Origin of the sequence: Amycolatopsis sp. NPDC051071, from assembly GCF_040682875.1 — a bacterium.
In the GTDB taxonomy this organism is placed as follows: Bacteria; Actinomycetota; Actinomycetes; order Mycobacteriales; family Pseudonocardiaceae; genus Amycolatopsis.
The window spans coordinates 1-44,692 of the sequence record NZ_JBFBBY010000058.1 but is presented as its reverse complement, the minus strand read 5'-3'; the positions used below and the strand labels follow the sequence as shown (position 1 = coordinate 44,692).

The window sequence follows — 44,692 nt, the reverse complement described above, 5'->3', positions numbered from 1 at the left end:
CTGTGGTGTGCTATACCCATCGCGGTGGGGGTCGGGTCTCGTGTGTGTTTTGGGTCGTTAGAACGACCCAAAACACTCACGAGTCGATAGTGTCCTTTGTGGACGAAAGCCTCCCCGCTTACGTCGCCGAGTACCGCATAAAGGTGACCGGGCCGACGCGGATCGCGCCGGGGAGCAGGAGACGGCCGTGTTCGTCGGACGCGACGGCGACCACGTCCGAGACCTCGGCCGAACGGGCGCCAGCCGGGATCTCGTGCCGCGCCACGGGGATGGCGAAAGGTCCCTTTCCCGCGACCTGCCACGCCCGGGACCGTCCGGGTTGCGTGATCGGCACGGTACGGGGGATCGGCGGGTCGGCCTGGACCGTGACCTTTTCCTTGATGTTGACCGTCAAGCCGTCGTGGTCGGACAGCGGCTGCAGATGCGGGGCGTCGACCAAGGTGTTCGCCTGGAGTTTGAACCGCGTCCAGTCCACCACGAGTGAGCCGAACCGCACGGGGCCCGGCACGGTGGGTTCGACGAGCCAGCGGGTTTCGAACCAGCCCTCGTCGATCCAGCGGTATGCCGGACCGGCACTTCCCGGCGGGAACGTGAGCAGCGTCCGGCCGCGCCGGATGTCGCACGTGATCTTCGGCGCCAACGGCTCGCCGAGCGCCATGCCCAGTGCGGCCGCTTCGTCGAGCAGCCGTCCGATCATCCCGCCGGCCTCGGCGGCGTCCGCGCGCACGCGCTGATCCTCGGCGATGGCGCGCTTTTCGTAGCGGCGGCCCCGGAAATCACCCTGCCCGGCGTATTTGACGCCCCGGTCGTCGCCGCGCTCGGCCAGCCGTCGCCTGGCGGTCTTGTACGACCAGCGGACCGCCTCGCCGAGGTCGATCGCGGAGACGGTCAGCGAGGCGTTGAGCTGACCCCAGGCCGCCCGTGCCGCGGCATGGTGGCCGAGCCCGAGTGCGCACACCATGACGTACCGCTCCGCGACGGCCGTCTGGAGCGGGGAGCGCGCGGCGGCAGCGGCCTCTTCGAAGCGTTCGCGTGCGCCGTTCAGCTCGGCGGCACGCAGATGCGGATCCGTGGTCACGCCGACGGTGAGCAGCTTCCGCAACCCGGCGTTGAGACCATGCTGGTAGGGCTGCTCCAGCACCTCGTCCAGGCGCTGCTCCACGCCGGCGAGCCTGCGCTCCACATCGGCGAGCCGGTCGGTGAGCCTGCTTTCGCTCGCCGCCAGTGCGCCGAACAGCTCGCTGGCCAGCGAGCCGAACTCCTGACGTCCCGTCAGGGCGCCGACCAGCTCCTGCACGCCGTACCGGGCGACGAGCAGGGCGATGGCCGTCAACGCGTCCATCGGTTCATTCAAGAGCCCGGACCGGGGCTCCACAAGCACCGGACGACTGAAACACCGTGCTGCCGCCTGGTCGAAAGTGTCGGTGGTCGCGCTGGTCGACGGCAGGGTCGCGGGCAACGTGGTGGCCTGGCCGCGGGAGGGCAAGCACTAAGGGGCTACTGGTACGGCCGGGAGTTCTAGGGTGGCGGTGTCGGCTCGCGAGGGCTGGCATCGTTTCTGGTCGAGGTGCCGGTGCGGCCGCTGTACGCCGACCCGGTGAAGACCAACGTCGGATCGGTCCGGGTGCTGGAGAAGTGCGGTTTCCGGTTGTTGCCCGAGACGGACGGTGATCACGTGCTGCTCGTGCTCACTTGAGCGCGCGGCTGCCCGTGTGTGTCATGAGGGGTCCCCATAGGACGAAATTTGTCTTATGGGGACCCCTCATGACACAACCGCACCCCGTGCCAGGCACGTGACCAGCGCTACCAGGCCGCGGGTTCCCCTGGCCGAGCCCACCGGAACTCGACGAGCTCCCCGGTCTGCCGGACGACGAAGACCCGGATCTGTGGTGCGGGACCTGGCCGGTCTATCTCGTGTCGGAGTTCTACGACTGCGTCCTTCGCGACGCAGCAGCTGGACCGCCTGCGCGAGGCCGCTCGACGCGACCAGGGAGTTGTCCGTGTGATCGGTTAGGGTCCGGGCCGTGGAAAGTCTGTTCCTGACCAGGGTGCTGGACGCGCTGCGTTCGGGTGGCGACGAGGTGCTGTTCGTCCAGGATGGACTGGAGACCACCTACGAGCAGGCACTCGGCCTGGTGCGCCGGTTGTACGCGGGGCTGCCGGACGGCGGGGTCGTCGCCATCGACGCCGTCAACCGGCCGGAGACCCTTCTCCTGCAGATCGCCGCGCAGTTGCGCGGCTCGACCGTTCTGCTCGTCGCCGCGTCGGCGAGTTCGCCGGACAGGCTCGCGGCGGCTTCGGCGGCGGGGGTCACGACGCTGGTGACCGATCAGCCGTCGGAGTGGCCCGCGGACGACGCGCGAGTGGTCGCGCTTGACGACCTGGTGGCCGGTGAAGGTGCCGAGCCCGCCGGATTGCCGGGGTCGGTCACCGTCATCTTCCCCACCGGGGGTACCACCGGGGCGCCGAAACTCATTCGGCACAGCGGGATCTACGACGGGATGGCCCATATCTTCGCGCCCGATCCGGCGGGGCCGGGGCGCACACTGCTGATCGCGCCGATGACGCATATGACCGGGAACGCCACCGTGCTCGGCGCCCTCCTCCGGCGGGAAAGTGTGGTGCTACAGCAGGGTTTCGACGCGGGCGCCGTGCTGGGCGCGATCGCGGGACACCGGATCACCACACTGTCGCTCACTCCCGCGCGGCTGGCCGCGGTACTCGATCATCCGGCCATGGCGACGACCGACGTCGGCAGCGTGCGCCAGCTCTCGCTGGGTGCCGCGCCACTCCCGCCGCGACGGCTGGCTCAGGCACTCGACGTCTTCGGGCCCGTGGTCGGGCAGGGCTACGGGCTCACCGAGGCGCCGATGATCGCGAGCATCTCCGCGGCGGAGCTCGACGGACGGCCGGAGCGGCTCGAATCCGTCGGCCGGATCGTGCCGGGGATGGAGGCGCGGATCGACGACGGGGAGATCCTCGTGCGCGGACTGTCCATGATGGACGGTTACCACGGGGCGCCGCCGATCGGGGACGGATGGCTGCGGACCGGTGATGTCGGGCGGTTCGACGACGAGGGGTTCCTGTACCTGCTGGATCGGGCGAACGACGTCATCATCACCGGCGAGCACGGCACCAAGGTGTACTCGACCGTGGTTGAGAACGCGATCGCGCGGCATCCGCTGGTTCGTGCGGTGGCCGTATTCGGCGTTCCTGGTGACGGCGGTGAGGGCGAACGGGTGCACGCCGTGGTCGTGCCGGTTTCCCCAAGGGCACTGTCGGCCGACGAGGTCCGGGCGCACGCCAGGGAGTTCTTCGGACGTGAGCATTTCGTACCGTCCGATGTGGACTTCACCGGCGCGCTGCCGCTGACCGCGATCGGCAAGGTCGACAAACGCGAGCTGCGAGCGCCGTTCTGGGCGGGGCACGGCCGCCACATCGCCTGATCCGCTCGTATACGGAAGGCGGTCAGGCTGCGGCGGCTGGTGGAGCCCTCGTACGATCGTGAACTCGCCGCGGTGCAAACCACACGATCTCCGGCCCGTTCACTCGATCAGGTGGACGACGGCCGGACGCTCATCTCCGCTCGCTCCGGGGGTACCCCGTAAGTGACGGAGGAGGAGACCATGCCCGACAACGAGCTTCCGGGGTTTCTGATCATCGGCCTGATCTTCGTCGTCGTGGACGGTCAGGTCCTCTATCGCGGTGCCCGCCGCTACTTGCAGGGACCTGACGACGGAGAGGGCAGCGGATCGCTGGCGTGGATGGTGGTCACCGTCTTTCACCTGGTCGCGATCGGCACGCTTGCCCTGCTTTCGGTGGTCGGCCCTGAATGGTCGGGTTCGACGGCGGCGCTGGTGGGGAGGCTGGGTGTCTTCCTGTTGCTGATGGCCGTCGCCCATGTGCTCACCCTTTCGGTGATCGCCCGCCAGCGTCAGGATCGCGCCGTCGAGACCCACTTCCAGGAACGGGGTTCCGTACTGGTGAACCGCACGGAAGCCGAGGTCAGGGCCGAAACGGAGCCGACCGTCACTCCGGTGCCCGGGCAGGAGGGCCGCCATCCTCACGTGAGCCCGGACCTCCGCGACCACGGGCCTTATCGCGCCTGAGATCTCCAGAAGCGAGAACAGTGCTCACTTTTGTGAGCATTGATCTCTGACCAGTACGGACTGTGACCGTAATCCGGATGCCCTTCCCGCACGGACTGGCTAACATCGCCGGTGATCATGGAGAAGATCAGCGGCAGATCGCCCGGCTTCGGTCCGGGAGGGCGCGGGTTCGAATCCCGCCTCCATGTCACCTTGGAGTAGTTCAGCGGTAGAACACCCGGCTCGTAACCGGGAAGGCGCGAGTTCGATTCTCGCCTCCAGGTCTCGATGGACAGGGGGAGACCGGTGAACGAGGGGCAGTTCGGTTACGCGTACGGCCAGTTGCGACGCGCGCTGCGGTACGCGGGTGCCGATTCGGCGCGTGCGGACCGCTGGCGTGCCGTCCTCGACGGGATGGCCGACGGCACGTTGACCGTCGGCTCCCGCACACCCGTCGCCGACACCCCGGCATGGGTGACGCTCGAGGTGCTGCACGGTGGGTTCGCCAGCGGTCGCTACCTCGCGGAAGCGCCTCTGCGGCAAGAAGAAACCGAACTGGTGCGGTCATTGCCGGACGACACGCCCGGCACGACCGACCGGGAACGCCTGAACCTGCACTACCTCACCGACGAGGGCCAGGCCGTCTTGCTCGGCGCCCTCGCGGCGGGGACATACCGGATCGACATCCCGGAACACGCCGCGCTGATGACGGTAGCGTGGCTCCTCGCGCACGATCGGCACGCGGCGGCACTCGACCTCGTCGCCGTACTGCGCCCGCTCATGCACCGGCTGCGGATGACGCCGCGGTTTGGGGAGCCGTCGGCACCCGCGGGTTCCGTCGTGAAGCTCGCGTCCGTCGGACAGGTGAAAGCCTCACTGCGCGCGGTCACCACGCCGATCGCGATCGACACGATGCGCACCAGGTTGCGGGAGCGGCCGCTGTACGACCGGCTTGTCGCGCTCTGGTGCGAAACGGTCGAAGGCGAGCTGCCGGTCCTTCAGGACGACGGGGTCGTCGCGGGTGGCTGGCCGTGCCGCGTCTGGCCGGAGGACTGGGCCGGGCGCCGGGCCGCGTTGCTCGCCGAAACCGAAGGCGTGACAGCACCTCCGCGTGCCAACTTCACGCGGCTGCGGGCCGCGCTGGTCGCCTGCGTGACGGACAGCGGCTCGCTGACCGCGCGCGACGTCGGATGGGTGCGCCGCGCTCTCGCCAACACCATCGGCAAGCACGGCGCCCCCGGCTCCGGACAGCGGACGGCTCTGCGTGAGGCCGGGCTTGCCGTCGCGGCGCGGCCGACTCGCGCCGAAATCGCCGAAGCCGTGGCCGGTCGCCTCGACGCGTATCCGGACGACGGCGGTCTGCCGTCCGTCGACCCGGTCGCCGCGGACGTCGATGGCAGGCCTGTGCCGGAAAGCCTTGTCGTGAAGGTGACACGGGCGTTGGAAGCACCCGTCGACGAACTGGTCGCGCGGGACGTGATCACCTCGGGCGAGGTGCTCGCGACCGTGCTGCCGCAGATCACCGCGTCACTCCTCGCGGCGAATATCGAAGACACGGCGCTTTCGGCGCTGTATGCCCACACCTACGCGGCTTTCCGGCGTCGCCGCGGCCTGCTGCTGCTCGATCTGGCGACGCAGGTCGGGTTCGCCGAACTGCCGTGGGTGGCCGCGCTGGAGCCGGTGCGCGCGCACCGGCGAGACCACGCCGACGCCGCACGGCAAACCCTCGCCCAGACCACGATGCTGGCGCTGTCCGCCTTCCCGCACACGATCCTGCCGAACCCGCTGGTGCGTGAGTTCGGTGCGCTCGCCAAGCAGGCGGGTTTGCGCCTGCCGCTGGTCGAGGAGCTCGCGGCGGACATCTTCATGGGGAGGTTCACCACGAAGTTCCGTGACGCCGCGGTGATCGCGAGCCGGGTCATGGCGGGTTCGCTGTACGCGCGGTACTACGACCTGCCCGAGGTGTGGTCCGAGGAGACGACCACCCGGTGGGGCCGGAAGACGGCGGACGACTTCGCGAAGGCGTGCAAGGACCGCGCGGCGAAGACACGCCCCGGCCGCGTGTCCGGTGTGGTCGCGAACGGCACCATCCTGGAACAGAGCCAGATCGTCACCACGCACAACCTGGCCGTGCTGGCCGACGGGCTCGGCCTGTGGGATCGGCTGACCGCGATCGCACCGGACCTCGCGACCCGCTCGCTCGGCTGGGCGCTGCACCGCACGGCCGTACCCACCACCGACCCGCACGCCGCGCTGGTCGCGGCCAAGAACGCGGCCTACGCGTGGCGGCAGGGGATCTTCTTCCTCAGCTTCTGCGACACCGAAACCCAGCGGACCACGGTCGACTCGCTGCGCCCACTGCTCACCGGCACCGGCCTCGGCCCGGCGGTGGACGGCCTCGCCGCCGTCGTCGCGGGCTACCGGTTCGGCGCCGACGGGACAGTCCAAAATGGACGAAGGTGGCTTGGCTGGGGCGGTGGGCGCTGGGCCGCGGGACTCGTGTCGTGAGTGATTTGGGTCGTTAGAACCAAGCGTGTCTTGGGTACCTATTGGATTTGGCTGCGGGGCTGATCGTGGGTCCGGTCCGTGATGTCTCCTTTCCTGGGTACGTGATGGCCCCCTTCCTGTACCTAGGCGCAAGGAAGGTGGCCTTCCTGTACTTGGGGAAGGTGTGAAGGTCGAGTTTCTTCGGCTGAGCCGAGGGAAGGGGTCCTTCACGCGCCGCCGTGGTGACTGGTGGTGCTGTGGGGGCTCGTGATGGCCTTCGGGACGGGTGAGGGGAACCTTGAGGGACTCTGGGTCCCTCAAGGAGTCCTTCAAGGACCGGTCGCTACCCGGCTCACTCGCCGTAGGTACTAAACACCCTTCGTTAGAACGACCCAAATCACTCACGACCCGGCCCACCCGGTTACGCCAGCAGGGCTCGGTAAGTCCGTTCGGCTCGGGCGGCGGCCGCGTGGTTGCCGGTATGTGCCTTGGCCGTCGCGAGCAGGGTCCACAGCCGGTTGTCGAGTTCGTCGATGGTCACGCCGCGTTCGCAGATCTCGATGGCTTCCGAGGCGTCTCCCCGGTTGAGGGCGGCGACGGCGAGGGCGGCCGCCGCGCCGGCGGCTTCTCCCCGGATGGCCTCACGTTTGGCGAGGATCCATTCGGCCGGGCCTTCCTCGGTGAGCAGTTCGCCGCGGTACAGGTCGAGGATCCGGTGCCCGAGGAGGGTGACGGTCGCGGCGCCGCAGGTCTGCCTGGCGACGCGCCATTGCCGGACGGCGTCGGCGAAGTCGACCACGTCCACCACGCTGCCGGGGGGCAGGCGCAACAGGTAGGCGTTGCCGTGGCGGAGGATGCCGGACCCGGCAGGCAGCCGCTCGCGCAGCAGCGCGCGGAGGCTGGAGACGGCCACCTGGAGACGGTGTTTCGTGCGTTCGACGGGACAGTCCGGCCACAGCGCGGTCATCAGCCGTTCGTCGTGCACCGGTTGTCCATAGTGGACGGTCAACATGCGGAAGACCTGCCTGGCCTGTGCGCGTAAACCGCTCAGGTCGATCTCGGTCCCGGCCACCGTCAAGGTGTAGCGGCCGAGGCAGCGCAGTTCGACCGGGGCAGGGGGAGCCGGGGCCACCACGGCGACTCGCGGCGCCACGCGGGTACGCAGGATGGCCAGCAGCCGGTTTTTCCGGTCGGCGGCGTGCTGCACTACCGCGTCGGCGGCCGATCGGTGCAGGACGGCGCGTTCGGTGATGGCCCGCGGGTCGGCTTTGCGTTCCAGTTCGCCGACCAGCATCGCCCGCAGCCAGGTCTCCGGGACCCGGGCGCCGAGGGAGCGCGCGGCCGGGATCGCCGATTCCAGGGCGGCGACCGCGTCCTTCTCTGCCCGCAGTTCGCCGACGGCCAGGAGCCAGCCCGCGAGCATCGCGCCCCACTCGTCCCCGACGGAGCGGCATTCGTCCACGATCGCGGCGGCGTCCGTACGGCGGTCTTCGTCGACCACGGCGGTCGCGGCGCGGGCCAGCCGAGCCAGCCACAGCCAGCCAGCCCGTTCGCAGTCGGTGGCGAGGTCCGTGAGCCGGACGGAACCGGCGATGGGCTCCAGGATCGCCACCAGCAACCGGCTCCCCAAGGTCACGAACGTCGCCGGGCCGTCGGTCAGCGGGACGGCGATCTCGATCGCCGTCTCCGGTCTGCCGTCGAGCAGCGCCGCCACCGCCCTGCCGAGAGCCCATCCCGGGCTGTGCGTCGGCACGGCCCGGTTCAGCAGTTTGGCCGGATGGCGGCGGACGGCGTCGGCGAGGTGCCCGTTGATGTCGTCCACGAGCGGCTGGCTCGCGTGGCCGAGCCAGCGTGCCACCCCCGACCGCTCCAGCGCGCATCGCCAGCGCAGTGCCGGATCGGGCAACCTTGTCTCGGCGTCGGCGTACCGGTCGTGCGCCGCCCCGAGCCGCCCTTCCCCGCGCAGACGGCGGGCGTCGGCCAGCGCCACCCACGGATCGTCTTCAAGCAAGGTCGTCGGCAGCGTCGAATCCGGGGCGGTGCCGCCTGGTCGGGCGCCGGAGCGGTGCAGGACCGCCGCGGCGGCCACCCAATCGCCGGCGTGGGCGTGACAGCGGAACGCCTCGGCCCAGCGGTCGGCTTCGGCCAGCTGCGCCGCGGCGCGGCGATAGGCGTTCCGGGTCAGCTGATTGCCCGAGCGTTCCAGCAGCAGCTGCTCCAGATGCTGCTGGAGCAGGACATGGAACCGGTGGGCGCCGCCACCGTTGCGGACGCGGAAAGTCAGTGCCTGCCGTGCGGTCAGCTCGGCGATGAGCTCGTGGCTGCCGGTCCGGCCGAGCGCGCTGTCGCACAGCGGTCCGTCGAGCACGCCGAGCGGGCACGCCGCCACCATGAACTCGCGCAGCGCCACGGGCAGGGGAGCGAGCACCTCGCGGCTGAGAAATTCCGCCAGCCGAGGCGAATGAGCGAGCGGTGCGGCGAAGGCCGCCGCCCGATCCGGCGACGGCATCAGGACGGTGTCCAGATGCAGCAGCCGCGCCGCCCCGGCGAGGCCCTCGATCCGCGCGCACAAGGCCGCTGCCTCCTCCGGGGACAGCGGGACACCGTAGACCTCCGCGAAGAGCTCTTCGACCTCCGAAGCACGCAGTCGAAGGTCTTCGTAGCCGACGCGGGGTGCGCTACTGGCGAGACCCGCGATCCGCTCGTCGCGTCCCGCCAGCACGAACCGCACCCCGGCGGGTGATTCCGCCAGCAGCCGGGTGAGTTCCCGCTCGGCCGGTGTCCCCAAGATCCGATGGAGGTCGTCGACATGGACGACGAAGCCGTCCGCGAGAGCGTCGAGCAGTACGTCCGGGTCCTCGCCGGGCGTGTACGTCAGTATCGTTCGCCCGGCCGGGGCTTCCGCCGCGAGCCGGCGCAACAGCACGGACTTCCCCGAGCCGGCGGGACCGATCACCAGGCCGACCCTCGCCGAGGTCACGAGTTCCGCCTTCGCCATCAGGTCGTCGCGGCGCAGCAATCCCGTCAAGCGTGGCCGTCTGCCGGTCTGTTCGAGAGATACGGAGTTCACGACATCGAGTCAAGGTCGGTGAGTGGCCGGACACGACAGGCAAAGTACGGACCCGGCTACGGTGTTCGCGCGGACAGGCTTAGGGGTGTCCGTCCGATGTTGGGGTCGGTGTTGGGGTGTCGGAAATGCCAGGATCAACGCGCGCCGCGACGGCCTCGACCGCGCATTCGTGAAGTGGCGGCTTGTCGTCTGGACACTAGGCTCACCCATATGCCGGAGCCACCATTACTCGAAAGAGACCAAGAATTGGCGGCGGTGATGTCCGCCGTCCGCGCCGCGTCCGGAGGCTCCGGTTCGTTGACCGCGATCGTCGGTGCCGCCGGTCTTGGCAAGACGCGGCTGCTCGCGGAGGCCGGGCGCGTCGCGGCCGCCAAGGGATTCGACGTGTTCACCGCGCGTGGCCTGGAACTCGAGGGTGACATCGCCTTCGGCCTCATCCGGCAGAGCTACGAACCGCATCTCAGCAGAATGGATTCCGCCGATCGTGAAAGGCTGCTGGCCGGTGCCGCCGGAAAAGCCACCGCCGCCGTGCTTTCGGACGCGACCGACGCCATACCGACATCGGGCGATTTCGCGATACTGCATGGTCTGTTCTGGCTGACGGCGAATCTGTGCGAACGGGCGCCGGTCGCGTTGATACTGGACGATTTGCATTGGGCCGATACCGCGTCGCTGCGGTTCCTGGCCTATCTGCTGCCCCGGATGGGTGCACTCCCGATCGCCGTCATGGTCGCGCATCGGCCGGAAGAGCCGAACGGGCCGCAGCAGTTGCTGAACCAGATCGCCACCGACGCGCGGTCCACCGTGCTGCGGCCCGCCCTATTGACCGAGACGGCGAGTGGTCTCCTTGTCCAGCGCGTGCTTGCCGGGAACGCCGAGCCCGCCTTCCTGCGGGCCTGTCATACGGCAACCCAGGGCAACCCGCTCCTGCTGCACGACCTCGCGGCGACTTTCGAAACGGAGGGTCTCGTGCCGTCCGCCGACAACGTTGGCATGGTCGATGTGCTCGGCCCGCGTGCGGTCGCCCAGCGTATTTCGTTGTGGATGAACCGCCTGCCGGGTGAATGCACGGCACTCGCGCAGGCGGTCTCGGTACTCGGTGACGGCGCCGCCCTGCAGACCGCGGCGGCGCTGGCGAGGCTGCCGACCGGCGACGCCCTGCGTACCGCGAAGGAACTGGAACGGGCGGACCTGTTCCGGGTCGAGACGGAAAGTGCTTTCGCGGACGGCGTCCAGCGTGTCCGGTTCAGCCATCCCGTGGTGCGCGCGACCCTGTACGAGGTGATGGATCCGGCGGCGAGGGTCGACGCGCATCGCCGGGCGGCCGAACTCCTGAGTGCCGCGCGGAGTACGGCCGAGCAGGTGGCGTCCCACGTTCTCCGGCTGCCGCCCGCCGCGGACGAAGACGTGGTGCGCGTACTCCGCCAGGCGGCGGCGGAGGCCTTCGCGCACGGGTCGCCGGACAGCGCCACCACGTACCTGCGCCGATGCCTGGCGGAACCGCCGTCCGCGCGTGTCCACGCGGAGGTGCAGTGGGAGCTGGGCAAGGTCATGACACTGGTGGACACCGGGCGTGCCGCGGACGATCTGCGGACGGCGCTCACCCTCGCCGTCGCTCCCCGGCGGCGAGCCCAGATCGCGGTCCTGCTCAGCACGGCGTTGATCTACTTGTTCAGGTTCGAGGAGGCCGAGCGGGTCTGCCTCGGCGCGCTGGCGGATCTCACCGCGGAGGACGAGGCCCTGCGCGACCAGCTGGAGGCGAATCTCCTGCTGATCCCGATCCTGCAGCCGGACCGGCAGGACCTCGCCGATCGACGGCACGCCGTCCGGCCGATCAGTGACGAACTCGGCCAGGGCGGTGGGGCCCTGGACTGCCTGCTCGCCGCGCACCGTGCCTGGCGGTGCGATCCGGACGCCGTCGCGATCGCACTGCGGGGCCTGCGGAGTGGCGGGGTGATCGACCAGATCTATCCCGAAACGATCGCCGTGCCGGTCGGCTGGATAGTGCTGATCCACGCCGACCGGGACGAGGCCATCACGAGTATCGACGCCGCGGTCGCGCGGGCCCACCAGTACGGGAGCGTGCATGGCCTCGCGACGGCGCACGTGCTGCGCGGGGTCGCCTGGCTGTGGCGGGGGCAGCTCGCCGAAGCGGAAGCCGACATCATGGCGGGTATCGAGAGCGCCGACTCCGCCCGGCTGGAACTCGCGACCTTTCTGGGGCAATGCTTTCTCGCGGACACCCTCATCGAACGGGGCCGCCTGGACGACGCGGAGGCCGCGCTCGACGCCTTGGGCATCCCGGAGCCGGTTCCGTCACTCGGCCCGATGTTCTGGTATCTGGATTCGAGGGCGCGGCTGTTACGTCATCGGGGACGGGTCGAGGAAGCACTGGAAACCGCGCTGGCGACGGGAAAACGGCTCGCCATGCACGACGCGCGGCGGGTCCCGTCCTTCAGCTCGTGGCGGCTGGAGGCGGCGATCTGCGCGCATCTGCTCGGCCGCGACGCGCGGGCGAGGACACTGGCCGACGGCGATCTGCAGCTCGCCAGGCAATGGGGTGCGCCGCGGGCGCTCGGCCGGGCCCTGCGGGTGACGGGCGTGGTCCGCGGAGGACACGAAGGGACTCAGCTGATCCGCGAAGCGGTGGAAGTACTCGAACGGTCATCGGCCCGGCTCGAGTACGCGAGGGCCCTGGCCGACCTGGGAACGGCTTTGCGGCGGACCGGGCGGCGGGTCGAAGCCCGGCGGCCGCTCGTCCTCGCGGTCGAGATCGCCGAGGCCGCCGGGGCGGTTCCCCTGCACGGGCAGGCCCGCGGCGAGCTGCGGGCGGCTGGCGGGCGGCCGCGCCGGACCGGTGCCACCGGAGCCGCGTCGCTGACCCCCAGCGAACGGCGGGTCGCCGAACTGGCGATCGCGGGCGGTACCAACAAGCAGATCGCCGAGCAGTTGTTCGTCACGGTGAAGACCGTGGAAGTCCACCTCACGAACGCCTACCGCAAGGTCGGCGTCCGCCATCGCGAGGAACTGGCGTCCGCGTTGACGCCGGAGAAGTAGATGCCCCGGCGCGTGGGCCGGAGCGGCGGCAATCTGCCGGTGACGACCACGAGTTTCGTCGGGCGCGATCGCGAGCTCCACGAGGGGCGCCGGATTCTGCGTGCTCATCGGATCCTGACCCTCGTCGGCGGGGGAGGCGTCGGCAAGACCCGGCTGGCGGTCCACCTCGGCGCGAGAATGGCGCGGGATTTCCCCGGCGGTGTCTGGCTGGTCGACCTGGCGCCGCTCGGTCCGGGCGCCGACGTCGGCGGCGTGGTGTCGGCCGCGCTGCCGGACGGGCTTCCCGGTGACACCAGTTCCCTGCTGATCCTGGACACCTGTGAGCGCCTGCCGGACGAATGCGGTGCGTTCGTGAGTGAGCTGATCAAGTACACGGGGACCCGGATCCTGGTCACCGGTCGCCGTCCCCTTGCCGTGCTCGGCGAGCATCTGCTGGAGGTGAAACCGTTCGGGACGCCGGACGCGATCAAGTTGTTCGCCGAACGCGCGCCGGGCTTTTCGCTCCCGGACGAGACGGCGCCGGAAGTGGCGGAGATCTGTTCCCGGCTCGACGGCCTCCCGCTGGCGATCGAACTGGCCGCCGCCCGGCTGCGCGCCCTCTCCCTGCCGGAATTGCTGGCCACGCTGGAAGACCCGGATCAGCTGCTGAGCCTCGGCAACCGGATCGCGCCGCCGCGACGGCGTTCGCTGGGTGACCTCTGCGCGTGGAGCCACGCGTTGTGCACTCCGCCGGAGCGCGACCTGTGGGCCCGTCTGTCCGTGTTCGCGGGCGACTTCGACCTTGCCGCGGCGGAGTCGATCTGCGAAGGCGGTGGCATCGCGGTCGAGGACGTCCTCGATCTCGTCGCCGGTCTGGTGGACAAGTCCGTCGTCCTCAGGACCGGCGACGCGTGCTACTCCTTGCCGGGGATTGCCCGCCGGTACGGTGCGAAACAGCTGTCGCACACCGGGGAGAGCGACCACTTCCAGGACCGCCAAGCGACATACTTCCTCGGCCTGGCAAGGAAACTACTCGACCGTCTTCGGGAAGAAGGGATTCCCGGTGTTCATGCCGCCATGCGCCGTGCAAGCAGGGACTTCTCCGAAGCCGCCGCGTACCTCGCGGCTCGGCCGGGGTTCGGCGACGACGTCCTGGACCTCCGGACCCTGCTGCACCGGGCCCCGGCGGATCCGGCGCGGACGGCCGAGGAAACCGTCGCTTCGGGTGATTCGGCGGCACTGGCCCGGCTTGAGAACGCGTTCCACACCTATGGGGAACAGGGCGACCAGTTCCGGCTGCGCCAGTGCGCACGTCGTCTGGCGGTGGTCGCGTGGAATTCCTCCGATCGTTCGGCGCCGGACCGTGTCAAGCGTCTGGTCGAACACGCCACGCTGACGACCGGTCCGTGCTGGCGGCCCTTGCGAACCGTCCTGCTGGCGTTGGCGCAGCTCCGCGATGACTCGCCAGGCAAGGCGGAGAAGTCGTTCAGGCGGGCGCTGGCCGAGCTTCGGAATTCCGGGGAGTACCTGTGGATCGCCCTCTGCTGTGAAGGAATGGCACTTTGCGCGCAGGCGAGCGGAAACCCCGTACGCGCGGCGCGGTTGCTCGGGTTCTCGCGGTCGATGACGGAACAGACGCTCGGTGAGGTCATCGAGTACGCGACAGGAGTGTCCCTCGCCGAACCGGACCCGGCCGGGACATCGGCAGGCTCCGGACTGACACCGCGGGAATACGAGGTCGCGGAATTGATCCGCGACGGGTTGACGAATCAGGCCATCGGTGCGGAACTGGGCATTTCGAAACGGACGGTGGAAGCATATGTCGTACGCGCCATGGCCAAACTGGGCTTCAGCAGGCGCTCGCAGATCTCCGCCTGGATCGCGAGCGAACGGCGTTTTCCCTTGTCCTGAGGGTCATCGCGCCGCGAGACGACGATGCCCGGCGGCCCAGGCGGCGATCTGGGTACGCGTGGTGAAACCGAGCTTGGTGAGGATGTGACCGACATGCGTCTCGGCCGTCCGGCGGCCGATGACGAGTGATTCCGCGATTTCCTGATTGCTCAGTCCCTTCGCGACCAGGTCGGCGATCTCCCGTTCCCTCGAGGTCAGCAGCGAGCCGTCCCGGACGGCGCGAGTTGACGCCTTCCCCGGTTTTCTCTGCGTGGCATAGGAGATCGCCTCCTTCTCCGATAACCGGGTGCCGAGCCGGTAAGCGGACTCGAACTGGTCCTTACCCATCGCCGCGCGGACGGCGCGTTCGCAGCGATTGTGATGCGTGCGTAGATGCGCCAGGCCCGAAAGCCTGCTCCCGATGGTCTGGCGCATTGCTTCCGCGGCGCCGAAAACCCTTGCCGCGCGAACGTTCTCACTCGAATCGGCGGCCGCCCACGCGAGCGTTTCGAGGCAGAGCGCGACCAGCCAGCGTTCACCCGCGTCCGCGCCGATCCGCAGTGCCTGCGCCGCGGGTTTGGCCGGGTCGCCACGATCATGCCGGAGGAACCGCTCGATCGACTCGTACCAGAGCAGGTAGCCGTTCGAAACGGTCGCCGGATGCGGGCGGAGCAGGGTCCTGGTGTGTTTGATGGAGGCGAACGCGGCCGGGTCGCCGGCGAAGCACCGGGACATCACCTGCTGGAACATCGACAGCCTCGCGCTGTCAAGGTCACCCGCCTCCCGGTGCAGCTTGATCGCGTCGCCGAATCCGGTGACGGCGCCCGCCGGATCACCTTCGAACAGCTCCGCCAGCGCGGAGATCTGGACTTGGTGCGCCGTCGCCGACGCGTCGCCAATGAGCTCGGCGACGTCCCGGCACTCGCGCAGCAGGACTCGCGCGGCCGGGCAATCACCCTGGAGCAGTGCGAGCCAGGCGTTGGTCCATAACGCTTTTGCCTTGGCCGGGGTTGGCTCGGGAGCCCGGACGAGTACTCGATCGAGCCAGCGGCGGCCCTCACTCAGCGAGCTGCACGCCCGCCGATGCGTGCACAACGACGTGGCCAGTTCCAGCGCGGTCTGCCGCCCGTCGTCCGAGTCGAGGTAGGACTCCAAGGCCAGACGCAGATTCGCGCTTTCGGCGTTGACCCGCTTGTACCAGGCGAGCTGATCAGGGCCGACCCATTCGGCGTCCGCCCGTATCGCCAGCCGCCTGAACCATTCGCGGTGGTGCCGTGTCACCGTTTCCTGCTCACCCGTTTCGGCGAGGCGATCCTTGCCGTACCGGCGGATCGCTTCGAGCATCCAGTATCTCGTCCGCCCGTCCGTCTCGGTGCGCCGCAAGATCGATTTCTCGACCAGGCCGGACAGGACGTCACCGAGGACGACACCGTCGAGGCCCTTGCCTGCCACCGCGGCCGCGGCCGCCAGGTCGAATCCCTCCGCGAACACCGAAAGCCGCGACCACGCCGTGCGCTCCGGCGGTGTGCACAGGTCGTAGCTCCAGTCGACCAGGGCTCGCAAGGTCCGATGCCGTTTCGGCGCGGACCGGTTTCCGGTGACCAGCAAGGAATAACTGTCGTCGAGCCGGTCGAGGAGCTGGGGGAGCGAGAACGCCCGGACGCGGGCGGCGGTCAGCTCGATGGCGAGCGGGACGCCGTCCAGCCGCCTGCACAGCTCCACCACCTGGGCGCGATTGCCTTCGGTCACGGTGAAACCCGGCTGCACCGCGCTCGCCCGGTCGGCGAACAAGGCGATGGCCTCGTACTGCGCCAGCATTTCCGGCGCCAGGTACCCGGTCGCTTCAGGGACCGCGAGTGGCGCGATCCCGAGTGTGCGTTCGCTCGTGAGGCCGAGCGGCTGCCTGCTGGTGGCGAGGATGCGCAGCCCGTCGGACGCCGACAACAACCGGTCGGCGAGCAGGGCACAGGAGTCCAGTAAATGCTCACAGTTGTCCAGTACCAGCATCAATCGCTTGTGCGACAAGAAAGCGGCGAGGCCAGCCCAGGGCAGGGCGGTGTCGATGTCCACCCCCAACACGGCCGCGACCTTGACGGCGACGTCGTCGGTGTCGTCCAGTTCGCCGAGTTCCGCGAGCCACACCCCGTCCGGGAACACCTGGCGCAGCCCGGCGGCGGCGCGTAAGGCCAGCCGGGTCTTGCCGACACCACCCATCCCCGTCAACGTCAGCAGCCGCCCACCGCCGAGCGACCGGCGCACCTCGGTGAGTTCACGCCTCCGCCCGACGAAGCTGGTCGCCTCGGCGGGTAAATCGCGCATGCTTCGGGGGAGCGCTTGGAGCATGGGCGTCCTCCTCGGCCTCACCGGTGGCGGGGGACAGCTAGGGTCTCCAGTGACGATAGTCGATGAACTCTAGGCTATTCGGGCGAAACCGACTGATGCGGATGCGACTCTCGCTGATGGTTAATGACCCACCGGCGAAGGTGGCACACACGGAACCGGCGCCGCCGTTGAAGGAGCCGGGCCGAGCAGGCCACCGACGATGCCGAGAATGGTCTCCACCACTGAGGTGACATCACAAAGGGCTCCCGGGACGGCGTCGGGGCCGGGAACCGCCGGGACGCCAGGAGGCGGGCTCGGCGGAGGAGCGGGGCTCGGACCGGGCGTGGGCTGTAGAGCCGCCGGGGGCGGCTGAACCGGTGCCGTCGGTGACGGCTGTGGTGAAGGCGGTACCGAAGGGACGGTGACGGGTACCTGAGGTGACGGCACGGAGGCGGCGCGGGCCAGGGTTTGCTCCTGGTTCCCCGGTTGCGCCGTCATGCCGCCGTTGTAGGTGTTCATCCAGGCCAGCACCAGGTTGAGGTAGCTGGTGGAGTGGTTGTAACTGAGGACGGCGGAGGTGAGCCCGCCGGAAGTGGCGAGATCACGGCCGCCCGCGCAGAGATACCTGGCACCGGCCAGTGCGGCGTCGTACATGTTGTGCGGACTGGCGAGCGAGTCGCCGTTGCCGTCCGATGCCCAGCGGGCCCAGGTGCCCGGAATGAACTGCATGGGCCCGACCGCGCGATCCCAGACGGGGTCGCCGTCCCAAGTGCCGCCGTCGGTGTCGGAGATCGCCGCGTACGGGCCGCCTTTGAGCACGGGACCGAGGATCGGCTGGACCGTGGTGCCCGCGGAGTCGAGCCTGCCGCCGCGAGCGTGCCCGGATTCGACCTTGCCGATCGCGGCGAGCAACGCGACCGGGACACGGCAGTTCGGCTGCAGAGCGGTCAGCCGCGACTGGGCGTTCCGGTAGGCGTCGAGCACCGCCGCCGGGATCCCGTTCGTCAGCGCGACGGCCCCGCCGTCCCCGAGGCGTGGCACGGGAGGAAGCGGCCGGCCGTCGGCGATCGAAGGAAGTGCACCCGACGGCGGTGGCGCGGTGGGCGGGGTGTCGCCGTCCGCGCCGGGTGGACGGTCCGGCTGCCTGGCCGGGAGCGGGGCAGGCGGGGCGGATCCGTCGGCGGGCCGGACGGCAGCGGGCGCCGCCGACGCGCCGACGGCGATCAGCAAAGCGGCGGAGAGCCCGAGAAGGCTCACCGGCGGATGTCGCGGGACACGATGTCCGTCACTGTTCGAATCGGTCAAAGCGATTCACCCCTCTCGGTCACGAAATGTTCAGATCAATCCCTCTTGCAGTGCGAAAGCGACGGCGTGCGTCCGATTGCGCAAATGGAATCGGCTGACGACGTCGTGCAGTGTGTTCTTGATGGTCCGTTCCGAATAAGACAGCTCCTCGGCGATCTCCTTGATCTCCTTGCCCTGTGCGATCAGCCGCAACACCGTCGCCTCCCGGTCTGAGATCCCCGAGAGCCGCCAGCCGCGTGGCGCCAGCACCTGGTTCTGCAGCCGGGAAACCTGATCGAGCAGCCGCCCGAGCAGCCGGGGCGACAGCACGCCCTCCATTGCCGCGGCGTGCTCGATCGCCGTCGTCAGCCGCTCCGGGGTGGCTTCCGATCTGGAAACCACCCCGCAGACACCGGCTTCGACCGCGGCCAGCAACGCCGCGTCGTCGGCGATGGAGAGCACGGTGATCACCCGGGTGGCGCCCAGCGTGCGCAGGGTCCGGATCAGCTCGATGGCGGGCGGATCGATCACGTCGACCACCGCGATCGCGACAGCGGGCTCCTCGTCGACCATCGTCAGTTCCGGCCGGGACCGCAATTGCGTGATGACCCCCGCCTCGGAGATCGGATCCAACCCGCGTACGTGGACCGGAATTCTCTGCTGCATGACTCCACCGCCTCCTTCGCCCTCCAGGGCAGTCATGACTGTTTCCTCCAGGACAGTCTTCGGCGGCCGCTCAACAACGGCTCAACATGACGGAAGGCGAAGGGGGTGTGCCGGGTTGCGAAAGCCACTTTCGCAACTCTTGACGGCGGTCGGTCCAGGGGGTCGTGAGTGGTCGGTCATGCCTGCTGAATCCGGTCCAGGACCTTCTCGACGAGGCCGGGGACGACCGCCCTGATCTCTTCGACGGAAACCACCCCGAACAAATGGCCGGTGGTCTTCTTGTCCCCTGATCGCGTCTTGAGTTCGTCCGGCCTCAGATCCGTCCAATCGTGATGGACGGTGCGCCCGTCGCCGGAGCCGTGGCCCTCGCGCATCTCCACCTCGAAGGTCAGCAGCGTCCTGGCGAAATCCCGGTCGAACGGGATTGCCGGCCCGCCGCCCGCGTCCGGCTTCGGCAGGAAACCCGGCGCCTGTTCGACGACGTCCGCCGTGGCCTGCATGGCATCCCCGACCGTGCTGAAGGCGTCGCCGCCCGAAAGGCTTCCCGCGGCTCCCAGCACCATTGCCTTGAACGCCGCGAGCGTGCCTGCCCGGAGGCCGCCCGCGTCGACGAAATCCTTGCCGCCTTCCCGCCGCACACTGACCGGACGCACCTCCACGGTGAAGTCCACGCGTACGTCGTTGTCCCCGACCTCCTCGTCCCGGACCACGAACACCTTGTGGCTGTTCTCGTCGAACCAGGCCATGATCTCGGGGAAGGTGCCGGCGCACGACTTCGGCTGATCGGAGTAGTAGAAGTCCAGCTTCGGCGCGCCCTCTCCGGACCCGAGCGTTCCCTGGTGCGTGGGAGCCGCGGCGGGATGCCAGCGGTCCAGGCTCTTCATCGCGTCGCCACCGACGTTCTGGAAGTACGTCTGCTTGATCACGCGCAACGCGGTACGCGGGGCGAGGTTCGCGGCGACGAAGGCCTGCAAGCCCGGCCCGTTCCTGGTCCGCACCAGCCGGACCGCGGGATGCGCGCCGCGTTTCGCCAGTTCGGCCCGGAACTCCTGCGCGAAATAACCGAGGAACAGCTCTTCGGCCGCGGCGTCCGACGGCTGGGCAGGCAGCATCAGAGCACTCCTTCCGTTGTGTGGTCGCGGATCAGGCTCCGCTGAACAGTTCGTCGGTGATGACCTCGGCGATCCGTTCGGGCGCCAGGCCGCCGAGTGCCTCACCGAGTTCCGCCTCGCTCATCCCGAGGTTTCGCGCGAAGGCGGGAAGTCCGGCACGGACCGTCGCCGCCGCGGCGACGGCGGCCTCGGTGACGAGGTCGTCGACAGCCCGCAGTTCCTCGGCTCCGACGCCCGCGTCGAGAAGCTCCTTCCTCGCCGGAGCCTGTCGCACGGCCTGTTTGAGCATCTCGGTCACCTTGCCGCGCATCTCGTCACCCGCCCACGGTGCCGCCTTGCCCGTGTTCCCGGCGGCCTTGCCGAGGGCACTGACCAGCGTCGCGGTGAGCTGCTCGACCTTGCCCGCGGCAGCCATGCCGTTCAGCGCCCTTCACTCAGGTGATCGGGCGGGTACGGCGCCGCACCGCTCTGCGCGGCCCCGAGACCGAGCAGGTGGTCGTCGATGTCCTTGATGATTGCCTTCATATCCGCTCCGGTGACGGCCTGCGCGACCGAGATGTCCAGGTGGCTCACGAGATGCGCGACGACTTTCTGCACCACGACCTTGACGAGGTTCAGCGAGAGTTCCTGGGTCATGTCGGTGGCGATCTCGTCGGCGTTCACGGCCATCGTCGCGAGGAGTTCGCGGACATCCACGAGGTACTGATGGTGACCGGGGTTGCTTTGCGCGGTGTTCTCCCGGATTTCGTTCGCGGCCTTCTCCTCGTTCTCCCGCAGCGCGGTCTCGATCGAGGTGATGAATTCGTCCGGTGCGTCATTCACCAGGAAATCACGGGTTTCGTCGCGGATGGTCTCGAGCTTTTGGTCCACCTCCTCGGCGGTGACGGTCGCGGCCGCGCTCACGGCCGTCCCGGCGACGGCGATCAGTTGCGCCTGCTTCGCCGCCTCCGCGAGATGTCGCCGGAGTTTGATGACCCTTGCCTTGAAGTAGCTTTTGATCAGGGGTTCGGTGGACACCCTGATGAACTTCCAGCCAGGGATGTTGGTCGCCGGGATGGCGATCACGTCGAACGCCTTCGAAACCAGATACTGCTGCTCCCCGCAGACCCGCTCGGCGACGAGCGCGGAGTTGGTGTCCAGGAGCTGATAGGCGTAGTCCGGCCCCTTTTCGTCCTTGAGTTCGCCTGCCTTCGCTTGGACCAGCTTGCGGTCCGCCGCGCGTTTCAGCACGTTGACGACGGCTTGAAGGGCGGCCACCATCGAGCCGACCCCCATGTCCATTCCGGGAACCGAGAGGGTTCCGAGGGTGCCGAGGATGACACCCAGCGCGGAGAACGCGCCGGTCACAAGCAGGCGTTTGCCCCTGCTCACCTGGGCGTCGGCAGCCGTTTCCCAGACCCCGGAATCCACCTGTTTCTTGATCTCCGCGCCGACCTTGAGGAAGATCGTGTTGTATTCGTTGAAGCAGCGGGGGATCTCCGTCAGCACCTGCTTGTGCTGCTCCAGCTGAGCCGGGGTCTGGGCGCCCAAGATGTTGGCGGCCAGGTTCCCGACCTTCCCCTGCATGTTCCCGGTCCATTTGGCGCCGAACTCTTCGAGTTTGCCCGCCAGTGTGGTGATGCCGTGGCCCTGGTCGAGAACCCGGATCCATTCGTATTCGTCCCGGAGGTCCTTGATCTCCGCGACGAGACGGTCGTTCACGTGGAGGGTCCGCAGGAAATTGCCCGCGACACCGCCCTTGGTGAGTTCGCTCGACAGACGGCTTTTCTCCTCGTCGAACGCCGTCTGGGCCTGAATCCCGTCGATCTGGGCTGGTTGCGCGTCCGGGGCGGCCCGCGCACGGGGTTTGAAGTTCTTCCCGCCCTTGTGCTCCGCGTCTTTGAGGGCCTTCCGCATGAGGCGGGCCACGGAACCCGGGTCGGCCAGCTTGAGGGCGTGCACGAACTTCTTGCCGCTTTTGCCGATGCCTTCGATGATGACATCGGTGAGACCGGCGATGCTCTTGTCGTCGAACTTTTCGGGCATCGGACGCGCTCCTTTCAGTCGTACTGGGGGTCAGCTCGGGTTCTGGACAGCTTGCAGCGCGTCCTCGATCGCCTTCTCGATTTCCTCCGGCTCGAAGCTGCTCAGATCGAGGCTGTCGTCCTCACCGAGGAGGGAGATGATGTCCTCCGCGACCGTGTCGAGTTCCGCGATGATCTCGGGTGAGAGTTCGTCCGGGGCGGCGTCCGGCTCCGGGAAGGCGACCCCGTAGGCCTGGAGGGTGGCGACTCGGTCGGGCCCGGCGGCGTCGATCTCGTCGAAGAAGCCGGTACTGGCGGCGACCAGGTCGGCGCGCCCTCCGGACGCCTGCTCGACGAGGACGGCGACCTTCTCCCGGAAGCCGGGCCAGGTCTCGCCGGTCCGGTCCCATTCCCCGACGAGCGTGGTGACCTGTTCGGCGATCCAGGGGAAGGTCTCTTCCCGGTTGTAGGCCGCCTCGTCGGGGGACGCCGAGTCCGGGACGGTGACGGTGATTCCGTACGCCTGGAGGGTGGCGATCCGGTTGGGTCCGGCGGCGTCGATTTCGGTGAAGAAGCCGGCGGTGGCGGCGATGAGGTCGGCGCGCCCACCGGATTGCCGGTCCGCGTAACCGGCGACGGTCTGCTGGAAGCCGGGCCAGGTTTCGTCGGTGCCGTCCCATTCGGCGATGACCGCGTTCACGAGCTCCATGACCCAGGGAAACGCCTCGTCGCGGTCGTACGCCGCGGCGGGCTCCGCGACCTGATCAGCGGCTTCCTCCTCCGGTTCGGCGGGTGCGGCTTGCTCGGACAGCCGGTCCACCGCGGCGCCGAAGCTATAGCGGAGGTCATCGGCGCCGTCGCGGCACAGCTCCTCGACGGCGTACAACTCGCGCTCTTCGCGGAGAACTTGTTCGACCGCTTCGACTTCGTACTGATCCACGTCCTGCTGTTTCAGTGCCTCGATGAAGGCGCTGAAGTCCTCTTGATTTCCCTCGTACGCGGCGCAGAACGCCTCCGACCATTTCTGGGGGTCCGACTCGATCGTGGGCGCCGCGGCGACCAGCGCGTCGAGTACCGTTTCCTCCACCATGCGCCCTCATCTCCTTTGTCCGACAAGCTGAAAGTACGGTCGAGCGGATCGGGCCGGCATACCTTCGAAGGCACCGGCGGGGGCACGGTCGCCTGCCCCGCGCCGTCAGTCGCCAGGCCACCACCGGTGCAGCATCGAGTTTTCGTCGCGTCGCCGCCGCGAAGTCGCGGCAAGGGTGAGCGTTCCGAGCAGAAGCAGGCTGACGCCCATGCCGATGGCCACGGCCGGGGACGCCCCGGTGTTCGGCAGCTTCCCGCGATTCCCGGGAGTCCCGGGGCCGTTCGCCGGTTTCGCCCCGCGGCCCGGCGTTTCGACGGTGCCACCCACGTTGCGGGCCACGCCGTTGTCGGTACCCGCGTTCGGGGCGGTGGTGTTACCGGTGGACGGCGTCGAAGGCGGTGCTTTTCCCGGTGCCACGGTGACGGTCGCCGCGTCGAGGCCGGTCAGGGGCTCACCGGTATCGGCCGAACCGGCGAGCGGAGTGGCTGTGAAGGACGCAGTGTTCGTCAGTTCGGTGACGCTTTCCTCGGCGGGGACGGTGAAGGTGCAACGCACGCCGTGCGCGGCACCGATCCGCAGCAGTGCCTCGCCGCTCAAGGTGAAATCGCAATCCCGCGCGCGGTCGTTGCGTACTTCCACGGTGAGCGGCACGTCGCCGATATTGCGTACGGTCACTGAGAAATCGACGTGCTGGCCGTGTTTCGCCTCCGCTGGATCGGCCGTGGTGGCGATGGCGATCGCGGGGTTGATCACGGTCACCCGCAACGGCGGCGTGCCGACCCGCATCTCGCGGCTCGCCTTGTCGACGGCCGACGCCGTCGCCTGGTTGTCGAACGACCGGTCGGGAGTGGCGGGGCACTCGACCGTCGCCGACTGGCCGGGGGCGAGTTCCGGGATCGGTTTCGGCTTGCAGTCCGGCAGCGTCGGGCTGGCCACCGCGACATTCGCCACCGGACCGTCCTCGGCCGTTCCGGTGTGGCGCACGGTGAAGGTCAGCGTGGTCTGGCCGCCGACGCGCACGGTGGACGGGTCGGCCGCCTGGGTGAGTGTGATCAGTGGTTCCAGCACGGTGATGGTGACCGGAGCCGCGGTGCCGGTCACCGGATCGCCGTTGACGTCCGCGGCGGTCACGGTGGCCTCGATCGGGACCTTCCCAGCCCGCGAAGGCCGTGCGACACAAGTGACGTTCGCCGACCCACCCGGGTCGAGTGCCGGGATCGGCGGCGCGGCACACAGGTCCGCCACCGAAGCCAGCGCCTTGGTGAGGGCCTCGTCGGGTTCGTCGCCGGCGTTGCGCACCTCGAAGGTGAGCTCGACCGTGTCACCGAGGTAGAGCACGTCCTTGTCGACCTTGGTGGCGACGGTGATCGCCGGATGGATCACGGTCACGAGGACCGGCTGGCCGTCCACCGTGACGCCGCCTTGTTCGCCGACCCCGGTCATCCTGCCCGAACTGGTGAAACTCGCGGCTGGAGCCGTTGCCACACAAAGGAATTCCACCGGTTTACCGGCAGACAGGGTCGGTGCCGGTGCGGAACAGCCACTGGCCGCGGAGTCGGTGTAGGTCACCTGGGTCAGGTCGGTCGCGGTGTTGTTGAGCAGGCGCACCGCGAACGTCACGTCGGCGCCTTCGCGCACCACCAGCCGATCGGGCAGCCGCTCGACCGCGTAGTCCACCGGAGTCACCTGGACGGCCGCGCTCGCCGCCGCGCGCACGGTGTTCTGCTTGCCGGTCGTCCCGGCGAGATACGTTCCGGCGACCGAGGCCTCGGTCGTGAACCCCGGTACGACGCGGGCGGGCTGGAGACAGGTGACGTCGGTGGATGCGCCGGGTTCGAGCGCCCGCAGTACGGGTGGCGCGCAGCGGATGCCGTCGTCCTCGGTGTCGGCGTTGCCGTCGTTCCGGGTCACCAGGTCCAGGTCCAGATCGGTCAGGCGCAGCGCACCCTCGTTGCGGATCCGCAACGCGAAGGTGGCCATGTCGCCCTGCGCGACCGGCGAGGCGGGGCCCGTCATGGTGAGCGACACCGCCGGGGCGACCGTCTCGGCGAGCACGAGGCTCTGCAGGACCACGAAGTCGCCGACGCTGTTCACGCCGACCTCGATGGACCCGTCCTCGTTGTCGGTCAGCGCCGGTTTCACGGTTTTGACGTCCACGCTGAGGTTGTTGGTCGTCCGTTCGGCTGGTGCCAGCGGATCGACGGCCCCGGTGGCGCACGAGCGGAAGAAGTCCGCCGCGCTCGCGTCACCCGAACAGGGCTCGGCCATCGCGACGCCGTCGACGACGAAGTTCTCCTCGCCCTGCCGCCAGTCGCCGTCGAACCCGGTCAGGCCGATCGCGACGTCCGCGGTGGAGCGCTTCGGCGACACTCCCGGCAGCGTGACGCTGGTGCCGGTCAGCGACGGCGCCAGACCGGGCAGCAGACCGGCGACCGCGTTCAGCGGCCCTCCGATCAGCCTCGGCAAGGCGCCCGGCAGCAGCGGTTCGAGCAGTCCCGGCAGCAATGCCGCGCTGCGGGGCAGATCCTCGGTGTAGATGTCGATCACCCGGGGGGAGAGATAGGGTGCGACGGGCTCGCCGTAGTCGAAGACCAGCACGATCGACCAGCCGCCGGCGCAGCCCGGCCCGCTCGGCGCCCAGACGTTGCTCACCGACAGCTTGAGCGGGCCGTCGGTCGACGCGCCGTCGAAAGCGGCGGTGACGTCCGCCCAGTCGGTGTAGATCCGGCTTGCCTCGGTCAGGCCGTCCGTGGTGGTGAAATGCTCCGGAGTGAGATCGACCGGCCGGGGTTTACCGCCGTCGACGGCGATCCGGGGAGCCTGCCCGGCGGGTTCCGCTGCCGCGGGAAGCGGGGGAGCCTCACCCTGCAGCAGGATCGGGCGGACGCAGTTGACCCCGGAGAACCCCAGGAACGTTCCCGTATGCCCACCCCAGTTCAGCTGCGCGTGCCGCACCTTCGCACCGGGTGGGATCTTGAGCTCGGCGCTGCTGGAGTTGAACGAGTCGACGCGGCCGTCGTCCTTCGCCTGGTGGACGTAGTAGCCGTTGTTGTTGCCGCTGTTCTCCAGCAGTACGCCGCCGCCCGGATTCCGGTTCCTGGTGGCGGCCGCGCAGCCGGCGGGCGGATTGTCCCCGGCCACCTCGTCACCGACCGGGCAGCGCAAAACGCTGTTGCCCGCCATGAGCACGTCCCCGTACACCGAGTCCCGGTAGGACGGTTTCACGGCCGGGCTCAGCGCATCGGCGTTCTCCTGTGCCACCTGCTCCACCGGAGCCGGGCCCGCCGGTTCGTCGCGCCCGATCGCCAGCAGCGGGATCGCGACCAGCAACAGCAGGAAGACGGCGACTGAGTAGCGGGACATGGACGCACTCCTCGGGCTCTCAGTGCTCGGTGATCGAGGTGCGGCGCCAGCGGGCGCGGGTCACCTCCGGCAACTCGCGCACGGTGGTGTGGACGTCGAGTTCGGCGGTCCGCACCGGGGGATCGGCCGGCCGCAGCCGGGACGGCTGGACCGGGGCGGTGACCGTCAGATCGACCGCGGTGCGCATCGGCACGCCGAGCGCCGCCCACAGGTCGTGGCCGCGTCCGCCCGGTGTCCAGCCGAGCCGGACCGGCAGTGCCGAGCCGGCGTCACGCAGGCAGCCACAGAGGAATTCCACGCCGAGGGCGTCGTGCTCGGCGTGGGCGCCGATCACCGCGCCGAGCAGTTCGTGCTCCTCCTGGGTGTCCGACGCCCACGCGGTGACCAGATAGGACAGGTGATAGCTCCGGGGCGGGGCGACCGTCCCGGTGACCCTGCCCTCGTCGTTGCGTACACGTACCCGGGCGGCCGTCACGCCGTCGAGGTCTTCGCTGATCCCGTACAGGAACACGTTCACGATCCCGGCACGCTGCGGCCTGCGTTGCATACCGGCGAGCAGATGGGGTGGGTCGAAGCCGACCACCGTACCGGGCGACAGTTCGGCGGTCAGCCATTCGCGGAGTGAGGAAGCCAAGTCAGCCAGCACTTCCCGAGTTTCGGACACCGGGGGGCACGGGGGCGACGGCGTCGCGGCCCGCCACGAGGTCACTCGGCGTTGCCCCCGAGTGCAGCCGCTCCTGGCCACGACAGTGCGCGTCGGCCCCGTCTCGGCGGCGATCCCGGATGCCAGCCTGGACACCAGGTTCCTCATCCACCCGCTCGAATTGGGAGAATCGATGGCCAACTATCTGGCACCAGGTGTGTACGTCGAAGAGGTGTCGTCGGGATCGAAACCCATCGAGGGTGTCGGCACCGCGGTCGCCGGATTCGTGGGATTCGCGGAGAAGGGCCCGGTCGCCGAACCGACGCTGGTCACCAACTGGACCCAATTCATCCGGACCTTCGGCGGTTTCGTCGAGGGTGCGTACCTCTCGCATTCCGTGTACGCGTTCTTCCTCAACGGAGGCGGTTCCGCCTACATTCTCCGGCTCTCCTCGGGCGAAGACGACGCCGTCGCCAAACCGCGGCTGGGTGCGGCGCTGATTCCCGCCGCCGGTGACGACGGACGTCACGCGTTCGAAGTCAGGGCCCTCGCGCCGGGTGCCGACGACGGGCTGACCGTTTCGGTCGGCGCGGCCAGCGAACCGGCCGACGGCGCCTTCCGGCTCGACGTCCTGCGCAACGGCAAGGTCGAGGAATCATTCGACAACGTGACCGTGAAGCGCGGGCCGAACAACGTGGCCACCGTGCTGGCCAAGCAGTCGAAGCTGATCACACTCGAACACGCCAAGAACGGCACGTTGACCACACCCCGCAAGGACACCACCACCGCACTCGCGGTCCGTGAGCCCGCGCCGCGCCCGGTTCCGGTGACGGAGTACGTCGGCGACCCGATCGAGCGCACCGGCATCGGCGGCTTCGAGGCCATCGACGAGATCACCATGGTGCTGGCACCCGATCTCATGTCCGCGTACCAGCGCGGAATGATCGACGCCGACGGGGTCAAGGCCGTCCAGCTGGCGATGATCGCGCATTGCGAGCTCATGTCGGACCGGGTCGCGATCCTCGACCCGCCGCCGGGACTGAACTCCAGGCAGATGCGGGACTGGCGGGCCGACATCGCCGGCTACGACACCAAATACGCCGCGCTCTACTGGCCGTGGGTACAGGCACTCGATCCGACCACGGGGAACATCTTCGCGCTGCCGCCCAGCGGGCATATGGCCGGGATCTGGGGCCGCAGCGACGAGACCCGCGGTGTCCACAAGGCGCCTGCCAATGAGGTCGTGCGCGGGGTGGTCGGGCTGCAGACCGTGATCAGCCGGGGCGAACAGGAACTGCTCAACCCCTTGGGTGTCAACTGCATCCGGGCGTTCCCCGGCCAGGGGATCCGGGTCTGGGGTGCGCGAACGCTGTCCAGCGATCCGGAATGGCGCTACATCAACGTGCGGCGGCTGTTCAACTACGTCGAGGAGTCCATTCTCAACGGGACCAACTGGGTGGTCTTCGAACCCAACGACGAATACTTGTGGACCGCCGTCCGCCGGGTCGTCGGCGCGTTCCTGCAACGGATCTGGCGCAGTGGCGCACTGGCGGGCCGGGCGGCGGAAGACGCCTACTACGTCAAATGCGACGAGGAGAACAACCCGCCGGAGTCCCGCGACGCCGGGCATTTGTTCATCGAGATCGGGATCGCGCCGGTGAAGCCCGCCGAGTTCGTCGTCTTCCAGATCTCCCAGATGCCGCACGGCGCGGCACTCGAAGAATGACCACCCGTCCCGAATCCAGGAGTAGTGAACGATGACCAATCCGATGCGCTCCCAGACCGCCAAACTCGACACGACGAACACACTGGTCAGCGCGGCGCGGTTCGTGATCCAGTTCGACGGGCAGAACAGCCCGACGAACAACGGGCTCGCCTTCTCCGAGCTGACGGGCATCACCTCCGAAGTCGAGGTGACGGAATATTTGTCCAGCAACGGTTCGGGTATCTCGCTGTCGAAGCAGTTCGGCAAGACCAAGCCGGCGACCGTCACGCTGAAACGCGGAGTGGACACGGACCTGACCTTGTGGTCGTGGCATCAGCAGGTCCTCCGTGGAGATCCGGCGGCGAAGAAGAGCTGTTCGCTGATCCTGCTCGATTCGGCGGGCCTCCAAAAGCAGTCGTACCATCTGCTCAACGCGTGGCCGCAGAAACTGGACATCGGCAACTTCAAGGCGGGCGGCAGTGACGCGGCCGTCGCGACCGTCGTCATCGTCTGCGAACAGATCGACGTCGACAACCACACGTCGGGGAACAAATGACGGCCCCCGTCGCCGAGCACCCGGTGCTGCGGACCGAGTACCCGTTCCAGCTGCCCCGCGGTTTCGTGGACGAGGAAGGCCGCGTCCACCGGGAAGGCCTGCTGCGGCTGGCCACCGCCAAGGACGAGCTCGTCGCGCAGGCGGAACCGCTGGTGCGGCAGACCCCGGCGTATCTGTCGATCTACCTGATCATGCATACGGTGACCAGACTCGGCACGCTGCCCGCGGTCGACCGGTTCGTCATCGAGCATCTGTTCGCCTCTGACCTCGCGTTCCTGCAAGACCTCTATCGACGGGTCAACCAGCAGGGCCACACCGAGGCCGAGGTCGCCTGCCCCGACTGCGGGCACCAGTTCCTGATCGACGTGGCGGGGGAGCCGCCGCCATGACCGAGACGACGGACCGGTTGTGGGAGGAGATCGTCTACATCGCCTACCACCTGCACTGGTCCTTCGCATCGATCCTGGAACTCGATCACGCGACCAGGGCGAGAGTGATCACCGAAATCGGCGCCATCAACGCCCGCCTCGACGAGGCGGTCCGCGAATACTGAGAGGAGGCCGCGATGGCCCGCTGGCCGTGGCGCCGCGCCCGTCCGATGGCTGCCGGTCCGACCGCTGCTCCGATGGCTGCCAGTTCGTCTGGTGCGCCGATGGCCGCCGGTTCGTCTGGTGCGCCGACGTCCGCCGGTTCGTCTGGTGCGCCGATGGCTGCCGGTTCGTCTGCTGCTCCGATGGCTTCGGTGGACGGGTCGCCGGGTCGCCGACGGTCCGCTTGGCGGTCGCTTCCCCCGCTGCGGGCCACCGTGCCGGTTCCGGCGCCGCTGACCGTTCGCGGTGCGCCGATCGGTGTGCTGCACCGGCTTTCGGTGCGGTCGTTGAAGGCACGCACCGGCGGCCCCGCCGGGCGGATCGGCGGCATCGTCACCGCGATCCCGGTCGGGCGTGACCTGGTCGACCTGCCGCTACGACGGCGGAAAGTCCGAAAAGGACGATTGTTCGCCGAACCGTTCGACCCTGAACCCGTCGATCCTGAACCTATCGATGAAGTGCCGCCTGTCGACCCTGAACCTGTCGACGATGTGCCGCCCGCGCCCCGGCGTGTCCTGGCCCGGCCGAGGACGGCGTCGGAGCCGTTGACCGTCGCGGAGGTGACGGAACCGCGAGCACCGGCGCTGCCGTGGAAGCCGTCCGACTTCGTTCACCTGGCATACCAGGAAAAGGACCGGCAGCTCGCCACCGCGTACGCCGAGGTGAACCACGAGCCGCGACCCAAGCCGAACCGACGTCCGGCGCGGCCGCCGGTTCCGGTTCCCAGCCGTCCGGAGACTTCACCGACACCGGCTGCCTCGGAGCAGCCCGTGTCGAAACGAGCCGTGTCGGAGCAGCCTGTGTCGGAGCAGCCCGTGTCGCGGCGGCCGGAAATTCCGGTGGCCGTTCCTGTCACTTCGGCTCCACGGCCTCGGCGCGCTTCGCTCGCGGAGAGCAGGCGGATGGGCATCGGCATCACCCATCCTCATCCGCCGACCGTCGCACCGGAGCGTTCCGACGTGATCACTCCGAGGGATGAACCCGTTGGTGATTCCGAACCGCCGGAGCCATCTCGCGGCGAGCAGGCGCAGATTACGCCTGAGCCCCTCGAAGCTGCGCCGTCGCCTCCCGCTCGGGAACCGGTCGCCGCTTCGAACGAGGAGGAACCTCAGCATAGTGCCCACGTTGATGAAGGAATTGGGACGCTCAACGTCCCAATTCCTTCATCAACAAGCCCAGGACCACCTGCGAAAACCCCGTTGCCGCGAAACGGCGACGGAACCCGCGGCAGCGAACCAGGCGGCCACACCAACCCTCACACCAACCCTCCTTTCACTTACCCCTCAAGCGAACACGAATCGCCGCTCACGACCCACCCGCACAGGCACACCACCTCCGCCTCGCCGCCCGATGAGCCGGTGAGTTCGATCAACCACTCCGCGGACGGGCGGCGGTCTGTCACGGAACGCGCTGTGCACCCTGCTGTCGTGCGGGACTTGCCTCGCAACTCGACGGATTTGGTCGGGCGGGCTCACAATGCGCCAGGAGACGTGCGTCGGCGCGTCCCGGAAGCCTCTCGTTCGAGAAGTGAGCGAGCCTCCTCGGGCGGGCAGGGAATTCCGGCTGTCGCCGACGTGCGGCGGTCTGTCACCGAAATCGCTGTTCCCGAAGTTTCTGTGCCGAAGGCTGCGGCCGTCGAACCGACCGCGCCGGTCCACCTGATCGGCCAGGTAAGTCCCACGCCGACGGACCCGTCCACCCAAGACCGAACGACAGCTGCGCACTCGAAATCGCCCGCGCCGAGTTCCGCGAGAACGCCCGGGTTCGTTCCCCGGACGGCCACCCCTGCACAGCTTCCCGATCCCGCCGAGACTCGGGTATCGCGGCCGGACGATTCGCCCAAGCTGCTCTCCTCATCCTCCGAACCTCCTCGGCCGGCATCCTCAGCAGCGCCACCGTTCGCCGACACCGTGCCCCACCCGATCGCCCGTCGCCCGGAGAGAACCGCGACGTTCACCGTCCACCCGCAACTCGCGCCCGGCTTCACCGAAGGGCCGCGCCAGACTGTTCCGGCGGTGATCGAAACGGTCGTCCCGGCCGCGTTGATCGCGCCCTTGAAGCAGGCTCTCGGCGTCGACGTGTCCGATGTGCGGGTCCGTCGTGGCGAGGAGGTGACGGACACTGCTCGCCGCCTCGGCGCGCGCGGCTTCACCGCGGACGAGGTGGTGCACGTGCCCGACAGCGCCGGACCGCTGGACGGCAGGGAGGCGGCCCCGGTCCTCGCGCACGAGCTGACCCACGCCGCCCAGCAGCGGCAGTTCGGCGCGGCGCTCCCCGGGCTGGAAACGGTGGCGGGCAGGCGGTTGGAGGCCGACGCGGTCGCGGTCGAGCAGTGGGTGGCCGACGGGGCGAACGGCACCGCGCCGCCGGTCCGCGGCCACGAAGGACCGATGCAGCTCGCCCGCGAGGACAACCGAGACGAGGACAACCGAGACGAGGACAGCCCAGCCGAAGACAGCCCAAGCGAGGAAGACGAAGAAGAGGAGCCCGCCAAGGGCAAGCGAAAGAGCAAGCCGGACGACGGCACTTACGGCCCGCTCGACTGGGGCAACGTCTCGAAGCCCGCACGTGAGGAACAGGTCGGCGGGTTCCGCCGGCTGACCGGTCTCCGGCTGCCCACTTTATGGGGCAGGCCCCGGAAACCACCCAGCGAAGGAGTTCTCGACGAGTTCCGCCGGAGGACCGGCGCGGAACTCGCTCTGCCGGACTCGTGGAACGAACTACCGGCCACGACGCCCGAGACGCTCATCGCCGAGCAGCTCAAGCGTGCGGGCAAGGACAAGCTTGAACTGCCGTCCTCCTGGGGAACAACGCCGGACGACTCGCCCGCCGGCATCCTCGTCATGGCGGATCACCTACGACGGCAACAAGAGAGAGCGGAAGCCGAGTCCGAAAAGGACAGTGGGCCACCGGGAAGCGGCCTGCCACCGGGTAGCCGCAAGCCACTGGGCCGGCCCAGTGCGCCGGAGCTTGCCGGCATCGTCGGCGAACTGGCCGACAATCCGCCCCGCCGCTGGCTGGATCTCGACGACCCGGACCACTTCGAAGAGATCGCCAACCGGATCTACAACACACTGCATACGAGGCTGCGCTTCGAAATGCTCGTCGATCGCGAGCGGTCCGGCACCCTGATGGATTTCGGCTGAGGAGACGGAGATGGCAGAACCCAAAACCCCGCTGGTGCTCAGCCAGGGTACCGCGTACCGGTTCGTCGTCAGCACCGGTTCACGCGACCTCGGTTCCTGGGCGAAGGCGTCGGACATGGAAATCAAATGGGGACTGGCCGAACACTGGGTCGGCGACTCCGATCAGTATTTCAAATACGCCGGGGTGCCGAAGTACGAATCCGTCAAATTGAGCAGGGCCGCGGATCCGGTCGGCACGAAGGCGGTGCAGGCCTGGCTCGACGAAGTGCATTCGACCGGTGGGAAGCCCGAGGACGGCGCGATCGAGATCATCGACGCGGGCGGCACGGTGGTGGTCGGGTGGACGATCCGGGAGATGTTCCCGATCAGCTGGAAGATCTCCGATTTCGACGCGAGCGCCGGGAAGGTCTACCTGGAGACCCTCAAGATCGCCCATTCCGGCCTGTTCAGCGCGGCGAACCGCGCCCGGCCCGCCTGACCACCGCCCAAAAGCCAAGGAGTTCGTGATGTCCCCTCCGGATACCCCTCTCGCACTCGGGATGGCCATGCGGTTCGAGGTCGAGGCGGCGGGTCTGAACCTCGGCCTCTGGTCCTCCTGCAAGGGACTCGAAGTCAAGACCAAGCTGCACAAGGCCTACAACCCCGGTAACTACTCCTATGAGCGGATCTTGTTCGCCGATATCAACTACGCGACGGTGAAACTGGAGCGGGCGATGGAGAAGTCCGCGAGTGACTCCGTGCGCAAGTGGCTGGAACTGTGGTGGCGTCCGTGGGCACAGCCGGGGACCAACCCACTCGGCGAAATGATCGAGTTCGGCACCCCGATGACGATCCGGCTGCTCGATTCGCAGTGGAATGAGGTCTCGTCCTGGACGCTGCGCAACGCCTATCCATCCGCATGGGCCGGGCCGTCCCTCGCGGCCACCGACAGCAAGGTCGCCATCGAGCGGCTCGAAATCGACCACGAAGGATTCCTCGACCTGACAGGGATACCAGGGCTATGAGCGGAATCAGGAGCAATCTGCTCGACATCGTGTCGGGCAAGGTGCAGACGGCGAACCAGCTGCTCGGTCTCGCGGGTGGCTGCGTGCCCGCCTCGCTCGCCGCGGACGGGGTGCTGCTGGACATCCCGGTGTCGTTCAGCCTCAACCCCAAATCGGTGTCGCTGACCAAGGCCAACAAGACCGAGTCCGACCGCGGCGTGATCACCTCCAAACTCGAGGACGCGATTAAGGCGACCAGCAATATCCGGCTCAACCTCGGCGAGGCGTATCTGACGGGTGCCGGCTTCACCACCCTGGCGATCGATCAGCTCATCGAATGGGCGACACCCGCGAAGATCAACCCGGCGGAAGCACTGGAGCTGGGCAACTCGTCGGCGGTGAAGAGCGCGGTCGACACGGTGATCATGAACAAGATCAAGAACGGGCTCGGCAACAGCGAATCCTCGTCGTTCCCGGCGCCGTCCTCGACCCTGCAGCCGAGCCTGAAGGACTTCTGGTCCTCGCCCGTCTACTACAAGCTGCCCGTCCTGCGGTTCATGTGGGGTATCGGCGCGCCCTTCCACAACAAGCTGGTCAACCTGGAAAAGGTCACGGTCGACTACCAGCGCTTCGACTTCACCGGGACACCGGTGTGGGCGAGGATCGCGCTCACCCTGGTCGAGTTCACCCGGGACCCGCCGCCGACCAACCCGACGTCGCGCGGGGTGCCTGGCCGCACCCGGCATGTGGTCACCCAGGGCGAGAACATCATGCAGATCGCCCACCGTGCCTACGGTTCGCCGAACGCGTGGCGGCGGGTCGCGGAGGCGAACGGCATCGACGACCCGCTCCGGGTCAAACCGGGGCGGACCTTGATGCTGCCGCCCGCCGACCTGGCGCCGGAAAGGGGAGCCAGATGACCGCCCCCGAAGAGTCCATCGCCGGCACCGAGCCGACCATCCGGCCTTACGTCCTGATCAACGGGAAGACCCTGCCGGAAGTGCTCCTCGCTCGGCTGATGCGGGTGGTGGTCGACAACGACATGCACCTGCCGGGCATGTTCGAGCTGACTTTCGTCGACATGACCGGCCAGACCATGGCGGAGGCGGGTATCGAGATCGGCACGCTGGTCACCGTGTCCGCGATGGGGCCCGCGGCGACGCCGATGGTGCTGATCGCCGGTGAGGTCACCGCGATCGAGGGTCTGGTGCAGGGCGTCAGCATGCGGACGGTGGCCCGCGGTTACACCGGCGCGCACCGGTTGCAGCGGGCCAGGCGCAGCCGCAGCTTCGTCAACGTCACCGACGCCGACGTGGCCAACCAGATCGCCGGTGAGTCGGGCCTGTCCATCGGGCAGGTGGTGGCCACCAGCACCACCTATCCCTATCTGGCCCAGGTGAACGAGACCGACTGGGAGTTCCTCACCACCAGGGCACGGGAGATCGGCTTCGAGGTGGGGGTGGCGAACGGGCAGTTCTACTTCCGGCCGGGGGTGGACAGCCTGATCTCGGCCGGGGCCGGTACGCAGGGCTACCTCCGCAGTGTCGCGGCGGGCGCGGCAGGCCTGAGCGAGGCGGTGCCCGTGCGGTTCCCGGACGACCTGATCAGCTTCCGGCCGCGGTTGTCGGCCGGGAACCTGACCCCGGACGTCGAGGTCCGGGTGTGGGATCCGATGAGCCGGACGGCGGCCGCGCAGAGTTCGCCGACTACTGTCGGCGAGGGACCGTGCCCGATGGGGCTGGGTGCCCAGTTCACCTCCGGCGGCCTGATTTCGGGGCTCAGCGGGGCCATCGACACGATGCAGGGCACGGTCACCTCGCTCAGCGGGTCGGGATTCAGCGCCGGGATGGACGCGGCGGAGAACGCCGTGCGGGACACGGCTTCCCAGCTCACCGGCGGCGTACTCGGCTCTCCGATCGGCTTCCTCGGAACCCCGCCGAGCCCGACCGCGCATATCGTGGTGGACCGCCCCGTCGCGGACAACACGACGATGGAGACGGCGGGCCCGCTCGCCGCCCGCACGGTCGGCACCGACTTCGGCAGCACGTTCGCCGAATGCGAAGGCGAGGCCAAAGGCAACGCCGCGATCCAGCCCAACACGAAGATCGAAGTCCACGGCGTGCAGACCATCTTCGCGGGCAAATGGCAGGTATCGAGGGCGCGGCACATCTTCGACGACTCCGAATACGGGTACCGGGTCGTCTTCTCCGCACACGGCAGGCAGGACCGGACGATGGTGGGGCTCAGCGCCAACGCCGGGCGGACCTCGCCCCGGAGCCCGGTGCTGAACGGGGTGGTCTGCGGGGTGGTCAGCGACTGCGCTGACCCGCTCGGCAAGGGCAGGGTGAAGGTCACACTGCCGTGGCTGTCGCCGACCTTCGCGACCGACTGGGCGCCGAACATCCAGTTCTGCTCCGGCCCGCGAAGTGGCGCGATCTTCATGCCGGAGATCGGCGACGAAGTACTGGTGGCCTTCGAGTTCGGCGACGTGCGACGCCCGTACGTGCTGGGCGCGATGATGAACAACCACACCCAGTGGAGCATCGCGCAGTCCGGCCCGATCTTCGCCGGTGGGCTGGCCGGGCTCGGCACCGCGGCCGTCGGCATGGCCGCGCAGGCCGCCGGCGCCGCGTTGCTCTCACCGCTGGGGCCGGCGGGCATGATGGCGGGGGCCGCGATCGGTGGCCAGGTCGGCAACGAGATTAACAACGAACTGGTGCAGGCGGCGTCCGGCGCCACGATCGTCCCCGGCATGGTCAGCGAGGTCCATCACCGGGGTTTCGTGTCCAGCACGGGAAACGCGCTGCTGTTCTACGACGTGCCGATGATCCCGCCGCTGCCGACGGCCGCCGACGTCGGCTCGGTGACCGGGGAGTCGATCGACGCCGGCGGCGGCACCGACTCGACGTCCATCGACGTGCTGTCCCCCGTGACAGGCGCGATGGCGTCGGCGGTACGGCTCGGCGCGCAGGACGGCACGACCGGCCTCACCATCGACCAGGTCAACGCCGGGATCAACCTCATCGCGAGCCCGGTGCTCGGCGCCGCGACGACCACCCCGCCGAACATCAACATCGCCGCCGCCGACGGTTTCGTGAACATCGGCGCGGGTGCCGCCGGGACGATGCTGATCGACGGCGGGCTCAACCTGATCATCAAGTCCAGTGTGGCCATCACGCTGGAAGCACCCGCGATCAACCTGATGGGGATCCCGTTCGTCAACGGCGTTCCGATCCCGCTCTGAGAAGGAGGCGAAGGTGATCGACGACGACTTCATCGGCCGTGGCTGGTCCTTCCCGCTCGACATCACCGCGAACGGCACCATCGCCACCATCGGCGGGCCACGCAAACTCGAACAGGCGATGTCGCTGGTGCTCTCGACCTATCCGGGCGAGCGGCCGTTCCGGCCCAAGTTCGGTTCCCGGCTGCGGGACTTCGTGTTCGAAAACGCCACGCATCTCGTGTTCACCGGAATCGAGGGCGAGGTGCGCCGGTCACTGACCATGTGGGAGCCGCGGGTCACGGTCGGCGACATCGCCGTCTACCCGCACGCCGACCACGAGAACCTGCTCATGATCGAGATCGGCTACCTGGTCAAGGGCGAGAACGACGAACGCAACCTGGTCCATCCCTTCTACACCATTCCCGACGAGGGGGACTGATGGTGCTGCCCGCTCCCGACCTCGACGATCGCCGGTTTCAGCAATTCGTCAACGACGCCAAGCGATACGTGCGGCAGCGGTGTCCAGAGTGGACGGACCACAACGTGTCCGATCCCGGTGTGACGCTGATCGAGGTGTTCGCCTCCATGACCGAGCATCTGTGTTATCGCCTGAACCGGGTGCCGGACAGGCTGTATGTGAAATTCCTCGAACTGCTCGGTTTACGCATGCTGCCGCCCACTCCCGCGGAAGCGCCGGTCACGTTCTGGCTCTCCACCCCGGCCAGGGCACCGATGGTGATCAGGGCGGGCACCCGGGTTTCGACGACCAGGACCGAGAGCGAGGAGGCGATCGTCTTCTCCACCCTGCGTGATCTGCCGATCGTGCCGACCGCCATCAGCGCGGTCCGGCGGACGACCGGCCGCGGCGTCGCCAGTACGGATCTGACCCCGGCTTTCGAGTCGCGGGAGGAGTTCCCGGCTTTCGACGACGTGCCGCATCTGGACGACGCCCTGCTGCTCGGCCTGAACGAACCGGCGCGGAACTGCGCGGTACGGCTCGATTTCCTCGGTGACAGCGCGGGTGTCGGCGTCAACCCACTGCATCCGCCACTGGTGTGGGAGGCCTGGACCGGCGGGAAATGGGCTGACTGCCAGGTGACCACGGACGAGACCGGCGGGCTGAACCGCTCCGGCCGGATCGTGATCCACGTGCCCGGCGGGCATGAGGTGAGCGTGATCGAGGACCAGCGTGCCGCTTGGGTGCGGATCCGGGTCGTCGAGCCGTTGCCAGGGCAGCCGGCCTACAGTTCGTCGCCCGTGGTGCGTACGCTCGCCGCGGCCACCGTCGGTGCCACCGCGAAGGCCTTGCACGGCGAGATCGTCGAGTTCGAGGAGCTGGGCGAGTCCGAAGGCGTTCCAGGACAACGGTTCCACCTGAACAACACACCGGTGCTCGCCGGCGAGCACGGCGCCGTGCTGGAGGTCGCCACCGACGACGGCTGGCAGCAGTGGACGTCGGTCGAGAACTTCGCCGGAAGCGGCCCGGAGGACCGGCACTTCGCACTCGATCCGGTCGGCGGCGAGGTCGAGTTCGGCCCCGCGATCCGGTTGCCGGACCGGAGCCTGCACCAGTACGGCGCGGTGCCGCCTCGCGGTGCCACGATCCGGATGCGGCGCTACTACTGCGGTGGCGGAGTCCGCGGCAACGTGGCCCGCCTGGCGCTGGACACACTCAAGGCGTCGATCCCGTTCGTGTCCGGAATCGTCAATCTGCACCCGTCGGCAGGGGGTGTCGACGGCGAGACCTTGGAGGAGGCCAAGGCCCGCGGGCCGATCATGCTGCGCACCCGCAGCCGCGCGGTCACCGCGGAGGATTACGAGGCGATCGCCAGGGAAGCCGCCCCGGAGGTGTCCCGTATCCACTGCTTCACGGCGGGCGAGGACGACGTGCCCAACGGCGCGGTGAAAGTCCTCGTGGTCCCCGCGGCGGCGCACCGGAACGGGCAACTGCTCTTCGCCGACTTGGTGCCCACCGAAGGGACACTGGAGCGCATCGCCGACCGGCTGGAGGACGTCCGGCTGGTCGGCACGCGCGTCATGGTGGAGCCACCCCGCTACCGGGGGATCACCGTGGTCGCGAGGCTCGTCGCCCGCACCCGGCTCGACCCGGACGAGATCCGGGCACGGGCCTTGGACACGCTGTACGGCTACCTCAATCCGCTCACCGGCGGGGACGACGGCACCGGCTGGGAGTTCGGCCGCCGGGTGTCCCACGGCGAGATCTTCGCCCTGCTCCAGTCCGTCCAGGGCGTGGACCTGGTGGAGGACGCCCGGCTCTACGGCGCCAACCCGGTCACCGGCGAACGCGGCGAAGAGGTGACCCGGCTCCCGGTCGGTCCCGGCGGCCTGGTCTTCTCCTACGACCACCAGATCCGGGTGGAGCGGTCATGACCACGGCCGTCGAGCGAGTGATGCCGTCCCCGTATCCGCTGATCGGGCAGCTGCCCGCGGTGTTCGGCGAAAGCGAGTTCGCGGTGCGCTGGACCGAGGCGTTCGACGACGTCCTCGCACCGCTCATCAACGTCATCGACTGCGTGCACGGCTATCTCGATCCCCGGCTCGCGCCGGAGGAGTTCGTCCGGTGGCTGTCGAGCTGGTTCGGCGTGCTGCTGGACGAGAGCTGGCCGATCTCCGTGCAGCGGGCCGTGGTGGCCGAGGCGGTGGATCTGTTCCGGATGCGGGGCACGATGGCAGGTCTGCGCCGCCATCTGGACGTCGTGGTCGACGGCGACGTCGAGATCACCGAGAGCGGCGGGACTTCCTGGTCGGTGCGGCCCCGGCCGGATCCGCCGTCCGACGTCGATCACTGGGTGCGGGTGGTCGTGCGGCCCCGTGATCCGCGGGCGTTGTCCGATGACGCCGTCGCCGCGGTGATCCGCGCGGCCAAACCAGTGCACGTCGGCCACACCCTGGAGGTGATCAGATGATCATCTGCACGATGTGCGGCAACCAGAACGACGACAGCTATGCCTTCTGCGGCGACTGCGGCAAATTCCTGGAATGGAACGGCGAGAAGATCGCGCCGCCACCCGAAGTCGTGGTCGTGGTGGAAGAGCCGCCTGCCCCGGTCGAGGAGAAAGTCACGTGGTGGCAACGAGTACGCCGTCGAATCCGGTCATGGCTGCCCGAGCGGGTCTACGTGGAGAAGAAGCCACGATCGGGCGCCGCCGCGGTGGCGGCGTGGTCGGGTGGCGAGGTACCGGTGGCGAAGGAACCGGCCGGTGGGGGAGCGGCGAAGTTCCCGCCGCCACCACCGCTGGCGATCGGCAAGACGGCGCCGGGCAAGGCGCCGCCGCCTCCGCCGGTGAAGGTGCCGCCTCCGCCACCGGCGGTGGGTAAGGCCGGACTGCCGCCGCCACCGGGAGCGGGCAAAGCGCTGCCTCCGCCGCCGGGCGCGGGTAAGGCGGGATTGCCGCCACCGCCTGGGAAAGCCTTGCCGCCACCACCGGGGAAGGCGTTGCCACCACCACCGCCGGGTGCGGGCAAGACAGTGCCGCCGCCACCCGCCACCGGAACGAAAGTGCTGCCCGCGCCGAAGCCGACGGCGCTCGATCCGGACCTCGTCGCGTCGCTGGCGCAACCGGTGACCGGTCTCGCCGAGGCGCGCCCCGAGGTGCCGCCCGAACTGCCACCGGCCCCGGCGATCAAAAAGACCAGGGCAATCGTGCGGACCAAACCCACTCGCAGACTGGAGCCGGGCGACCTGGTCTGCGCGGTCTGCGGTGAGGGCAATGCGCCGCTCCGCAATTTCTGCAGCCGCTGCGGCGAGTCGCTCGCCGACGCCGGGACCGTCCACTTGGTGTGGTGGCGGAGGATCTTCCGGCGCCGCAAGAAGAAACTCCCGGCGGGGACCAGGCCTGGGCAGAAGGGAACCAGGGAACACCGGTCGTGGCAGAGGAGGCTCTCGCTGCGGAGGCTGCGGGCCGTCTTGCTGCTTCTCGGCGTGCTCGTCGGGCTGGTCTACATCCTGTATCCGCCGTTCCGGGCCACTGTGATCGACAACGCGAGGGCGTTGTACCGCAAGGTCATCCCGACGCTGGACCCGGTCCGCCCGTCGGTGGTGCAGTCGGCGACCGTGGTCCCCGGGCACGGCCCCAACCTGCTCGTGGACACCTACAAGGACACCTACTGGTCCGCGCCGCTCACTGGTGCCAAACCCAAACTGACCTTCCGGTTCGACGACAGTTTCCTGTTGCGCAGCATCATTCTTCACTCCGGTTCGAGTGATGGCTACGCACGGGACGGGCGGCCGTCGATCCTGCGGTTCACCTACAACACCGGCAAGAGCGAGAACATCCTCCCGCAGGACAGTTCGCAGGCGCAGACGATCGACCTGACGAACAGCACGCTGGTGACCTCGGTGACGGTGGAGGTGATCGATGTCTACAACGGAACCGGGGGTCAGGCCGTCTCGATGAGCGAACTCGAATTCTTCGCCCTCAAGTAGCCCTCTTACCGACGCCGTGAAGGCCTCCTTTCCTGCCCGCAAAGCAGGGAAGGAGGCCTTCACGGCGTCCGTTGCGTCGCGGAGAATGTGTCTTGACGGGCAGCGGGTTTGCCCATCAGGACAACCGAATCCGGGCCGGATGACCGGCTCGTCCCACGCTGACCGGACGACGCCGCGCTGGCAGGCTGATCGGCATGGCAGTGAGCGCGACTCTGCGTACGACCGAGGTCGAGGTCGCTCCCGGCGCGGCCGCTCGCTGCCATGTGCTGGTGCGCAACAACTCGGCGGTGGTGGACCAGTTCGTATTCGGTGTGCTCGGCGATGCCGGGGACTGGACCCAGATCAAACCGGCACGCGCGAATCTCATGCCGCAGCAGGAAGTCACCGTCGAACTGACCTTCGCGCCATCGAAGTCCTCGGAAGTCCTCGCCGGGGAGCATCCGTTCGCACTGCGGGTGTCCTCTCGCGAGGATCCCGGCGGATCCGTCGTGCAGGAGGGCACGGTCGTCGTCGCCCCGTTCACCGAACACGACGCCGCCATCGTGCCCGTGACGTCCTCCGGCAGACGGGCGGGCAAGCACACCCTCGCCGTCGACAACCTGGGGAACCATCCGCATCCGGTGGAGATCACCGCCAGTGATCCGGACGCCAAGCTGACCTTCCGGCTGCGACCGCACAGCCCGGTGCTGGAACCCGGTGCCGCCACTTTCATCCGGATCGTCGCCCGGCCGAAGAAGTACTTCTGGAAAGGGCAGAACCGGCGGATCCCGTTCGTCATCCAAGTGCAGGCACCAGACGCCGACCCGATCGAGATCGCCGCGGAATTCGACCAGGCGGCCCTGATCCCGCGCCGGTTCTTCTGGCTTTTCGCCCTGTTGTTCGCGTTGCTGCTGATTCTCGTACTGATCGTGACGACCTTGTTGCGGCAACGGCCGGTGTCGATCGCGAGCACGTCGCCACCGGCGAGTTCGGCCGCGTCCTCCACTCCGCCGTCATCGTCGTCATCGCCGTCCTCTTCGGCCCCACCGAGCTCCTCCGCGAGTCCCAGCAGCGCGTCCAGTACGTCCGCCGCGACGACCGACGGGACCAGCGGCACCGACGGCGCGGACGGCACGGGGTCCCGTGCGCCTGCCACGACCACGTTCGTCATCCGCGCCGAGGCCTACCCCAATGTAGGTGGTGGACCACAATTGTTCTCCTACGTCCTCCCTTCCGGTCCGCGCTATCAGGTCACTTCGGTTCTGTTGCGGAATCCCGGCGCGGACACCGGGCAGGTGCAGATCCGGCACGGCGGCACGGTCGTCGGCACCTTCAATCTCGCCCAGGTGGCGGGCGGCGGACTCACCTTCCGGCCGAACAACCCGCCGCTGGTCGCACCCGGCGAGCGCGTCACCTTGGCCGTCTCGTGCACGAACTCGCGGGATGCCTGCACACCGAACGGGGAATTCACCACCACGCCGATTTCCTGATCGCGGCGGGTGGCCCACTGGAAGTTCAGGTATACGTGGAAGGGACAGCGGTGCCGGGGAGGACGGCATATCGCTGCAGCAAGGGGGTATCGATGTTCGACGCACGTATTGCCGCTGATCAAGTGAGTCCGGAAGCGAAGCCGAAGGTCAGGGTCCTGTTCTATACGGATATCGTAGGACTCAGTGGTAACAATGGCTTTTCGCTGGGCACTCTTCGCCGGTTGATCCTGGAGAACGAGCCGTTCTTCGCGCATTTCGAGGTCGACTTGATCAATAGACACGACGGTGGGCACGCCGTCAACAAGCTCACGGCCGACGTACTCGGCCGATACGAGCAGGTATGGTTTTTCGGTTTGCTGCCGTGTGATCTGCCGGGGCAGCCGGAAAACGAGCTCGTGGACTCGGAGGTCGCCGCGCTGCGAGTCTGGATGGACGCCGGTGGTGGGGTTTTGATTTGCGGCGACCATTCCAATCCGCGGCCGCCGGAAGCGGACCCGTCCCTGCCCGACTATCTGAATCTGGGGCGGGCACTGGGACATCGGGTGCCGCGAGCGGGAGAGCTGCGCGTGTGGAACGACCGGCCGGATTCGAGTATCGAGTTCAGTCACAACACCCACCAGCCCGATCCGTGGGGCAGCGACATCAACGCGCCCATTCCGAACGACCTCGACCCGTATCCGCAGGAGCTGATCCTGCGGAAACAAGGCGGCAGGCCGCATGCGTTGTTCCAGGGCAGGCGCGGTCCGATCACGGTCTTCCCGGACCATATGCACGAGGGGCAGCTGTTGATCCCCGAGCAGTACCCGGCGGACGTCTGGCCGTCGGGGCGCGCGGGTCAGCCAAAGCCCGAGATCGTCGCACGCGGCACGGACAAACGTGACGGTCAGGTCTACGGCGTGAGCAGCGTGTACGACGGTGCCGCCGCCGGGGTCGGCCGGATCGTCGCCGATTCCACGTGGCACCACTACTTCGACCTCAACCTGTGGGGTTTCCAGAAGGGCGGTGAGGTGCTCGACAGGCTCACCGAGTACTACGTGAACCTCACGCTGTGGCTGACCCCGAAGCCGGTCAAACAGGAGATGAACGCGCAGCTGCTGTACTGGCTGTCGAACAGCCTGAACGTCCGCGCGGTGGTGCAGGAGGGTTTCCGGGTGCCGGGGATCACCGCGGCGGGTCTGGTCCGCGAGGTCGGCGGGCAGGGTGTGCTGGACGATCTCGTCTGGCCGCTGGAAGGAACGCCGGGAGTGCCCGAGGAGTTGTTGCTGGGTGCCGTCGTCAAGGAGTCCGTCGCCGCGATGAGCAGTGGGGGCGTCGAGGCGCTCGACACCGTCGGCGTCGTCGAGCGGGGTCTGCGGGCCGGGACCGCTGAGTACGCCGCCGAACTGCGCGCGGCACTCAGCGGGCTGGAAGGGTTGGACGAGGCCATCACGCAGGGCCTTCGGTGACCCGTGAGTGTTTTGGGTCGTTCTAACGACCCAAAACACTCACGAGGTGTTCGGTGGGCTCGGGTACCGGCGCC

33 protein-coding genes and 2 tRNA genes are annotated in these 44,692 nt (G+C 68.5%); 24 read left to right on the top strand and 11 right to left on the bottom strand.

What is annotated here, in order from left to right:
* Window positions 1-118 precede the first annotated feature (118 nt).
* On the bottom strand, window positions 119-1,342 hold the full coding sequence (locus AB0M65_RS20135; RefSeq protein ID WP_364029353.1) for a hypothetical protein: 1,224 nt from the start codon (window positions 1,340-1,342) through the stop codon (window positions 119-121).
* Between AB0M65_RS20135 and AB0M65_RS20130 the strand changes: the two genes are divergently transcribed.
* The 7 genes from AB0M65_RS20130 to AB0M65_RS20100 all read left to right on the top strand — a co-directional run bounded on the left by AB0M65_RS20130 (window position 1,323) and on the right by AB0M65_RS20100 (window position 6,596).
* A complete protein-coding gene (locus AB0M65_RS20130) occupies window positions 1,323-1,493 on the top strand; it encodes a hypothetical protein (RefSeq protein ID WP_364029351.1) in 171 nt (56 codons plus the stop codon). The two genes, AB0M65_RS20135 and AB0M65_RS20130, sit on opposite strands and share 20 nt — an antisense overlap.
* An 80-nt stretch (window positions 1,494-1,573) precedes the next feature.
* The gene (locus tag AB0M65_RS20125) at window positions 1,574-1,696 is read left to right on the top strand and encodes a hypothetical protein (RefSeq protein WP_364029349.1); all 123 of its coding nucleotides are present in this window, start codon (window positions 1,574-1,576) and stop codon (window positions 1,694-1,696) included.
* Window positions 1,697-2,024: 328 nt separating this feature from the next.
* A complete protein-coding gene (locus AB0M65_RS20120; RefSeq protein WP_364029347.1) occupies window positions 2,025-3,446 on the top strand; it encodes an AMP-binding protein in 1,422 nt (473 codons plus the stop codon).
* A 180-nt stretch (window positions 3,447-3,626) separates the two neighbouring features.
* A complete protein-coding gene (locus AB0M65_RS20115) occupies window positions 3,627-4,109 on the top strand; it encodes a hypothetical protein (RefSeq protein WP_364029345.1) in 483 nt (160 codons plus the stop codon).
* Between the two features lie 116 nt (window positions 4,110-4,225).
* Window positions 4,226-4,297, top strand: a tRNA-Arg gene (locus AB0M65_RS20110).
* Window positions 4,298-4,300: 3 nt separating this feature from the next.
* Window positions 4,301-4,372: transfer RNA gene (locus AB0M65_RS20105), tRNA-Thr, on the top strand.
* Window positions 4,373-4,394: 22 nt separating this feature from the next.
* Window positions 4,395-6,596: a hypothetical protein gene (locus tag AB0M65_RS20100; protein WP_364029343.1), complete on the top strand. Its 2,202-nt coding sequence runs from the start codon at window positions 4,395-4,397 to the stop codon at window positions 6,594-6,596.
* Between the two features lie 400 nt (window positions 6,597-6,996).
* On the opposite strand, the gene AB0M65_RS20095 is transcribed toward AB0M65_RS20100, so the two are convergent.
* Window positions 6,997-9,645, bottom strand: coding sequence for a BTAD domain-containing putative transcriptional regulator (locus AB0M65_RS20095; RefSeq protein ID WP_364029341.1), 2,649 nt, complete (start codon window positions 9,643-9,645; stop codon window positions 6,997-6,999).
* Window positions 9,646-9,855: 210 nt separating this feature from the next.
* On the opposite strand from AB0M65_RS20095, the gene AB0M65_RS20090 reads away from it, so the two are divergent.
* A complete protein-coding gene (locus tag AB0M65_RS20090) occupies window positions 9,856-12,702 on the top strand; it encodes an AAA family ATPase (RefSeq protein ID WP_364029339.1) in 2,847 nt (948 codons plus the stop codon).
* The gene (locus tag AB0M65_RS20085) at window positions 12,703-14,592 is read left to right on the top strand and encodes a LuxR C-terminal-related transcriptional regulator (RefSeq protein WP_364029337.1); all 1,890 of its coding nucleotides are present in this window, start codon (window positions 12,703-12,705) and stop codon (window positions 14,590-14,592) included. It begins immediately after the preceding gene.
* Window positions 14,593-14,595: 3 nt separating this feature from the next.
* On the opposite strand, the gene AB0M65_RS20080 is transcribed toward AB0M65_RS20085, so the two are convergent.
* The 9 genes from AB0M65_RS20080 to AB0M65_RS20040 all read right to left on the bottom strand — a co-directional run bounded on the left by AB0M65_RS20080 (window position 14,596) and on the right by AB0M65_RS20040 (window position 27,057).
* Window positions 14,596-16,914, bottom strand: a complete 2,319-nt coding sequence (locus tag AB0M65_RS20080) for a LuxR C-terminal-related transcriptional regulator (RefSeq protein ID WP_364029335.1) — start codon at window positions 16,912-16,914, stop codon at window positions 14,596-14,598.
* A gap of 120 nt (window positions 16,915-17,034) precedes the next feature.
* Complete coding sequence (locus AB0M65_RS20075) at window positions 17,035-18,198, bottom strand: lytic transglycosylase domain-containing protein (protein ID WP_364029333.1); 1,164 nt, start codon at window positions 18,196-18,198, stop codon at window positions 17,035-17,037.
* A 30-nt stretch (window positions 18,199-18,228) separates the two neighbouring features.
* Window positions 18,229-18,843, bottom strand: coding sequence for a response regulator transcription factor (locus AB0M65_RS20070; protein WP_364029331.1), 615 nt, complete (start codon window positions 18,841-18,843; stop codon window positions 18,229-18,231).
* Window positions 18,844-19,019: 176 nt separating this feature from the next.
* Entirely contained in the window at window positions 19,020-19,955 is a 936-nt protein-coding gene (locus tag AB0M65_RS20065) for a hypothetical protein (protein WP_364029329.1), read from the bottom strand.
* A 31-nt stretch (window positions 19,956-19,986) separates the two neighbouring features.
* On the bottom strand, window positions 19,987-20,370 hold the full coding sequence (locus AB0M65_RS20060) for a hypothetical protein (protein ID WP_364029327.1): 384 nt from the start codon (window positions 20,368-20,370) through the stop codon (window positions 19,987-19,989).
* A 5-nt stretch (window positions 20,371-20,375) separates the two neighbouring features.
* Window positions 20,376-21,980: a hypothetical protein gene (locus tag AB0M65_RS20055; RefSeq protein ID WP_364029325.1), complete on the bottom strand. Its 1,605-nt coding sequence runs from the start codon at window positions 21,978-21,980 to the stop codon at window positions 20,376-20,378.
* 30 nt (window positions 21,981-22,010) lie between these two features.
* A complete protein-coding gene (locus AB0M65_RS20050) occupies window positions 22,011-23,048 on the bottom strand; it encodes a hypothetical protein (RefSeq protein WP_364029323.1) in 1,038 nt (345 codons plus the stop codon).
* A 105-nt stretch (window positions 23,049-23,153) separates the two neighbouring features.
* On the bottom strand, window positions 23,154-26,411 hold the full coding sequence (locus tag AB0M65_RS20045; RefSeq protein ID WP_364029321.1) for a hypothetical protein: 3,258 nt from the start codon (window positions 26,409-26,411) through the stop codon (window positions 23,154-23,156).
* Between the two features lie 19 nt (window positions 26,412-26,430).
* Window positions 26,431-27,057 carry a Pvc16 family protein gene (locus tag AB0M65_RS20040; protein ID WP_364029319.1) on the bottom strand — a complete coding sequence of 209 codons (627 nt, stop codon included), beginning with the start codon at window positions 27,055-27,057 and terminating at the stop codon, window positions 26,431-26,433.
* 190 nt (window positions 27,058-27,247) lie between these two features.
* Here AB0M65_RS20040 and AB0M65_RS20035 point away from each other — a divergent pair, with 190 nt between their 5' ends.
* The 15 genes from AB0M65_RS20035 (at window position 27,248) to AB0M65_RS19965 (ending at window position 44,618) form a co-directional block, all read left to right on the top strand.
* Window positions 27,248-28,780 (top strand): phage tail sheath subtilisin-like domain-containing protein, encoded by a 1,533-nt coding sequence (locus AB0M65_RS20035; protein WP_364029355.1) that lies wholly within the window; start codon window positions 27,248-27,250, stop codon window positions 28,778-28,780.
* Window positions 28,781-28,811: 31 nt separating this feature from the next.
* A complete protein-coding gene (locus AB0M65_RS20030; protein WP_364029317.1) occupies window positions 28,812-29,315 on the top strand; it encodes a phage tail protein in 504 nt (167 codons plus the stop codon).
* Complete coding sequence (locus AB0M65_RS20025) at window positions 29,312-29,704, top strand: phage tail assembly protein (RefSeq protein ID WP_364029315.1); 393 nt, start codon at window positions 29,312-29,314, stop codon at window positions 29,702-29,704. The genes AB0M65_RS20030 and AB0M65_RS20025 overlap by 4 nt, the downstream gene beginning before the upstream one ends.
* Window positions 29,701-29,868: a DUF6760 family protein gene (locus AB0M65_RS20020; RefSeq protein ID WP_364029313.1), complete on the top strand. Its 168-nt coding sequence runs from the start codon at window positions 29,701-29,703 to the stop codon at window positions 29,866-29,868. The genes AB0M65_RS20025 and AB0M65_RS20020 overlap by 4 nt, the downstream gene beginning before the upstream one ends.
* 1,947 nt (window positions 29,869-31,815) lie before the next feature.
* Complete coding sequence (locus tag AB0M65_RS20015) at window positions 31,816-33,051, top strand: DUF4157 domain-containing protein (protein ID WP_364029311.1); 1,236 nt, start codon at window positions 31,816-31,818, stop codon at window positions 33,049-33,051.
* A 10-nt stretch (window positions 33,052-33,061) separates the two neighbouring features.
* Window positions 33,062-33,529 carry a phage tail protein gene (locus AB0M65_RS20010; protein ID WP_364029309.1) on the top strand — a complete coding sequence of 156 codons (468 nt, stop codon included), beginning with the start codon at window positions 33,062-33,064 and terminating at the stop codon, window positions 33,527-33,529.
* Between the two features lie 28 nt (window positions 33,530-33,557).
* Window positions 33,558-34,055, top strand: a complete 498-nt coding sequence (locus AB0M65_RS20005) for a phage tail protein (RefSeq protein ID WP_364029307.1) — start codon at window positions 33,558-33,560, stop codon at window positions 34,053-34,055.
* Window positions 34,052-34,954 (top strand): hypothetical protein, encoded by a 903-nt coding sequence (locus AB0M65_RS20000; RefSeq protein ID WP_364029305.1) that lies wholly within the window; start codon window positions 34,052-34,054, stop codon window positions 34,952-34,954. Before AB0M65_RS20005 ends, AB0M65_RS20000 begins: the two co-directional genes overlap by 4 nt.
* Window positions 34,951-37,278 carry a phage baseplate assembly protein V gene (locus AB0M65_RS19995; protein WP_364029303.1) on the top strand — a complete coding sequence of 776 codons (2,328 nt, stop codon included), beginning with the start codon at window positions 34,951-34,953 and terminating at the stop codon, window positions 37,276-37,278. The genes AB0M65_RS20000 and AB0M65_RS19995 overlap by 4 nt, the downstream gene beginning before the upstream one ends.
* A gap of 13 nt (window positions 37,279-37,291) precedes the next feature.
* Window positions 37,292-37,696, top strand: coding sequence for a GPW/gp25 family protein (locus AB0M65_RS19990; RefSeq protein ID WP_364029301.1), 405 nt, complete (start codon window positions 37,292-37,294; stop codon window positions 37,694-37,696).
* Window positions 37,696-39,648 (top strand): putative baseplate assembly protein, encoded by a 1,953-nt coding sequence (locus AB0M65_RS19985; RefSeq protein ID WP_364029299.1) that lies wholly within the window; start codon window positions 37,696-37,698, stop codon window positions 39,646-39,648. Before AB0M65_RS19990 ends, AB0M65_RS19985 begins: the two co-directional genes overlap by 1 nt.
* Window positions 39,645-40,184, top strand: coding sequence for a phage tail protein (locus AB0M65_RS19980; RefSeq protein ID WP_364029297.1), 540 nt, complete (start codon window positions 39,645-39,647; stop codon window positions 40,182-40,184). Before AB0M65_RS19985 ends, AB0M65_RS19980 begins: the two co-directional genes overlap by 4 nt.
* A complete protein-coding gene (locus AB0M65_RS19975; protein WP_364029295.1) occupies window positions 40,181-41,704 on the top strand; it encodes a hypothetical protein in 1,524 nt (507 codons plus the stop codon). Before AB0M65_RS19980 ends, AB0M65_RS19975 begins: the two co-directional genes overlap by 4 nt.
* Window positions 41,705-41,898: 194 nt before the next feature.
* The gene (locus AB0M65_RS19970) at window positions 41,899-43,173 is read left to right on the top strand and encodes a hypothetical protein (protein WP_364029293.1); all 1,275 of its coding nucleotides are present in this window, start codon (window positions 41,899-41,901) and stop codon (window positions 43,171-43,173) included.
* Between the two features lie 221 nt (window positions 43,174-43,394).
* The gene (locus AB0M65_RS19965; protein WP_364029291.1) at window positions 43,395-44,618 is read left to right on the top strand and encodes a hypothetical protein; all 1,224 of its coding nucleotides are present in this window, start codon (window positions 43,395-43,397) and stop codon (window positions 44,616-44,618) included.
* Window positions 44,619-44,692 lie beyond the last annotated feature (74 nt).

What these genes read in the sequence shown, in the direction of transcription:
- AB0M65_RS20130 (WP_364029351.1), top strand. Translation starts at nt 1,323, where the DNA reads ATGGCCGTCAACGCGTCCATCGGTTCATTCAAGAGCCCGGACCGGGGC.
- AB0M65_RS20135 (WP_364029353.1), bottom strand. Translation starts at nt 1,342, where the DNA reads ATGGACGCGTTGACGGCCATCGCCCTGCTCGTCGCCCGGTACGGCGTG.
- AB0M65_RS20115 (WP_364029345.1), top strand. Translation starts at nt 3,627, where the DNA reads ATGCCCGACAACGAGCTTCCGGGGTTTCTGATCATCGGCCTGATCTTC.
- AB0M65_RS20090 (WP_364029339.1), top strand. Translation starts at nt 9,856, where the DNA reads ATGCCGGAGCCACCATTACTCGAAAGAGACCAAGAATTGGCGGCGGTG.
- AB0M65_RS20085 (WP_364029337.1), top strand. Translation starts at nt 12,703, where the DNA reads ATGCCCCGGCGCGTGGGCCGGAGCGGCGGCAATCTGCCGGTGACGACC.
- AB0M65_RS20080 (WP_364029335.1), bottom strand. Translation starts at nt 16,914, where the DNA reads ATGCTCCAAGCGCTCCCCCGAAGCATGCGCGATTTACCCGCCGAGGCG.
- AB0M65_RS20070 (WP_364029331.1), bottom strand. Translation starts at nt 18,843, where the DNA reads ATGCAGCAGAGAATTCCGGTCCACGTACGCGGGTTGGATCCGATCTCC.
- AB0M65_RS20065 (WP_364029329.1), bottom strand. Translation starts at nt 19,955, where the DNA reads ATGCTGCCTGCCCAGCCGTCGGACGCCGCGGCCGAAGAGCTGTTCCTC.
- AB0M65_RS20060 (WP_364029327.1), bottom strand. Translation starts at nt 20,370, where the DNA reads ATGGCTGCCGCGGGCAAGGTCGAGCAGCTCACCGCGACGCTGGTCAGT.
- AB0M65_RS20055 (WP_364029325.1), bottom strand. Translation starts at nt 21,980, where the DNA reads ATGCCCGAAAAGTTCGACGACAAGAGCATCGCCGGTCTCACCGATGTC.
- AB0M65_RS20050 (WP_364029323.1), bottom strand. Translation starts at nt 23,048, where the DNA reads ATGGTGGAGGAAACGGTACTCGACGCGCTGGTCGCCGCGGCGCCCACG.
- AB0M65_RS20045 (WP_364029321.1), bottom strand. Translation starts at nt 26,411, where the DNA reads ATGTCCCGCTACTCAGTCGCCGTCTTCCTGCTGTTGCTGGTCGCGATC.
- AB0M65_RS20035 (WP_364029355.1), top strand. Translation starts at nt 27,248, where the DNA reads ATGGCCAACTATCTGGCACCAGGTGTGTACGTCGAAGAGGTGTCGTCG.
- AB0M65_RS20030 (WP_364029317.1), top strand. Translation starts at nt 28,812, where the DNA reads ATGACCAATCCGATGCGCTCCCAGACCGCCAAACTCGACACGACGAAC.
- AB0M65_RS20025 (WP_364029315.1), top strand. Translation starts at nt 29,312, where the DNA reads ATGACGGCCCCCGTCGCCGAGCACCCGGTGCTGCGGACCGAGTACCCG.
- AB0M65_RS20020 (WP_364029313.1), top strand. Translation starts at nt 29,701, where the DNA reads ATGACCGAGACGACGGACCGGTTGTGGGAGGAGATCGTCTACATCGCC.
- AB0M65_RS20010 (WP_364029309.1), top strand. Translation starts at nt 33,062, where the DNA reads ATGGCAGAACCCAAAACCCCGCTGGTGCTCAGCCAGGGTACCGCGTAC.
- AB0M65_RS20005 (WP_364029307.1), top strand. Translation starts at nt 33,558, where the DNA reads ATGTCCCCTCCGGATACCCCTCTCGCACTCGGGATGGCCATGCGGTTC.
- AB0M65_RS20000 (WP_364029305.1), top strand. Translation starts at nt 34,052, where the DNA reads ATGAGCGGAATCAGGAGCAATCTGCTCGACATCGTGTCGGGCAAGGTG.
- AB0M65_RS19995 (WP_364029303.1), top strand. Translation starts at nt 34,951, where the DNA reads ATGACCGCCCCCGAAGAGTCCATCGCCGGCACCGAGCCGACCATCCGG.
- AB0M65_RS19985 (WP_364029299.1), top strand. Translation starts at nt 37,696, where the DNA reads ATGGTGCTGCCCGCTCCCGACCTCGACGATCGCCGGTTTCAGCAATTC.
- AB0M65_RS19980 (WP_364029297.1), top strand. Translation starts at nt 39,645, where the DNA reads ATGACCACGGCCGTCGAGCGAGTGATGCCGTCCCCGTATCCGCTGATC.
- AB0M65_RS19975 (WP_364029295.1), top strand. Translation starts at nt 40,181, where the DNA reads ATGATCATCTGCACGATGTGCGGCAACCAGAACGACGACAGCTATGCC.
- AB0M65_RS19970 (WP_364029293.1), top strand. Translation starts at nt 41,899, where the DNA reads ATGGCAGTGAGCGCGACTCTGCGTACGACCGAGGTCGAGGTCGCTCCC.